The 55,458-nt window shown below is 68.3% G+C and carries 51 protein-coding genes and 1 pseudogene; 39 read left to right on the top strand and 13 right to left on the bottom strand.

Annotation, left to right across the window (positions count from 1 at the left end):
* Positions 1 to 91: 91 nt before the first annotated feature.
* Together fabG and AZG88_RS12355 are read left to right on the top strand one after the other, a co-directional pair.
* On the top strand, positions 92 to 850 hold the full coding sequence (gene fabG, locus AZG88_RS12360) for a 3-oxoacyl-ACP reductase FabG (protein WP_005251447.1): 759 nt from the start codon (positions 92 to 94) through the stop codon (positions 848 to 850).
* A gap of 3 nt (positions 851 to 853) precedes the next feature.
* Positions 854 to 1,843 carry an NADPH:quinone oxidoreductase family protein gene (locus AZG88_RS12355; RefSeq protein ID WP_061042197.1) on the top strand — a complete coding sequence of 330 codons (990 nt, stop codon included), beginning with the start codon at positions 854 to 856 and terminating at the stop codon, positions 1,841 to 1,843.
* On the opposite strand, the gene AZG88_RS12350 is transcribed toward AZG88_RS12355, so the two are convergent.
* Positions 1,840 to 2,298, bottom strand: a complete 459-nt coding sequence (locus AZG88_RS12350) for an SRPBCC family protein (RefSeq protein ID WP_005251449.1) — start codon at positions 2,296 to 2,298, stop codon at positions 1,840 to 1,842. The genes AZG88_RS12355 and AZG88_RS12350 overlap by 4 nt on opposite strands.
* A gap of 119 nt (positions 2,299 to 2,417) precedes the next feature.
* Here AZG88_RS12350 and AZG88_RS12345 point away from each other — a divergent pair, with 119 nt between their 5' ends.
* The 4 genes from AZG88_RS12345 (at position 2,418) to AZG88_RS12330 (ending at position 6,105) form a co-directional block, all read left to right on the top strand.
* On the top strand, positions 2,418 to 3,038 hold the full coding sequence (locus AZG88_RS12345) for a TetR/AcrR family transcriptional regulator (RefSeq protein ID WP_061042196.1): 621 nt from the start codon (positions 2,418 to 2,420) through the stop codon (positions 3,036 to 3,038).
* 99 nt (positions 3,039 to 3,137) lie between these two features.
* Complete coding sequence (locus AZG88_RS12340; RefSeq protein ID WP_005251452.1) at positions 3,138 to 4,349, top strand: acyl-CoA dehydrogenase family protein; 1,212 nt, start codon at positions 3,138 to 3,140, stop codon at positions 4,347 to 4,349.
* On the top strand, positions 4,346 to 5,371 hold the full coding sequence (locus tag AZG88_RS12335; RefSeq protein ID WP_005251453.1) for a phosphotransferase family protein: 1,026 nt from the start codon (positions 4,346 to 4,348) through the stop codon (positions 5,369 to 5,371). The genes AZG88_RS12340 and AZG88_RS12335 overlap by 4 nt, the downstream gene beginning before the upstream one ends.
* Entirely contained in the window at positions 5,368 to 6,105 is a 738-nt protein-coding gene (locus AZG88_RS12330) for an SDR family NAD(P)-dependent oxidoreductase (RefSeq protein ID WP_061697834.1), read from the top strand. The genes AZG88_RS12335 and AZG88_RS12330 overlap by 4 nt, the downstream gene beginning before the upstream one ends.
* Here AZG88_RS12330 and AZG88_RS12325 read toward each other — a convergent pair.
* The gene (locus AZG88_RS12325) at positions 6,102 to 6,653 is read right to left on the bottom strand and encodes a hypothetical protein (RefSeq protein WP_061697833.1); all 552 of its coding nucleotides are present in this window, start codon (positions 6,651 to 6,653) and stop codon (positions 6,102 to 6,104) included. The genes AZG88_RS12330 and AZG88_RS12325 overlap by 4 nt on opposite strands.
* 94 nt (positions 6,654 to 6,747) lie before the next feature.
* On the opposite strand from AZG88_RS12325, the gene AZG88_RS12320 reads away from it, so the two are divergent.
* The 6 genes from AZG88_RS12320 to AZG88_RS12295 are packed head-to-tail and all read left to right on the top strand — an operon-like array spanning position 6,748 to position 10,552.
* A complete protein-coding gene (locus AZG88_RS12320; RefSeq protein ID WP_025433205.1) occupies positions 6,748 to 7,254 on the top strand; it encodes a methylated-DNA--[protein]-cysteine S-methyltransferase in 507 nt (168 codons plus the stop codon).
* Positions 7,251 to 7,742 carry an RNA polymerase sigma factor gene (locus AZG88_RS12315; protein WP_061697832.1) on the top strand — a complete coding sequence of 164 codons (492 nt, stop codon included), beginning with the start codon at positions 7,251 to 7,253 and terminating at the stop codon, positions 7,740 to 7,742. Before AZG88_RS12320 ends, AZG88_RS12315 begins: the two co-directional genes overlap by 4 nt.
* A complete protein-coding gene (locus AZG88_RS12310) occupies positions 7,739 to 8,341 on the top strand; it encodes a methylated-DNA--[protein]-cysteine S-methyltransferase (RefSeq protein ID WP_005251466.1) in 603 nt (200 codons plus the stop codon). Before AZG88_RS12315 ends, AZG88_RS12310 begins: the two co-directional genes overlap by 4 nt.
* On the top strand, positions 8,338 to 9,048 hold the full coding sequence (locus tag AZG88_RS12305; RefSeq protein ID WP_005251468.1) for a 2OG-Fe(II) oxygenase: 711 nt from the start codon (positions 8,338 to 8,340) through the stop codon (positions 9,046 to 9,048). Before AZG88_RS12310 ends, AZG88_RS12305 begins: the two co-directional genes overlap by 4 nt.
* A gap of 5 nt (positions 9,049 to 9,053) precedes the next feature.
* A complete protein-coding gene (locus tag AZG88_RS12300) occupies positions 9,054 to 9,710 on the top strand; it encodes an alpha-ketoglutarate-dependent dioxygenase AlkB family protein (RefSeq protein ID WP_061697835.1) in 657 nt (218 codons plus the stop codon).
* Positions 9,707 to 10,552: a DNA-3-methyladenine glycosylase family protein gene (locus AZG88_RS12295; RefSeq protein ID WP_061697831.1), complete on the top strand. Its 846-nt coding sequence runs from the start codon at positions 9,707 to 9,709 to the stop codon at positions 10,550 to 10,552. Before AZG88_RS12300 ends, AZG88_RS12295 begins: the two co-directional genes overlap by 4 nt.
* On the opposite strand, the gene AZG88_RS12290 is transcribed toward AZG88_RS12295, so the two are convergent.
* Both AZG88_RS12290 and AZG88_RS12285 read right to left on the bottom strand, forming a co-directional pair.
* Positions 10,549 to 12,771, bottom strand: a complete 2,223-nt coding sequence (locus AZG88_RS12290) for an MMPL family transporter (RefSeq protein ID WP_061697830.1) — start codon at positions 12,769 to 12,771, stop codon at positions 10,549 to 10,551. The genes AZG88_RS12295 and AZG88_RS12290 overlap by 4 nt on opposite strands.
* A gap of 83 nt (positions 12,772 to 12,854) precedes the next feature.
* Positions 12,855 to 14,396, bottom strand: coding sequence for a bifunctional 3'-5' exonuclease/DNA polymerase (locus AZG88_RS12285; RefSeq protein ID WP_061697829.1), 1,542 nt, complete (start codon positions 14,394 to 14,396; stop codon positions 12,855 to 12,857).
* A 116-nt stretch (positions 14,397 to 14,512) separates the two neighbouring features.
* On the opposite strand from AZG88_RS12285, the gene AZG88_RS12280 reads away from it, so the two are divergent.
* Entirely contained in the window at positions 14,513 to 14,722 is a 210-nt protein-coding gene (locus tag AZG88_RS12280) for a hypothetical protein (protein ID WP_061697828.1), read from the top strand.
* 1 nt (position 14,723) lies between these two features.
* On the opposite strand, the gene AZG88_RS12275 is transcribed toward AZG88_RS12280, so the two are convergent.
* Complete coding sequence (locus AZG88_RS12275; RefSeq protein WP_061697827.1) at positions 14,724 to 16,067, bottom strand: YhgE/Pip domain-containing protein; 1,344 nt, start codon at positions 16,065 to 16,067, stop codon at positions 14,724 to 14,726.
* 75 nt (positions 16,068 to 16,142) lie between these two features.
* The gene (locus AZG88_RS12270; RefSeq protein WP_005251479.1) at positions 16,143 to 16,385 is read right to left on the bottom strand and encodes a phosphopantetheine-binding protein; all 243 of its coding nucleotides are present in this window, start codon (positions 16,383 to 16,385) and stop codon (positions 16,143 to 16,145) included.
* A 152-nt stretch (positions 16,386 to 16,537) separates the two neighbouring features.
* Between AZG88_RS12270 and entS the strand changes: the two genes are divergently transcribed.
* Positions 16,538 to 17,866, top strand: a complete 1,329-nt coding sequence (gene entS, locus AZG88_RS12265; RefSeq protein WP_063886800.1) for an enterobactin transporter EntS — start codon at positions 16,538 to 16,540, stop codon at positions 17,864 to 17,866.
* Here entS and AZG88_RS12260 read toward each other — a convergent pair.
* The 3 genes from AZG88_RS12260 to AZG88_RS12250 all read right to left on the bottom strand — a co-directional run bounded on the left by AZG88_RS12260 (position 17,780) and on the right by AZG88_RS12250 (position 26,766).
* Complete coding sequence (locus tag AZG88_RS12260; RefSeq protein WP_061697826.1) at positions 17,780 to 18,844, bottom strand: iron-siderophore ABC transporter substrate-binding protein; 1,065 nt, start codon at positions 18,842 to 18,844, stop codon at positions 17,780 to 17,782. The two genes, entS and AZG88_RS12260, sit on opposite strands and share 87 nt — an antisense overlap.
* Positions 18,841 to 25,947: an amino acid adenylation domain-containing protein gene (locus AZG88_RS12255; protein WP_061697825.1), complete on the bottom strand. Its 7,107-nt coding sequence runs from the start codon at positions 25,945 to 25,947 to the stop codon at positions 18,841 to 18,843. The genes AZG88_RS12260 and AZG88_RS12255 overlap by 4 nt, the downstream gene beginning before the upstream one ends.
* Before the next feature lie 171 nt (positions 25,948 to 26,118).
* Entirely contained in the window at positions 26,119 to 26,766 is a 648-nt protein-coding gene (locus AZG88_RS12250) for an isochorismatase family protein (protein WP_005251483.1), read from the bottom strand.
* A 223-nt stretch (positions 26,767 to 26,989) separates the two neighbouring features.
* Here AZG88_RS12250 and AZG88_RS12245 point away from each other — a divergent pair, with 223 nt between their 5' ends.
* From AZG88_RS12245 to AZG88_RS12190, 12 genes are all read left to right on the top strand, one after another.
* The gene (locus tag AZG88_RS12245; RefSeq protein WP_025433200.1) at positions 26,990 to 27,586 is read left to right on the top strand and encodes a DUF4178 domain-containing protein; all 597 of its coding nucleotides are present in this window, start codon (positions 26,990 to 26,992) and stop codon (positions 27,584 to 27,586) included.
* Positions 27,583 to 28,086 (top strand): DUF2617 family protein, encoded by a 504-nt coding sequence (locus AZG88_RS12240; RefSeq protein ID WP_061697824.1) that lies wholly within the window; start codon positions 27,583 to 27,585, stop codon positions 28,084 to 28,086. Before AZG88_RS12245 ends, AZG88_RS12240 begins: the two co-directional genes overlap by 4 nt.
* A complete protein-coding gene (locus AZG88_RS12235; protein ID WP_054245502.1) occupies positions 28,074 to 28,496 on the top strand; it encodes a DUF4247 domain-containing protein in 423 nt (140 codons plus the stop codon). The genes AZG88_RS12240 and AZG88_RS12235 overlap by 13 nt, the downstream gene beginning before the upstream one ends.
* Before the next feature lie 28 nt (positions 28,497 to 28,524).
* Positions 28,525 to 28,995, top strand: a complete 471-nt coding sequence (locus AZG88_RS12230; protein WP_005251488.1) for a DUF350 domain-containing protein — start codon at positions 28,525 to 28,527, stop codon at positions 28,993 to 28,995.
* A gap of 4 nt (positions 28,996 to 28,999) precedes the next feature.
* The gene (locus AZG88_RS12225) at positions 29,000 to 30,571 is read left to right on the top strand and encodes a polyamine aminopropyltransferase (RefSeq protein WP_061697823.1); all 1,572 of its coding nucleotides are present in this window, start codon (positions 29,000 to 29,002) and stop codon (positions 30,569 to 30,571) included.
* A 134-nt stretch (positions 30,572 to 30,705) separates the two neighbouring features.
* On the top strand, positions 30,706 to 31,260 hold the full coding sequence (locus tag AZG88_RS12220) for a MarR family winged helix-turn-helix transcriptional regulator (protein WP_005261372.1): 555 nt from the start codon (positions 30,706 to 30,708) through the stop codon (positions 31,258 to 31,260).
* Between the two features lie 98 nt (positions 31,261 to 31,358).
* Entirely contained in the window at positions 31,359 to 32,555 is a 1,197-nt protein-coding gene (locus AZG88_RS12215) for a homogentisate 1,2-dioxygenase (RefSeq protein WP_061697822.1), read from the top strand.
* The gene (locus AZG88_RS12210) at positions 32,555 to 33,412 is read left to right on the top strand and encodes a hypothetical protein (RefSeq protein WP_061697821.1); all 858 of its coding nucleotides are present in this window, start codon (positions 32,555 to 32,557) and stop codon (positions 33,410 to 33,412) included. The genes AZG88_RS12215 and AZG88_RS12210 overlap by 1 nt, the downstream gene beginning before the upstream one ends.
* Positions 33,409 to 34,590, top strand: a complete 1,182-nt coding sequence (fahA, locus tag AZG88_RS12205; protein WP_061697820.1) for a fumarylacetoacetase — start codon at positions 33,409 to 33,411, stop codon at positions 34,588 to 34,590. The genes AZG88_RS12210 and fahA overlap by 4 nt, the downstream gene beginning before the upstream one ends.
* Positions 34,591 to 34,633: 43 nt before the next feature.
* Positions 34,634 to 35,416 (top strand): enoyl-CoA hydratase, encoded by a 783-nt coding sequence (locus tag AZG88_RS12200; RefSeq protein WP_061697819.1) that lies wholly within the window; start codon positions 34,634 to 34,636, stop codon positions 35,414 to 35,416.
* 162 nt (positions 35,417 to 35,578) lie between these two features.
* Positions 35,579 to 36,187, top strand: a complete 609-nt coding sequence (locus AZG88_RS12195; protein ID WP_061697818.1) for a hypothetical protein — start codon at positions 35,579 to 35,581, stop codon at positions 36,185 to 36,187.
* Positions 36,188 to 36,233: 46 nt separating this feature from the next.
* Positions 36,234 to 37,757 (top strand): acyl-CoA synthetase, encoded by a 1,524-nt coding sequence (locus AZG88_RS12190; protein ID WP_061697817.1) that lies wholly within the window; start codon positions 36,234 to 36,236, stop codon positions 37,755 to 37,757.
* Here AZG88_RS12190 and AZG88_RS12185 read toward each other — a convergent pair whose 3' ends face one another.
* Positions 37,758 to 38,792, bottom strand: coding sequence for a LacI family DNA-binding transcriptional regulator (locus AZG88_RS12185; RefSeq protein WP_005251520.1), 1,035 nt, complete (start codon positions 38,790 to 38,792; stop codon positions 37,758 to 37,760).
* A gap of 147 nt (positions 38,793 to 38,939) precedes the next feature.
* On the opposite strand from AZG88_RS12185, the gene AZG88_RS12180 reads away from it, so the two are divergent.
* The 6 genes from AZG88_RS12180 (at position 38,940) to AZG88_RS12155 (ending at position 45,812) form a co-directional block, all read left to right on the top strand.
* Positions 38,940 to 40,112: an acyl-CoA dehydrogenase family protein gene (locus tag AZG88_RS12180; protein ID WP_005251522.1), complete on the top strand. Its 1,173-nt coding sequence runs from the start codon at positions 38,940 to 38,942 to the stop codon at positions 40,110 to 40,112.
* The gene (locus AZG88_RS12175; protein WP_005251524.1) at positions 40,109 to 41,263 is read left to right on the top strand and encodes a CaiB/BaiF CoA transferase family protein; all 1,155 of its coding nucleotides are present in this window, start codon (positions 40,109 to 40,111) and stop codon (positions 41,261 to 41,263) included. Before AZG88_RS12180 ends, AZG88_RS12175 begins: the two co-directional genes overlap by 4 nt.
* A gap of 136 nt (positions 41,264 to 41,399) precedes the next feature.
* A complete protein-coding gene (locus tag AZG88_RS12170; protein ID WP_005251525.1) occupies positions 41,400 to 42,767 on the top strand; it encodes an MFS transporter in 1,368 nt (455 codons plus the stop codon).
* A 15-nt stretch (positions 42,768 to 42,782) separates the two neighbouring features.
* On the top strand, positions 42,783 to 43,442 hold the full coding sequence (locus tag AZG88_RS12165; RefSeq protein ID WP_061697816.1) for a response regulator transcription factor: 660 nt from the start codon (positions 42,783 to 42,785) through the stop codon (positions 43,440 to 43,442).
* Between the two features lies 1 nt (position 43,443).
* Positions 43,444 to 44,874 carry a sensor histidine kinase gene (locus AZG88_RS12160; RefSeq protein ID WP_061042180.1) on the top strand — a complete coding sequence of 477 codons (1,431 nt, stop codon included), beginning with the start codon at positions 43,444 to 43,446 and terminating at the stop codon, positions 44,872 to 44,874.
* The gene (locus tag AZG88_RS12155) at positions 44,871 to 45,812 is read left to right on the top strand and encodes a TAXI family TRAP transporter solute-binding subunit (RefSeq protein ID WP_061697815.1); all 942 of its coding nucleotides are present in this window, start codon (positions 44,871 to 44,873) and stop codon (positions 45,810 to 45,812) included. Before AZG88_RS12160 ends, AZG88_RS12155 begins: the two co-directional genes overlap by 4 nt.
* Positions 45,813 to 45,838: 26 nt before the next feature.
* Here the strand turns inward: AZG88_RS12155 and AZG88_RS12150 are convergent, their stop codons facing one another.
* Together AZG88_RS12150 and AZG88_RS12145 are read right to left on the bottom strand one after the other, a co-directional pair.
* Positions 45,839 to 46,603, bottom strand: coding sequence for a trans-aconitate 2-methyltransferase (locus AZG88_RS12150; RefSeq protein ID WP_005251530.1), 765 nt, complete (start codon positions 46,601 to 46,603; stop codon positions 45,839 to 45,841).
* A gap of 49 nt (positions 46,604 to 46,652) precedes the next feature.
* A complete protein-coding gene (locus AZG88_RS12145; protein ID WP_005261386.1) occupies positions 46,653 to 47,810 on the bottom strand; it encodes an acyl-CoA dehydrogenase family protein in 1,158 nt (385 codons plus the stop codon).
* Between the two features lie 330 nt (positions 47,811 to 48,140).
* Here AZG88_RS12145 and AZG88_RS12140 point away from each other — a divergent pair, with 330 nt between their 5' ends.
* The 6 genes from AZG88_RS12140 (at position 48,141) to AZG88_RS12115 (ending at position 54,256) form a co-directional block, all read left to right on the top strand.
* On the top strand, positions 48,141 to 49,469 hold the full coding sequence (locus tag AZG88_RS12140) for an MFS transporter (RefSeq protein ID WP_005251536.1): 1,329 nt from the start codon (positions 48,141 to 48,143) through the stop codon (positions 49,467 to 49,469).
* Between the two features lie 84 nt (positions 49,470 to 49,553).
* Positions 49,554 to 50,687, top strand: a complete 1,134-nt coding sequence (locus AZG88_RS12135) for a thiolase family protein (RefSeq protein WP_061697814.1) — start codon at positions 49,554 to 49,556, stop codon at positions 50,685 to 50,687.
* Between the two features lie 34 nt (positions 50,688 to 50,721).
* Complete coding sequence (locus tag AZG88_RS12130; protein WP_061697813.1) at positions 50,722 to 51,486, top strand: SDR family NAD(P)-dependent oxidoreductase; 765 nt, start codon at positions 50,722 to 50,724, stop codon at positions 51,484 to 51,486.
* Positions 51,487 to 51,503: 17 nt separating this feature from the next.
* Positions 51,504 to 53,153, top strand: coding sequence for a class I adenylate-forming enzyme family protein (locus AZG88_RS12125; protein ID WP_061697812.1), 1,650 nt, complete (start codon positions 51,504 to 51,506; stop codon positions 53,151 to 53,153).
* Between the two features lie 97 nt (positions 53,154 to 53,250).
* A complete protein-coding gene (locus AZG88_RS12120) occupies positions 53,251 to 53,604 on the top strand; it encodes a hypothetical protein (RefSeq protein ID WP_061697811.1) in 354 nt (117 codons plus the stop codon).
* The gene (locus AZG88_RS12115) at positions 53,597 to 54,256 is read left to right on the top strand and encodes a Dabb family protein (protein ID WP_061697810.1); all 660 of its coding nucleotides are present in this window, start codon (positions 53,597 to 53,599) and stop codon (positions 54,254 to 54,256) included. The genes AZG88_RS12120 and AZG88_RS12115 overlap by 8 nt, the downstream gene beginning before the upstream one ends.
* On the opposite strand, the gene AZG88_RS12110 is transcribed toward AZG88_RS12115, so the two are convergent.
* On the bottom strand, positions 54,225 to 55,049 hold the full coding sequence (locus AZG88_RS12110) for an enoyl-CoA hydratase/isomerase family protein (RefSeq protein WP_005251543.1): 825 nt from the start codon (positions 55,047 to 55,049) through the stop codon (positions 54,225 to 54,227). The genes AZG88_RS12115 and AZG88_RS12110 overlap by 32 nt on opposite strands.
* Positions 55,050 to 55,318: 269 nt before the next feature.
* On the opposite strand from AZG88_RS12110, the pseudogene AZG88_RS51615 reads away from it, so the two are divergent.
* Positions 55,319 to 55,458 (top strand): annotated as a pseudogene (locus AZG88_RS51615) (NAD(P)H-dependent flavin oxidoreductase); the annotation flags it as partial.

Raw genomic sequence — 55,458 nt, 5'->3', positions numbered from 1 at the left:
GACCGGACGAGGTCCACAAGATGTCCATCGCGAGAAGAGAACTCCGTAAATACCGTACGAAGACCGAGAACAACCAGCATGGAGGAAACAAGTGAGCCAGGAACGTAGAACCGCCATCGTCACCGGATCCGCCCGGGGAATCGGCGCCGCCGTCGCGAAGCGGCTGGCCGACGACGGCTACGCGGTCGCCGTCCTCGACCTCGACGAGGCCGCGTGTGCCGGCACCGTCGACGCGATCAAGTCCGCCGGCGGCGAAGCGCTGGCCGTGGGCGCGAACGTCGCCGACGAGGCGTCCGTCGCTGCAGCGGTCGAGCGAGTGGCGAATGAACTGGGCGCCCCGACGATCCTGATCAACAACGCCGGGATCACCCGCGACAACCTGTTGTTCAAGATGACCGTCGACGACTGGGACTCGGTCATGAACGTGCACCTGCGCGGTGCGTTCCTGATGTCGCGGGCCGTGCAGAAGTACATGGTGGACGCCAAGTTCGGGCGCATCGTGAACCTGTCGAGCACCTCTGCGCTCGGTAACCGCGGGCAGGTCAACTACTCCGCTGCCAAGGCCGGCATGCAGGGCTTCACCAAGACGCTGGCATTCGAGCTCGGCAAGTTCGGTGTCACCGCGAACGCGATCGCTCCCGGTTTCATCGAGACCGAGATGACCGCCGCCACCGCCGAGCGCGTGGGTGTCGGCTTCGAGGACTTCAAGAAGGCAGCGGCGTCGCAGATCCCGGTGAACCGCGTCGGGCAGCCCGACGACATCGCGCACACCGCGTCGTTCTTCGTCAGCGAGGGCGCCGGATTCGTGTCGGGTCAGGTTGTCTACGTCGCCGGTGGACCGAAGGACTGATCGATGAAGGCGTGGCGTGTACACGAATTGGGGCAGCCGAGGGACGTTCTGACGTTCGAGGACGTCCCCGACCTCGAACCGAAGCCCGGCGAGTTGCTGGTCAAGGTGCTCTCGGCCGCCGCCAACTTCCCGGACGTGCTGTTGTGTCGCGGTGAGTACCAGATCAAGCCGCCGCTTCCGTTCACTCCCGGTGTGGAACTGTGCGGCGAGGTGGTGGGGCTGGGCGAGGGTGTCACCGAGTTCTCCGTCGGCGACCGGGTGATCGGCATGCCGAGTCTTCCGAACGGTGGGTTCGCCGAGTTGGCAGTCATGTCCTCGGCCACCGCGTTCCCCGCTCCGGAGGCCCTCGACGACGCCGAGGCGTCGGCACTGTCGATCGGGTACCAGACGGGATGGTTTGCGCTGCACCGCAGGACGCAGCTCCAGCCCGGCGAAACCCTGCTCGTGCAGGCTGCGGCAGGTGGTGTGGGCAGCGCGGCCGTGCAACTGGGTAAGGCGGCGGGCGCGAAGGTGATCGGCGTCGTCGGCGGGCCCGAGAAGGCGGCCTACACGCGGGAACTCGGTGCCGACCTCGTGATCGACCGGCACAGCGAGGACTTCGTGCAGGCCGTGAAGGACTTCACGGACGGCCGTGGTGCCGACGTCGTGTTCGATCCGGTGGGCGGCGACTCCTACACGAAGTCGACCAAGTGCATCGCGTTCGAGGGTCGCATCATCGTGATCGGGTTCGCGAGCGGCACCATCCCGTCGCCCGGGCTGAACCATGCGCTGATCAAGAACTACTCGATCATCGGGCTCCACTGGGGGTTGTACAACGCCTACAACCCCGCTGCGATCCGGGAGTGCCACGAAGAGCTGACGAGGATGGCCGCGGTCGGCGAGATCAAGCCGATGATCAGCGAGCGGCTCGGGCTCACCGACGTCGCGGACGGCATCGCACGGCTCGGCGAGGGGACGACAGTCGGACGGCTGGCTTTCCTGCCCGGACGCTAGCGGTTGCGCTTCGCGTACAGCTCCTCGAGGTTGTGCCGCAAGGTCGCCTCGGTGTTCTTCACGGCCGTTTCGACGAACGGTTCGACGATGAGTCCGAGGGCCTTGCCGGTGAGGCCGCCGGGGAGTTTGTACGCGAAGTCCACGCTGATCTCGGTCTTGTCTTCACCGTGAGCGGTGAATTCCCAGGTGGAGGAGTTGGCGGCGCCGTCGAGCGACGCCAGGGTGATGACCCGGTCCTGCTCCCACTCGGTGACCTCGAGCCGCGATCGCAGGGTGCTGGGACCGATGTGGATCGCGGCGTCGAAGGTCGACTCCATGCCCTGGTCGAATTCCCCGATCGGACGGAACTCCGAGACTCCGAACATCCAGTCGGGGACCGTCCGGTAATCGTCGATGTACGCGAACGCCACGTGGATGGGGACGGCTGCGATCGCGGAGTGACGGACGTGGATCATCAGGTGGTCCCTGGCTCTCTGTCGGAGAAGGCTGTCGATCTGGGCGACCTCGTTCGACTCTAGTCAACTCCCGCGACCACAGCAGGGGAGCGGCGGGTATCTGTTCTACCGTAGGACCCATGACGGTAGAGGGCACCCAGCGCGGCAGTTCTTGGCGTGAGTACACCGACCAGGGCTTGTCCAAGGTTCTGGCCGCGGCGCTGGCGGCGTTCGTCGAGAAGGGGTACGACGGGGCGTCGATCCGTGAGATCGCGTCACGCGCCGGTCTGTCGGTCCCCGGTCTCTATCACCATTACCCCTCCAAGCAGGCGCTGCTGGTGGGGTTGACGAACGCGGTGATGCGCGAACTCCTCGATCGCACTCACGCGGCGGTGGCCGAGGCGGGCCCGACACCGGGCGAGCGGTTCGACGCAGTCATCGAGTCGCTCCTGCGGTTCCACATGTACCGGCGTGAACAGGCCTTCGTCGCGTCCCGGGAGACGCGGAGCATGGAACCGGAGAGCCGGAAGGCGTACATCGCGCTGCGCGACGAGCAGCAGGAGATGCTGGACGACATCGTCCGCGAGGGGGTGGCGGCCGGGCTGTTCCGGACGCCGTTCCCGGAGGACGCGAGCCGGGCCGTCGTCACGATGTGCGTCGCGGTGTCCACCTGGTACCGGGAGGACGGGCCGCTGTCGCCCGACGAACTGGTCGAGCGGTACCTGGCGATCGCGAGGAGCACGGTCGGCGCGTCCGACTGAGTCTTGACCGGCTTTCGAAGGTGTGGAATTGTCGGGGACGACTTCGACCGAGCGAGTGATCGGTCGGTACTGGAGTCGCCGTATTGACTGGAGGTAGTTGTGGCGATCGATCTGTCCTACGCACCCGAGGTGACCGCGCTCGTCGAGAAGACCGAGGCGTTCACCCGCGAAGTCGTGCTGCCCATCGAGGACGAGCACGGCGGCGACATCACAGCGGCCGGTGGCGACACCCTGCGCGTGGAGCTGCAGAAGGCGGCCAAGGACGCCGGGGTCTTCGCCCCGCACGCACCCGTCGAGTACGGCGGACAGGGCCTGAACATGACCGATCGCGCGCCCGTTTTCGAGGCTGCGGGCTACTCGCTGTTCGGTCCGACGGCCCTGAACATCGGTGCCCCCGACGAGGGCAACGTCCACATGCTCGCGCACATCGCCAGCCCGGAGCAGAAGGAGCGGTTCCTCGCCCCGCTGGCGCACGGCGACATGCGGTCGGCGTTCGCCATGACCGAGCCGTCGCCCGGAGCCGGCTCCGACCCCTCGGCGCTGACCACGCGCGCCGAGAAGGTACCGGGCGGGTGGAAGATCAACGGCCACAAATACTTCATCACCGGAGCCGACGGCGCGGGGTTCTTCATCATCTTCGCCCGCACGTCCGGCGTGCCCGGCGACCGCGGCGGCGCCACGATGTTCCTCACTCCTGCCGACGCCGAGGGGCTGAGGGTCGGTCGTCACATCGACACCCTCGACCGGGCGATGATCGGTGGGCACTGCGAGGTGTTCTTCGAGGATCTGTTCATCCCCGACAGCGGGGTGCTGGGCGAGGTGGACCAGGGATTCGCCTACGCGCAGGTCCGGCTCGGGCCCGCCCGGATGACACACGTCATGCGCTGGCTCGGTGCGGCGCGGCGCGGCCACGACGTCGCCGTGGCACACGTCGCGCAGCGTGAGGGTTTCGGAGGCAAGCTGGGCGATCTCGGCATGGTCCAGAAGATGGTCGCGGACAACGAGATCGACATCGCCGCCACCCGCGCACTGTTGACGCGGGCATGCTGGGAACTCGATCAGGGCGGTCACGCGAGCAACTCCACGTCCATCGCCAAGACCTACGCCTCCGAGGCCATCTTCCGCATCGTCGACCGCTCCATTCAGATGTGCGGCGGTCTCGGCGTGTCCGGTGACCTGCCCCTCGCCAGGCTGTCCCGCGAGGTGCGACCGTTCCGTGTCTACGACGGACCGTCCGAGGTGCACCGCTGGGCCATCGCCAAGCGTGTCGTCGGTGCCGCGAAGAAGGCCGCGCGGGAGGCAGGCGCATGACCGAACATCGGGGACTCGATCTCGTTGCGCTTCGGAAGTTCCTGTCCGAGTCGAACGTTCCTCTCGACGGTGAGTTGCGGGCCGACCTGATCTCGGGCGGCAAGTCCAACCTCACCTACGCCATCTTCGACGACTCCTCGCGGTGGGTGCTGCGAAGGCCGCCCACCGCGGGGCTCACACCCTCGGCGCACGACGTGGCCCGGGAGTTCCGCATCACCTCGGCGCTGCAGGGCACCGACGTCCCGGTGGCCGCCACCGTCGCGTTGTGCGAGGACGACAGTGTCATGGGCGCGTCGTTCACCGTGGTGGAACACGTGACGGGCCGGGTGATCCGGACGAAGTCGGATCTCGAGGCGCTGTCCGACGACGACATCGACTCGTGCACCGACGAACTGGTCCGCGTGCTCGGCGCTTTGCACAACGTCGACTACGACGCCGTCGGCCTGGGCGAGCTCGGCCGCCCGGACGGGTACGTGGCCCGGCAGGTCACGTTGTGGGCGAGCCAGTGGGGGCGGGTGAAGACGACGGACTCCGCGGACGTCGACCGCCTGCATGCCGCGTTGGTCGAATCGATTCCGCAGCAGTCGGAGTCGTCGATCGTGCACGGTGACTACCGCATCGACAACACCATCCTCGCGGCCGGCGACGTGAGCACCGTTGCGGCGGTCGTCGACTGGGAACTGTCGACCCTCGGCGACCCGCTCACCGACGTCGCCCTGATGTGCGTCTACCGGCATCCGGCTCTCGACCTGGTGCTCGGCGAACCGGCGGCCTGGACGAGCCCGCGACTGCCGTCGGCCGACGATCTCGCGCAGCGCTACACCGTGGCGTCGGGGCGCGAACTGGTCCACTGGAACTTCTACCTGGCGCTCGCGAACTTCAAACTCGCCGTCATCGCCGAGGGCATCAACCACCGCTACCGTGTCGGCGCCACCGTCGGTGAGGGTTTCGACAAGGCAGGCGACGCGGTGCCCGAGTTCGTCGCGGCCGGCCTGCGCGCCCTGAAAGGACAGACCGTATGAGTCGCACCGCACTGATCACCGGCGCCTCGCGTGGCATCGGACTCGGCATCGCCACTCGTCTCGCCGAACAGGGATACGGGCTGACGATCACCGCCCGCGATCGTGATCGGCTCGAGTCCGTGGCCGCCGACCTGCGGACCGCGGGCGCGAAGGACGTCGTCGTGGTCGCCGGTGACCTCGCCGACGAGGAATCCGCCGGACGCGTCGTCGAGGCGCACACCGATGCCTACGGTTCGCTGAACGCGCTGGTTCTCAACGCCGGGGTGGGAACCGCGGGACCCATCGGCGAGTTCCCCATGCGCCGATTCGACAAGAGCCTCGGAGTCAACCTGCGGGCGCCGTTCAGCCTGCTGCAGCAGTCGCTGCCGCTGCTCCGGACCGGTGCGGCGGAGAACCCGGGACGCGGGTCCAAGGTCGTGGCCCTGGCATCGATCACCGGCGTGTACGCCGAGGCAGGGCTCGCCGTCTACGGGGCGACCAAGGCCGCGCTGATCTCCCTGACCGAGACGCTGAACGTGGAGGAGACGGGCAACGGAGTCTCCGCGACCGCGCTCGCCCCGGCGTACGTCGACACCGACATGTCCGCGTGGATCCACGACACGATCCCGCCCGAGGCGATGATCGAGGTCAACGACATCGTCGAACTCGTCGACGCCCTGCTGCGGCTGTCGTCGCGTGCGGTGGTCCCGAAGATCGTCGTCGGACGCGCCGGAACGGACGGCTACCGCGCTTAGTCGTCGTCCTCCTGGGCCTCGCCGCGCTTGCGGAAGAACTTGAAACCGGGAACACCCTGGATCGCCTGACGCACGCCCTGGACCTCCTCGAGGAGTTGATGGATCTCCGGTGACACGGTGTCCAGGGTCGCCAGGATCGGCATCAGACCCTCCATGCGCAGGGTCAGCTCGGGCAGGTGGTCCACCAACCCGATCGCGGCGTGAATCTCCTCCTCGGTGAGGTCGTCGACGAACCGCTGCGCCAGTGGGGCGGCCTTCGTCGCCAGCGGCTCGTACAGACCGATCAGGGTCTGTGCCGACGCGGATGTGTGCCCTGCCGTGGCGACCACGGTCGCCGCCGATTCCGCAACCGCGTTCGCCCTTGCCACCGCGATCTCGGCGCCGTCGCTGATTGCCTCGACGCGGGAAATCAGCACCTCGACCTGGTCCAGGAGGGTGCCGATCCGGCCGGGAAGGGAGACGACGAGTTCAGCGGTGTCCGCCGACCACCGGGCGATCCCGGTGACGGTACGCACCAGGTCGCGGGTGCCGAGTTGTACGAGAGCCATCGGCCCATCCTGCCTGATGCATTCCGGACCTCACGTTTCGGTCGTGGCAGACGTCTACCTTTCAGAGGCCCGTACACCTGGAAGGATTGGCACCGTGAATGCCGACCGAGCAGCACACACAGTCATCGATTCACCGATCGGCCCCCTGACGCTGGTGAGCGTCGACGGGGTGCTGAGCGGCATCTACATGGTCGAACACCGGCATCAGCCGAATCCCGCGACGTTCGGGGAGCGCGACACCGCAGGTTTCGACGAGGCCGTCACCCAGCTCACCGAATACTTCGACGGCAGGCGCACCGACTTCACCGTCCCGCTCGCCGCGCGGGGCACGCCCTTCCAGCAACGGGTGTGGGACGCCCTGCGCACCATCCCGTACGGCGAGACGTGGACGTACGGTCAGCTGGCCGACTCCCTCGGCACCCCGACTGCGGTTCGCGCGGTGGCGGCGGCGAACGGCAGAAATCCGATCAGCATCATCGTCCCGTGCCACCGCGTCATCGGGAGCAACGGCAACCTGACGGGGTATGCGGGCGGGCTCGAACGCAAACGGTTCCTGCTCGAACGCGAAGCGGAACGGGCGGGACTCCGGCTGAGCCGATGACCCTGAAGCTGTTCGAAGACATCGTGGCCGAGCACGGGCCGACGGTCCTGCGGGTCTGTCGGGCCGTGGTCGGTCCGGTGGACGCCGAGGACGCCTGGTCGGAGACCTTCATCGCCGCGATGCGGGCGTACCCCGACCTGCGTCCCGGGAGCAACGTCGAGGCATGGCTGGTGACCATCGCGCACCGGAAAGCGCTCGACCACATTCGTGCGCGCGACCGGCGGCCCGTCCCCACCGACGAGCTTCCCGAGCAGACCACCGACCGCGGACTCCCCGGCGGTCACGACCCCGAGTTGTGGAACGCGGTCGGCGCCCTGCCGATGAAGCAACGGGCGGCGGTGGCGTATCACTACCTGGCCGGGCTGCCGTACGCCGAGATCGCGGTGATCCTGGGCAACTCCCCGGACGCGTCGCGACGGGCCGCCGCCGACGGGATTGCGGCGCTACGCAAGACCCTCTCGATCTTTGTGAGTGGAGACATCACATGAACATCCCCGACATCGTCTACGCCCTGTCCACGTCGGACTCTGCGGTCGAGCAGAATCTGCGTGAGCGGCTCGCCGCCCTCGCCGCCGAAGCAGGGCTCCTCGACGTCGCGTACCGGACCCTCGACACCCCCGTCGGTTCGCTTCTCCTCGCCGCCACCGATCGCGGGCTGGTACGGGTCGCCTTCCCCAGCCAGGATCACGACGCCGTACTACAGACCCTCGCCGAGCAGATCAGCCCCCGGATCCTGCGCGCACCGGCCCGGCTCGACCAGGTGGCCCACGAGATCGACGAATACTTCCTCGGCGAGCGCACGAGCTTCGACGTCCCGCTGGACTTCAGGCTGTCCAAGGGATTTCGGCTCGAAGTACTTCACCATCTTCCAGAGATCGACTACGGACACACCGCCAGTTACGCCGCGGTCGCGGCGGCCGCGGGCAGCCCGAAGGCAGTGCGCGCGGTCGGAACCGCCTGCGCCCTCAACCCGCTCCCCGTCGTGATTCCCTGCCACCGGGTGGTCCGCAGCGACGGCAGCATGGGCCAGTACGCGGGTGGGCCGGAAGCCAAGTCGATTCTGCTGACATTGGAGGCAGCGGCATGACTACCTTGACGCAACGCGTGAACGACCTGGATTGGCAGGGTCTCCACGGCGAGACCGATGCCGCGGGATGCGCGCAATCGGAGCAGATCCTGACCGCCGAGGAGTGCGGGCAGATCGCGGACATGTACGAGGAGGTCGAGCGTTTCCGGTCCACCGTCGACATGGCCCGGCACCGTTTCGGCTCGGGACAGTACCGGTACTTCGACTACCCGCTACCGGAGGTCGTGGCCGAACTCCGTGCGGCCTTCTACCCGAAACTGCTTCCCGTGGCACGGGACTGGGCGGCCAAGCTGAGGCAGCCCTCGCCGTGGCCGGACACCCTCGACGAATGGCTGGACATGTGCCACGACGCTGGCCAGAAACGCGCAACACCCATCCTGCTCAGCTACCGCGCGAACGACTGGAACGCTCTGCACCGCGACCTCTACGGTGACCTGGTGTTCCCGTTGCAGGTGGTGATCGGCCTCGACCGCCCGGGAGTGGACCACGAGGGCGGGGAATTCATGCTCGTCGAGCAGCGACCCCGCGCCCAGTCCCGGGGCACGGTGACGACGCTGCGGCAGGGTCATGCGCTGATCTTCACCACCAGGGACAGGCCCGTGCGCTCGACCCGTGGTTGGTCGACGGGACCGGTACGGCACGGTGTCAGCACCGTTCGGCGCGGCACCCGCCGGACCCTCGGCCTGGTCCTCCACGACGCCGAGTGACCGTGATGTCCGCGTTGATACCCCGGCCCCGAACTGTGGTGGCGCCCGGCGCCGTCCACGTCCCCGACTGGCTCACGCCGGAGGAGCAGCGCCACCTGGTGGCCGAATGCCGGCGCTGGGCCACCGCACCGGTCCCGATGCGGGCCGCGCAACTGCCGACGGGGCACCGCATGTCGGTGCAGACGGTGTGTCTCGGCTGGCACTGGAAGCCGTATTCCTACTCGCGCACCGCCGAGGACGCGGGCGGCGGTCGTGTCGCGCCGGTGCCCGACTGGCTGGTCGAACTCGGCCGGCGGGCGGTGAGTGACGCGTACGGGCAGCCCGCCGACGGGTACATACCCGATGCCGCGCTGATCAATTTCTACGACGACACCGCGAAGATGGGCATGCACCAGGACAAGGAGGAGCGGTCCGATGCGGCCGTCGTGTCGTTGAGCATCGGCGACACGTGCACGTTCCGCTTCGGCAACACCACCACCCGCACGAAGCCGTACACCGATGTCGAGTTGTTGTCGGGCGACCTCTTCGTGTTCGGCGGCGAGTCCCGGTTCGCGTATCACGGAGTGCCGAAAGTGTTTCCCGGCACGAGCGATCCGGACTGCGGACTGACGAAAGGCAGATTGAACATCACGCTGCGGGTGACGGGACTCGAGGACGTATGAGAGTGCAACTGCCGTACAGGGGTCCGTTCACCCATGCGCCGTTGTGGGGCGCGCTCGGCGCCCACACCGTGTCCGGGCTCGAGCGACACGACCCCGACGGAACCCACACCCGGGTGGTGAACGGTCCCCACGGGCCCGCGCTGGTGTCCGTCGTCGTACGTCCCGGGTACGTCGAGGCGCACCTGACACCGGCGGATCCGGGAGACGTCGAGGCTGTGACCGCCGCTGTCCGGCGCTGGCTCGACCTCGACGCGGATCCGCTGCCGATCGACACCGCGTTGAGCCGTCACCCGCAACTGGCTCCGCTGGTGGCACTACGTCCGGGTCTGCGGCGCCTGGGGAGCGTGGACGGGTTCGAGACGGCGGTTCTGACCGTTCTCGGACAACAGGTTTCGCTGGCGGCGGCCCGGACGTTCGGCAGCAGGCTCGTGTCCGCGTATGGACGGCCCGTCCATGACGGATTCCTCGCGTTTCCCGAACCGGAGACGCTGGCGGCGCTCTCACCCGAACAGTTGCGCTCGACCCTCGGTCTCACCGGCGCCCGGGCCAGGACCGTGCTCGCGCTGGCCGAGGCCGCGTCCGACGGTCTGCGCCTCGGCGCGGATACCGACCCCGCCGAGTTCCGGGCCGGTCTGCTCGCGCTGCCCGGCATCGGTCCGTGGACGGCGGACTATCTGACGGTGCGGGTGCTGGCCGACCCGGACGCGTTCACACCCGACGACCTCGTCCTCAAACGTGCGCTGGGGGTCAGGACCGGCAGGCAGGCAGCGGAACTCGCCGAGCAGTGGCGACCGTGGCGGGCCTACGCGCTGTTCCACCTGTGGACGGACGAAGCGTATTAGTCCTTGGCCTTCGCCAGCGCCGACGGCCACCAGATCTTCTTGCCGATGTCGTGGGAGAGTGCCGGGACGAGGATGCTGCGCACGATGATGGTGTCGAGCAGCACACCGAACGCGACCGCGAAACCGACCTCGGCGAGGAACACCAGGGGCAGCACGCCCAATACCGCGAACGTCGCGGCCAGCACGACACCGGCCGAGGTGATGACGCCACCCGTCACCGCCAATCCGCGCAACACACCGGATTTGGTGCCGTGTTCCTCGGTTTCCTCCCGGACCCGGGTCATCAGGAAGATGTTGTAGTCGATGCCGAGCGCCACGAGGAACACGAACGCGAACAGGGGGAACGCCGGATCTGCGTTCGCGAAATGGAAGACGTGGGTGAAGAAGAGTCCGCACACCCCGAGGGTGGCCGCGAACGACAGGACCACGGTCGCGATGAGGATGATCGGCGTGAGCAGGGCGCGGAGCAGGAGGGACAGCACGACGAAGATGACGACGAGAACGATCGGGATGATCAGGTTCCGGTCGTGCACCGACGCCGTCTGCACGTCGAGAGTGGTTGCCGTGCTGCCGCCGACGAGTGCATCGGCACCGGGCACGGCGTGCGCCGCGTCGCGCAGTCGTTTCACCGTCTCGAGGGCTTCCGGGGAATCGTACGAGTCGGCGAGTGTCGCGTTGACGACCATGCGCCCGTCGATCGGTGCGGCCGTGAGGAAGTCGGGTGCACACCCCTGCCCGGCGGCCGAGGCCACCGCGGCCGGGTTGGACTTGACGAGTGCAGACAGCTTCTCCACATCGACCTGCGGGCACACCGCGCCGGGATCCGTCGACACCCCGTCCACCCCGCTCACGGCCGCGATGACGGCGTCCGTCTGGTCTGCGTTGGTGACGATGACGGCGGGCGCGCCGGCACCCGGATCGAACTTGGAGTCGTACAACTCCTGACCGACGACGGCGTCGGGTCGGTTGGTGAAGTTCTCCGACGACGACAGCCCGTCCGTCTTCAGGCTGCCGATGCCGACGAGGAACAGCACGGCAAGCAGCACCGTCGTACCGATCCACAGGGGGCGGTCCTTGCTTCCGACCTGGGTAGCGATCTTGCCCCACAGGCCGTGCGTGGTGAGGTCGGCAGCCTCGTCGACCTTCGGCTTTCGTGGCCAGAACACCCACCTGCCCGCCGCGGACAGCGCCACGGGAAGGAACGTCATCATCACGAGGTAGGTGCACGCGATGCCGATCGCGGCGACCGGCCCGAGGCTCTTGTTGGAGTTCAGTTCGGAGAACGTCAGGCACAGCAGACCGAGGATGACGGTGACCGCCGACGCCGTGATGGCGGGGGCGGATTCCTTCCACGCCTTGACCATGGCGTCGAACCGGCTGGGATAGAAGTGCAGTTCTTCCCGATATCGGGAGATCAGGAGGAGCGCATAGTCGGTGCCCGCACCGATCACGAGCACGAACAGGATGCCCTGACTCTGTCCGGTGAGCGTGAGCACCTCGGCCTTGGCGAGGAAGTAGATGACCATCGACGCCAGGCCGAGCGCGAGCAGTGCCGAGAAGAGCGGGAAGAACCACAGCACCGGGGAGCGGTAGACGACCAGCAGGATCAGGACGACCACGAGAAGGGCGGCGCCCAGCAGTGCACCGTCGAGCCCGGCGAACGCGTCGATGAACGCCACCAGCAGACCACCCGGGCCGGCAGGAAGCACTTCGAGCCCGGCGGCCGCGTTCTTCGCGGCGGTGAGGACGTTCTCCTCGGTGGCGGCGAGCACATCACCGGCAACGGCCGTGCCGTCCTCCTTCGCGACGAGCGGAACGAAGATCGACGCCGTGGTGCCGTCCTGGGAGAACTGTGGCTGGGACATGCCTTCGGCGTCGACCCCGTCGACGGCCGCGATAGCCTCACGCGCCTGAGCGACGGAAGCCTTGTCCTGCTCGGTGAGCGGGGCGTCGCTGTGGAACAGCACGAAACCGGGGATGGTTTCGACGGTGAGGAACTTGGACGATTCGTCGGTGACGATCGTCGATTCGGCGGAACTCGACAGGTAGGCGGCGTTGTCGTTCTTCTGGACCTCGGTGAGCTTGCCCTGGAAGGAGCCCCCGAAAGCGCCGGCGAAGAACGCGATGATCGCGATGGCCACGATGGTGAACGCAGGCCAGCGGAATCTGCGCGGCGTCCGGCCGCCCGTGCTCGAGTCCGTCGAATCCAGCTTCGTCATGGGTTCTCCTTCGCCGCCCCCGCCAGCAGTGCGTCCCAGTACACCATGTCGAGCGCACCGGCGACACCGGAAATCCGCGCGCGTCAGGCCTCGTCGGAGGTTTCGGCGTAGCAGTCCCGCACCGCCACATCCATCGGGAACCGCACCCGCGTCTCGCCGAACAGCAACCGGGTGGCTACCTCGACCGCGCCCAGAACGTGCCGTGTCGCCGACTCGGGGTCCCGGGTATGGACCATCACCTCGTCGTGCTGGAAGAAGACGAGCTCGCTGTCCGGGTCGTCGGCCAGCCGGCGCCGCAGGTCCGCGAGCACGCACAGTGCCCACTCGGATGCCGTGGCCTGCACCACGAAGTTTCGGGTGAACCGGCCGCGGGAATGCGCGTCGCCGTGCGACCAGAAGTCGGGGGACGGCGGCGGGCACGCCCGGCCGAGCCACGAGTGCACGACCTCGCCGCGTTCACCGGCGCGGGCCGCCCTTTCCACATATTCGACGGCGACGGGAAAGCGGGTGCGCAGCAGGGTGAGCAGGGATCGGGCCTCGCCCGCAGTGGCGCCGTACAGGACACCGAGGATCGCCACCTTGGCCTTGCCTCGATCGCCGTCGAACGTCTCCGCCGCGACCGGTGCGTACAGGTCGTCGGCGCCCGCGGCGGCGACCATGCGGGCGTCCCCCGACATGGCGGCCAGGATGCGGGGTTCGAGTTGGCCGGCGTCGGCGATGACGAACGTGTGACCCGGGTCGGCGATCACGCTCGACCGCAGCGGTTTCGGAATCTGCAGTGCGCCGCCGCCGCGGCTCGCCCAGCGGCCGGACACCACGCCGCCGGGAACGTACACGGGCCGGAACCGGTCGTCGCGGACCCAACTCTCCAGCCACTGCCAGCCGTTCGTGCTGAACAGCTTGGACAGATCCCGGTGGCGCAGGAGCAGCGGCACGGCGGGGTGATCGACCTCGCGCAGCAGGTGTTTGCGGGTCGACGCAAGTTCGATGCCCTCCCGGCGAAACGCGTCGACGACCTCCACGTGGGATGCCGGGTTGATGCGACGGCCGAACGCCGACCCGATCTCCACGGTCACGTCCTGGATGCGCTGCGGCAGGTCGTACCCGGCCGGCCGCGGCCCGAGCGCGGCCTCGAGGAACGCGCGATGGGTGCGGGTGGAGAACGGGAGCCCGTCGAAACTCATCTCCGCGGCGGCCAGCGCTCCCGCGGACTCGGCGGCCACCAGAAGGTCGAGCCGGGCGTCGTCACCGATCGTCTTCCGCTGTTCCGCGAAGTCCGCTACCACCTGCGCCGGATCCGTGGTGGGTGCGGTCTCGAACAGGCCGGGGCGTTCGTCGACGGGTTCGTCCGGCGGTGGCGCGGGTACACCGTCGCGCATGCTGAGGATGGCGTGGGTGAGTGCGAGGTCCTGGCAGCGCCGCACCCGCACCCCGGCTCGCAGCAGCGCCGGATAGACGGCCGCGGTGCTCGTCCAGACCCAGCGAGGGTGTTCGGTGGCCTCGATGTCGCGGACCGCGGCCACGACGTCGGAGTGACGACGTGGCGACTCGATCGGAACGCCCACGGGATCGGTGCGAACGGTCGTCGCGCCACCGTCGGCGTCGGGAACCAGGAGCACTCTCACGGGCCCAGTCTGCTCTGCGTCACCGACAGTCGATAATCCGCCGCCGGACGCGGGTAGATCCGCAGGTCGGCACTACACTGAACGCAGACGCTTCTCGCCGGAAGGAGGGGCATCCGATGGCAACCATCGAAGAGTTCGAGCAGACGGTGACCGACAAGGTGATCGCCGGGCTGCACGACAGATTCGCCGACTACGAGCGCCGCGGAGTCGGACTCGCCGAACTCGGCGACCCCGATCGGTTCGTCGAACGGATCCTGGCGGCGGTGCCCGCCCCGCATCCCTGGTACGAACAGTTCGGCACGGCCTGGTCGTCCGCGCCCGCGTGACTCACGCCCCGGCTGCGTCCACCGGTTCGGGTTCGGTCTGCGCCTTGTGGCGGCGATGCAAGCCCTTGCGGTCGTAGAACCGGGTGATGACGGCACCGAAGACGAGGCCGATGAGAAGGCCGGCGAGGGTCATCCACACCGCGTGGATGAGCCCTGCGTCGCCCGCTGCGCCGAAGAACATGATGGCGCGCACCCCGATGTAGATCTGGTGCATCGGTTCGAACTCACCCAGCCAGGTGTACAGGCGCGGTGCCGCCTCGAGCGGGATCGTGCCGCCCGACGAGGGCAGCGCCAGGACGACGAAGACCAGCAGGTTGATGAGAAGGCCCAGGTTGCCGAACGCGGCCATCACGGACATCGCCGTGATCCCGACCGCGGCGATCGCGAAGGCGCCGTATTCCCACAGGGCGAGCGGATCGGTGATCGGCAGGCCGAGGGCGGAGCTGATCCACAGGTACAGACCCGACACGATCATCGCCAGCAGCACCATCACCGCCCACTTGATGAGCAGGGTGTTGAAACGTGAGATCGGGACCGCCTCGTTGTGGAGGTACAGGGGCCCGACCTCGGTCGGAGTGAATCCGAGCATGCCGTCGATGAGGGTGCTCGCGATGGTCGCACCGGTGAAACCGGCCAGGACGATCAGGAGCGCGTAGTAGAACGCCGCCAAGCCGAAACCGGTGCCGTCGGGCAGCGGGTTGTGGGCCACGACCCGCACGTCGATGGGGTCGTCGAGCACGAGCCGGCTGGCCCCCGACAGTTGGACGTCGGGGGCTGTCGCCTGGAGTTGCTGCGTCACCTGGGTGGTGAGCTGCTCGCCCATCGTCTGATTGGCCTTGTCCAACGCCATCTCCCCGATGTTCTGGACGAGGTTCGCGCTGATCGTGCCGGCGCGGGGGTTCGTGTAGATGGTGATCACGGGACGCTCGACGTCTCCGGGAATCACGCTCGCCTGGGCGAGGATGAACGTGCGCTTGGTGAAGTCGCTCGGAATGACGACGGCGCCGTAGATCTCCCCGTTGTCCAGGGCGGACTGGGCCTGGGCGATCCCGATCTGCCGGAGTTCGACCTTGTTCGGATCGACACCCTCGACGAGCCCGGCGGCGATCTGGTCGCCGAAATTCTGCTGCTGGGGCGGGTTGGAATTGGGCGTGGTGTCGCCCTCGTCCTGATTGACGAGCGCGATGGGGAAGTGGTTGAGGTGCTTGGGGGGATTGAGCATTCCACCCATGTACAGCGCGGCCAGCAGGGACATGACGACGGAGACGAGGAGCAGGGGAGCTATCCAGAACCGTGGTGTCCGGAGCACGCTCATCCTGCCTGCACCGCTGGTTTCGTGAGCCATGTCCCCTCGCATCCTCCCGTGTCCGTGCCGACCCTGGGATCGACCAGCCGGATCAAGAGTAGGCGGTGAGGCCGCTCAGCGTGCTGCCGTCACCTCGAACCAGGCGTCGAGTGTCGGCTCACCGACCAGGTCCACGAGATCCACCTGGACGCCGTCCGCCCGCCATCGTTCGACCAGCGCCATCACGCGCACGGAATCCATTCCCTCGTCGAGGAGGTTCGCGGAATCGTCGATCTCGGCGACCGGGACGTCGAGCACGTCGGCTACGTCGGCGCGGATTCGGTCGCGGGTCGGAACTGTGCTGGGAGCGGAACTCACTATGATCCTCCGGTGCGTCGGTCGAACCACGGCCCGTTGAGCCGATTCGACGACATGGGGTAGGTTGCTGGGTTAGTGAAGCCTAAGCATAGTTGCTCTCCGCGCGAACGGCGAAACGGAGAGCTGTTGCAACCGAATGTGAATGGATGACAATGGCTGGATTATCGCGATACGCAATCGACTTGACGCCTCTACGGACGAGTCGCGAGTTCCGATACATCTTCATTGCCCGCACGATCTCCATCTTCGGTCTGGGTCTGCTCCTGGTGGCGGTGCCGCTGCAGGTCTACGACATGACGAATTCCACACTGGCAGTGGGCGCGGCGAGCATCGTCGTGGGCTCCTCGGTGTTCATCGGCACCCTGTTCGGCGGCGTGATCGCCGACCGGTACGACCGCAGACCGGTCATCTCGCTCGCCCGTGCCGCAGCAGGTCTGGCGTTCGCGATCCTCGCGGTCAACGCGTTCCTCCCCACACCTCAGTTGTGGATCATCTACCTGTGTGGCGTGATCGAGGGCCTCGCCGGCGGTATCTCCGCGACCGCGCTGATGGCGGTGATTCCGTCGCTGCTCCCCAAGGACAAGATGGCGGCCGCCGGTGCTTTGATGACCGTGATGGCCGACCTCGGCACGGTCGCGTCACCTGCCATCGGCGGTGTGATCATCGCGGCGACATCGGTGGGCACCAACTACGTTCTGGCCGCGGTGTCCTCGGGAATCACCGCGTACTGCATCGCCAGGCTGCCGTCGCTGCCGCCGCCGGTCAAGAACACCGAGAGTCCGCTGCGGTCGATCGCCAGCGGCTTCACCTATGCCGCCAAGGACTCCGTGGTCGGTGGGACGCTTCTGGTCGGGTTCTGTGCCATGATGCTGACCGGCTGGAACGTGCTGCTGCCGGCCTACGCCAGCCAGGTCCTCCACGCCGGACCGGCGGCCACCGGACTGCTCTACAGCGCCCCCGCCGTCGGCGCCCTCACCGGATCACTCACGAGTGGCTGGACGGGAACTGCCCGTCGCGGTGGCCTGATCGTGTTCCTCGCGGCCATGATCGCGTCGGCCGGGCTGGTCGGCGTCGGCGCCGTCCCGATGATCGCGGTCATGTTCCTCGGGCTCGCCGCGCACGGATTCGGCCGCGTCCTCGGTGACATCCTCCGGTACGCGGTCATCCAGACCGAGACCCCCGAGGAGTACCGCGGACGCGTCGCCGGTGTGTGGGGCGCCCAGATCTCCACGGGCTCGGCTGCCGGTGCGCTCGTCGCGGGAGCCGTCGGCGCCGCGGTGGGTCCGCGTGAGGCGTTCCTCCTCTACGGGGCGGGCGGCATCGTGGTGCTGGCGGTTCTCGCACTGACCTTGAAGGGGTTGCGCACCTACAGCAGTGCCGCTGTCAGGTGGGAACTAGCTGGCCTGAGCGTTGTTCGCGGCCTGCGACAGCTGCGGGAGCAGCTTGTCCAGCAGCCACGGCATGCTGAGCACGTTCGGTGAGCTCGACGCGAACACCAGCGGCGGGTCGGTCAGACCCACGTAAGCGTTGTCGCGCACGGCCTTCATCCCGGCGAACAGCGGATTCGACTGGACCTCGTTCTGCAGCTCCGGCGACAGGTACCAGGCGAGCAGCACGTCCGGGTTGTACGTCGGCAGCAGTTCCAGGCTGACGGGAGCCGCGAACTTGGTCTGGTCACTGCTCTCGCGCAACTGCTGGGCGAGAGGGTCGACCATGAAACCGAGGCTTGCCAGCATCTTCAGGCGAGGATCGGTGTCGAAGTAGAAGTTGTACGATCCCGGCTCGGTGCCGCTACCGAATGCCACCGTCTTCCCGGTGAACTCGGGGTGCTGCGACTTCGCCTGCGCCAGGGTGTCCTGCGTCTGGGTCACCAGTGCCTCGGCCTGTGCCGACCGGCCGAGGGCCTTGCCGACGGTGGTGATCTGGTCTTCCCAGCTGGTGGCCCAGCGACGCTCCGGGTACGCCACGGTGGGGGCGATGGCCGAGAGCTTGTCGTACTGCTCCTGGTTCACGCCCGAGTGGACTGCCAGGATCACGTCGGGGTCGAGTGCCGCGATCTGCTCGTACGGCATCTCCTTGCTGGACGCCGTCAGCAATGTGGGTTCCGCGTTCGGGTCGAGCTCTTCGAGCTTCGCCCGCGACCACGGCAGCAGGCCGTCGTCGGTTCCCGTGTCCGACTTCATGTTCTGCACGGCGACAGGAACGACGCCGAGCGACAGTGCCGCGTCCTCGCTGCCCCAGCCGATCGTGACGACACGTTCCGGTGCCTCCGTGATCTCGGCGGTGCCGAGCGCCGACGGAATCGACACGGGGAAGGCCGACGCGTCGGCCTGTCCGGTGGCGGATCCCGCCGCGTCGGTCGAGTCGGAATTCGACTCGCTGCAGGCACCCGCGAACAGCGCGGTTGCCGCCATCATCACGATTCCGGCTCTACGCCAGTATCTTCCGGACGTTTTCATCGATCTCCCTGTTCTTTGTTGATGGGGTTCATGCGCGAGCCGAACGAGGCGAGGGCCTCGTTCACGACGGAGCCGACTTCGCCGATCCAACGGGGCTGAGTCATGTCCTTGTGCTCGCAGTCGAGGTCGTGGTTGACGATGGTGCCGGTCAGGTAGGGCCGCCACAAGTCGTACGTCGCCGCGGTCGCAGGATTCCTGGCCGCAGTGAAGAAGAGCATGTCGGAGTCCACGACGATCTGTGAGGGTTCGGATTCGAGGCGCACGGCGTTCGCGAAGTTGTCGATCATCGCGGCCGGTGTGTGCTCGTTGATCCCGGCGAGCGCACTGCCCTCGCCGCGCAGGATGTCGATCACCTGCTGCCGATCGAGGCCGTCCGCGAGGAGCGGTGCGGGATCGTAGCCGACCATGTAGAGCAGCGCGGCGAGCGCGTCCTGCTCCGTCGGCATGGATGCCCACGCGTCCGACGGGAAGGAGTCGAGCATGACGAGCATGCCGAGTTCCTCACCCTGGTTCTGCAGTGCACCGGCGATGGCGTGCGCGACGACGCCGCCCAGCGACCATCCGAGGAGGTGGTACGGGCCCTTCGGCTGCACGGTCCGCATGTGCTCGATGTACTCGGCGGCCATGTCCTCGAGCGTTTCCGGCGGCCGCTTGGACGTCGACAGGTTGGAGGCCTGCACGCCGTACAGCGGGTAGTCGTCGTCGATGTGCCGCAGCAGGCCCGAGTAGCCCCAGCTGATTCCACCGGCGGGGTGGAAGCAGAACACCGGCGGCTCGGACCCCTCGGTGCGGAAGGGCAGCAGGACGGCCAGCGCGTCGGCGTCGTGATCGTCGTCGAGACGGCCGGCCAGCTGGGCCACCGTCGGCGCCGCGAACAGTGAGGCCACCGTCGCGGTGACGGACAGCCGCTTCGAGATCGCGCTCATCAATCCGGCCGCCATCAGCGAGTGGCCGCCGAGGTCGAAGAAGCTGTCGTCGATGCCGACCCGCTCGATACCGAGAGCCTCGGCGAACAACTGGCACAGCACCTCTTCGCGCGCCGTGCGCGGACCGCGCTCGGACACCTGCAGTGACAGGTGCGGAACGGGAAGTGACGACTGGTCGAGCTTGCCGTTGGGGAGGGTGGGGAACTCGTCGACGGCGATGAACGCGGCCGGGATCATGTAGTCCGGCAGCCTGCTGGCGGCGCGGCGGTGCAACTGGTCGGGGTCGATCCGGCCGCCCGGCACCGACGTGGCGTACGCGACCAGCCGCTGATCGCCCGGGCGGTCCTCGCGGACCACGACGACGATGTGCTCGACGTCCGGGTCACCGGACAGCACGGCCTCGATCTCGTTGAGTTCGATGCGGAATCCGCGCACCTTGACCTGCGAGTCGGCGCGGCCGGTGAAGTAGATCTGACCGTCCCGGCCCCACCAGACCACATCCGACGTCCGGTACATTCGACTACCCGGCTCGGCGAACGGGTCGGCGATGAAACGTTCCGCCGTCTTGGGGCTCTGGTTGCGGTATCCCCGGGTGACGCTGTCGCCCGCGAGGTACAGCTCGCCGGACACGCCCGGAGGCACCGGCCGCAGCGCGTGGTCCAGGACGTACGCGTGCTTGCCCGGATCGACGACGCCGATGGGGACCGGACCTTCGTGTCCGGGTTCGACGAGGGCCAGGGTGGCGTTGACCGTGCACTCGGTGGGTCCGTATGCGTTGAACAGCCGGCGTCCGGGTGCGTACCGCTCGATCAGCTGGGGTGTGAGCTTCTCGGCGCCGAGCATCAGGTCGACGCCGTCCGGGATGGGGTGCTCCGGCGGGAACGCGGCGGCGAAAGACGGTGGTATGCCGACGAAGTTCACGTCGTGTTCGTTGATGACGCGGGCGAGTGGCTCACCGGGGATGCGGTCGGCGTCCGTCGCGACCACCAGGGTTCCGCCCGAGAGCACACCCCACATGATCTGCCAGAACGCGAGGTCGAAGCTGATGGACGAGAAGTGGAGCGCACGAGTGGTGTGGTCCATGCCGATCACGTCCGACTGCAGCGACAGCAGATCCGCGATGCCCAGGTGGGGGACGACGACGCCCTTCGGCACCCCCGTCGATCCGGACGTGTAGATGAGATACGCGGCGTCGTCGAGTTGCAGCGGTCTGCTCCGCTCGGCGTCCGTGGGGGCGGTGACCGGCTGGGTGTCGATCAGGGCCTGCAGGTCCGGATCGTCCAGGTCGAGAATGGGCACGTCGGTGCCCAGCGGGGTGCGGTCGGGCACACCGACGGAGGACGTGAGGATCGCGACCGGTGCGCCGTCGGCGAGCATGTGCGCGATCCGGTCGGCCGGGTAGGTGGGGTCGACGGGGAGGTACGCGGCACCGCTCTTCAGCACGGCGAGAACGCTGACGATCAGTTCGGCGGAGCGGTCGAGTGCGAGCGCGACCACGTCACCGGGGCCGGCGCCACGCGAGATCAGCAGGTGGGCAATCCGGTTCGCCCGTTCGTCGAGCTGCCGGTAGGTGAGGGAGACCGCGGGCCGCACGTTCGCGCCGACGGCGAGGGCCTCGGCGTCGGGTGTCTGCGCCACCTGCGCGGAGAAGTACTCGTCGAACGTGCGGGCCGGGATGGAGTGCTCCGCGTGGGACCATTCGCCGAGCACCCGGCCCCGCTCCAGCGGGGTCAGGATGTCGAGCCGGGCGATCCGCTGCTCGTGGTTCTCGACGAGCCGCTCGATCACCACGGCGAGGCGGTCCGCGAAGGATTCGACGGTCGCGGCATCGAAGAGTTCGGTGGAGTACTCGAACGTCACGTCGACCCCGCCGCTGTCCGGACGTTCCTGGAAGCGCAGCGCCAGATCGAACTTCGCGGACGTCGCGTCGAGCATCCGCACCGAGGCGGTGGTCGCGTCGAATCGCTCCGCCGCACCGTCCTGCTTCCAGTGCGACAGCATCACCTGGAACAGGGGGTGGCGGGCCGACGACCGTGGGGGATTGACGAGTTCCACGATCCGGTTGAACGGCACGTCGGCGTGGTCGACGGCGTCGAGGTCGACGGTCCTGACCCGGTCCAGCAGTTCGTCGAACGTCGGGTCGCCCGACACGTCGGTCCGCAGGACCACGGTGTTGATGAAGCAGCCCACCATGGCGTCGAGGTCGGGATGACTGCGACCGGCGACGGGAACGCCGAGGGCGATGTCCTCGCCGGCGCCCAGCCTTTCGAGCAGCACGGCCACGGCGGCGTGGACGATCATGAAGAAACTCGCGCGCCGCTCGGCAGCGAGCGACTCGACGGCCGCGTGCAGCGACGGCGACAGCGTGCGGTGGACGCTCGCGCCGCGGTTGGTGGGCAGGGCCGGTCGGGGGCGGTCGGTGCGCCAGCCCAGTTCGAGCGGCAGACCGGCGAGTTGCTCACGCCAGTAGTCGAGCTGGCCGGTCAGCAACGGGGTCGCGTCGTCGCCGGCGCCGATGCGTTCGCGTTGCCACACGGCGACGTCCGGGTACTGCAACGGCAGCGGCGTGAACTCCGGTGCCCGTCCGGCGCGGCGGGCGCTGTACGCGAAGGCGAGATCGTCGAGGAGTTTCGACTGCGACCACTCGTCGCCGATGATGTGGTGCATCAACAGGACCAGTGTGTGCTGCGGTTCGTACAGCACCGCGCGCAGCGGCGGCTGGTCGGTGAGCCCGAGGCCCACCGTCGTCATCGCCGCGATGTGTCCCTCGATGTTGCCGACGTTGTCGACTCGTTCGAGCCGGACCTTCGCGTCTCCGGCGGGAAGGACGACCTGGTGGGGCACCGAGTCGACGAGGGGGAACACCGTCCGCAACGACTGGTGCCGGGTCACGACGTCCGCGAGCGCTGCGGACAGGGCGTCGGGTTCGAGGCCTTCCCCGAAATCGACGGCAAGCGCCAGCAGGTAGGTTCCGCCGCCGGCCGCGCTGTCGAGGAACCACAGGCGTTCCTGCGCGGGCGACAACGGCACCGGCGTGCCCTCGGGGAGGTCCCTCGGGGACGGCCTGCTCGCCGACACCGGCTCGCCGGCATCCTCGAGCTGCGCGGCGACGGCAGCCACGGTGGGATTCTCGAAGACCGTCGCAACCCGCAGCGGCACACCCAGTTCCGCGGTGATCGCGGACACGAGAGCGGCGGCGAGGAGGGAGTTTCCACCGAGTGCGAAGAAGTCGTCGTGGACGCCGACCTCCTCGGCGCCGAGCACCGAGGTGAACAGTGGGAGGATCCGGGCTTCGGTGTCGGTCCGCGGTGTGTCGCCGGCCTGTCCGAGCCAACGGGGTGCGGGCAGCGCGTCCTTGTCGACCTTGCCGTTGTGGGTCAACGGCAATCGGTCGAGCATCACCAGCGCGGACGGCGTCATGTACCCGGGGAGGGAGCGGACCAGGTGCGCCCTTACTTCCTCCTCGACGGCGTCGTGCTCGCTGCCCGGCCGGGGAACGACGTACCCGACGATCCGCTGGTCGCCGCCGGCCCGCTCGTGCACCGTGGCCACCGCCGCCTGCACGTCGGGCACCGCAGTCATCGCGGCGCCGATCTCGCCGAGTTCGACACGGTAACCGCGCAATTGGATCTGGTCGTCGATCCGGCCGTGGTAGTGGAGCGTGCCGGTCGCGTCGTACCGTGCGAGGTCGCCGGTCCGGTACATGCGCGTCCCGCCGGGGGCGAACGGGTCGGCGACGAACCGTCCCGACGTCAGGTCCGGGCGCCCGAGGTAGCCCGGGGACAGTCCGGGACCGGACACGTAGATCTCGCCGGTCACGCCGGGCGGCGCCGGACGCAGTCCCGCGCCGAGAACGTACGTGCGCAGGTCGCCGAGTGGAACCCCGATGTCGACGACGTCGGCGGCGGTGACCTTCGTGGCGGTGACGTGCACGGTGGTCTCGGTGATTCCGTACATGTTGACCAGCTCGGTTCCCGCATCCGGGCCGGTCTCGGCGAACCAGGCGCGCAGGACGGCGGGATCGAGAGCCTCACCACCGAACACGACGTACCGCAGTCGTAGCCGGTCGAACGAGTCCGCGCGGACGAGAGCGTCGACGAGATGCCCGAACGCGGACGGCGTCTGGTTCAGCACCGTGACACCCTCGTCGACGAGAAGGGCGGCGAGGTCGGTCGGTGACGTCAGGGTGGCCTCGTCGACCGTGACGAGGCGGCCGCCGTGCAGCAGCGCGCCCCAGATCTCCCAGACGGAGAAGTCGAACGCGTACGAGTGCAGCAGGGGCCAGCAGTCGTCCTCGGTGAACGTGAACCAGTCACGGGACACGTCGAACAGCCGCATCACGTTGCGGTGCGGAATCGGAACGCCCTTGGGCACCCCGGTGGATCCGGAGGTGTAGATGACGTACGCGATGTCGCCCGCGCGCGCCGCGTCCTCGAGTTCGCCGACGTCCGCGGTGCGGACAATTTCGCCGAGGTCGGACCGCACCGCGCCCTCCTCGACTCGGGGAAGGTCGCCGAGCAGATCGGCGGATCCGATTCCCAGCGACGGCTGCGCGTCCCGCAGGATGAACCGGGCGCGGTCGGCCGGGGAGGCCGGATCGATCGGCAGGTAGCTCGCGCCGCTGCGGAGAATCGCGAGGATGGCGACGATCAGGTCGGTGCCGCGGGGGAGGCTGACAGCTACGACCGTGCCGCGGCCGGCGCCGGCCGACCTCAGCTGCCGGGCCAGGGCGGCGCTGCGATTCGAGAGGTCCCGGTACGTCAGATCGTTCACCGCGACGCGGTCCGGGTGGGTGCGCACCTGGGTGAGGAAGGCGGAGACGATGCTGTCCGGAAGGGCCGCTGCGGTGCCGATGGTCCGGTCGAGGCCGGCCGCCGACCGCCACAGGACCAGTTCGTCGGGAGCGCAGACGTCGACGACGGAGACAGGTTCTGCTGCCACGGAGATGGTTCGCAGGTAGTGCGCGAATCGGTGCGCGTGGTCCCGGATCTCGGCGTCCGTGTAGACCTCGCGATTCCCGGCCCATTCGAGCGTGAGCTCGTCCCCGGCGCCCGAGACGGAGATCACCACGTCTTCCACCGGACCGGTGGCGAGCTGATGCACCGCCCCGAACGTGGGACCGAACGCGATTCTGGCGGCGAACGGTTTGACGTTCACCACCGCTCCGCCGGTGACGCGGCTCCCGGCGTCCCGGACGCGCTGGAACGGTCGGGTCTCGGACAGTGCGGCGGCCGCTCTGCCGATCACGTCGGCGAACGTCGGTTGCGCGTCGAGCGGAATGCGGAGCGGCACAATGTTCGTGGCCGTCACGGGCGACGCCAGCTCGATGCCCTGCCGGGCCAGAACCGGCACGCGGAGCCGGACTTCTTCCGCTCCCGTGTGGGCGCCGAGGTAGGCGGCCGCGGCCGCATAGACCGCCTCGGCCCACGTCGTCGCCTGCGCGGAGGCCGCGTCACGCAGGGTCTTCGCCACCGCGGGCTCGATCGTGAGCGTGCAGCGATGCGGGTCGGGGACGGGCCTGCGCACGGTGTCGCTGAATCCGGCCGGACGGGAAGCGTCGTAGGGCGCGTCGATGTCGGGGGTCGCGGCATCGAATTCCTGTGCCGCCCGGACGTGCACCTGCAACGAAGGGAATTTGGCCGGCCGGGGTTCGGTGCCCGCGAGCCCGGCCGCGTACAGCGCCGCGACGCGGCGGGTGAGCAGCGAATATCCGTAGGCGTCGAGCAATGCGTGCGGGGCGCGGAGGTACCAGAGCACACCGGATTCGGTCGTGATCAGTGCCGTGCGCACGAGGGGAGCGGAGTCGAGGTCGAGCGGTCGGCGCACGTCCTCGCGCATCCACTCGAGGGCAGCGGCCCGGTCGCGTTGGAGACGTTCGAGTTCGGGGGCGTGGCGACGGTCGTGCACCTGGACGACGTCGGCCGAATCGGCACCGGGTTCGGCCTCGAAGCGGACCGAGAGCACCTCGGCCTCCTCGATCACCGTGCGTACCGCCGCGGCGAGAGCGTCGATGTCGACGGGGGCGGCGACCTCCACGTATTCGGCCGTGGTGAACGCCGATCGGGTCGGGTCGAGATGGTGCCCGGCCCACAGCTCGCGCTGGGCGGCGGTCAAGCAGACGTCGGCCGTGTCCTCCCCGGTCTGCGGGGTGGACGGCGACGATATCGAAAGGGACATCTAACAGGCACTCCTGATGCTTTCGGCTGTCGGGCGTGGGGATTCCGGGCTTTCAGCTACTCAGCGTGTCAGGTTAGCCTAACCACATTGATTGTGGTCATCCGACTGCCGAGCACACCGGCGCAGGCTTCGGAACGAAGCGCTGCGCCGGAGTGTGGGCTTCGTGTCGACTCAGCCGACTTCGAGCGGGGAGAACGCGGAGACCAGCGCATCCGTGGTGGTCACCGAACCGCAACGCTTCGCGGCATAGGTGAGCGCCATCAGGTGCTCGTCACGGCTGAAATCCGCGGTCGCGTCGGAGACCAGGAACGGCTGCACGTCCGACATGAACGCCTCGGCGGCACTCAGCATGCAGCCCATGTGCGCGTAGACGCCCGTCACGATCAGCTGGTCGCGGCCGTGGTGGCCGAGCAACTGCCGGAGGTCGGTGCGCTGGAAGGCCGAGTACCGCCATTTGGTCACCTGGATGTCGCCCTCGCGGGGGGCGAGCGGCTCGACCACCTCGGTATCGCGACCCGACGTCAGTCCCGGGCCCCAGAAGTCGGCGAGGATGCCGCGACGCGACGGGTGCTGGTCGCCCGGCTGCATCGTGTAGATCACGGGAATCCCTGCTTCCGAGCACAGTTCGCGAATCCGGACCATGTTCGCCATCGCAGTCGACATCGGCTCCGACCGCATGTCGTACGCGTCGATGAAGTAGTTCTGCATGTCGTGGACCAGCAGTGCGGAACGCCGGGGGTCGAGGCGCCAGGACACCTTCGATTCGGGGACCTCGTGGATCGCCGGGATCGTGTAGGTCGAAATGGGCGGGATGGCCATATGGTTCCTCACTGTCGGTCTTGTCGACGTCTGGGCGTATGCCGCGCAAATCTCGGTGAACGACAGCGCTCCGCTCCACCGCTCGCGCGTTCGGTTAGGCTAGCCTTTGCTACCGGGCTCTGCAATCGCTAGGTGTGTGGGTGCGCGGCGCACAGTAAGGTGACTGAGCGGTGGGGGCCGGGCGTCGGTCTCCCGCGCCGGAGCCGCTGACCAGGAGAGATTGTTGACCACGCTGCTGTTACTGCTGCTGATCGTCGTCGTGATCGTGGGCATCGTGCTGATCCTGCGGAATCGGGCCGGGAAGAAGACCACTCCTGCTGCCCGGGTCGATCCGCTCGCCGACTACCCGGAGGTCTACGACCCGTACAAGATCGGAGTCGGCGACATCATCACGTATGCCGGAATCGATCACGTCGTGCGCGGCACCATCACCCTCGACGAAGAGGGGTACATCTGGCACGAACACCTCCTCGACGGATCGACCGGTCAGCGATGGCTGACCGTCGAGAACGACGAGGGCAACCTCGACATGACGCTGTGGATGCGCCGCGAGGGCACGGGGCTCGAACCGGACGGTGACGTGATTCTCGACGACAGGGTGCACCGGCAGATCGAGCGCGGCACCGCCTCGTTCACCGCGGAAGGCACCACCGGAACCGCACCCCAGGGCATCGTCGACTACGCCGACTACGAGACTGCCGACAAGACCGGCCTGCTGTCCTTCGAGCGCTGGGCGCGGACGCAGTCGTGGGAGGTCTCCACGGGCCGCGCCGTCACGCGCAGTGAACTCACCGTGATCCATTCCGGTCCGCCGCAGTGACACTGCACGTCCTCGACATCGAGTCGCGCGATGTGACGGCCGAGGCACTCGGTCTCGTCGTGAACGCCGAAACACCGCTTCCGCTGGCCGAACTCACCATCACCCACGGTGACGACCGAGTGACGCTTTCAGTTCTCGGGGCGTCGCACGCGGTGACGGCGTCCGCGTCGGGCAGCCGGATCACCGAACAGGTGTCGTGCGACGCGGTCCGGGCCGGCGGCAGGCCGCTGCCGGTATCCGACAGCGCGAGCGGGTATCGGTTCGACTCGACCACCGACACCGTCGACCGCACCCACCTCGAGCAGACCGCCGACTGGCTGCGTCGCCAGGCCACCGAGGTGGACGGGTGGATCTGCGGGGCGTTCCCCGGCGACCACACCGCACTGACCGCGCTCACAGCGGCGAAAGATTCGGGCGGATGGGCCTGGCGGACCTGGCATCTGTACCCAGGAGACAAGGGCGGGGTGATCGTGAAGACTCGAAGCAGGTGGCAGCCGTGAGCCGGTTCAGTGCGCGCGTGCGACTCGCCCCGATGCTGCTCCTGGTATTGGCCGCGACCGCGTGCGGCGGCAGCGTCCGCGATTACATCGCCGACACCTACGCTCTGCAGAACACCGCGGGCGACGCGAAGACGTACACGTCGAACGACCCGGTGGGGACGACCGTCTCGAACATCGTCGCCGAGGAGGAACCGGCGGCGCGGAAGGCCGACGGCGGCAGCGAATACCTGCGTTACGACGACGACATCGTCACGGTCAGCGCCGGGCCGGGTGGCGGCAGTCTCGTCCGCGTCGAAGACATCGACGGACGCTACCGGAGCGGCGGGTTCGCCTATCTGGGACCCGGTTTCAACCCCGGTTCGCCGGCGGGCGGCGCCAGCGGCAGCGGCGGATCCGGGAGCGCGAAATGACAGAGAACACTCGACTGGGGAGAAGCGCGTGAACACCACCTACACGGCGGCAGCAACGGAAATCGGCAGCGTCGACGTCGGACTGCTCGCCGTCGGCATGCTCGGCACCCTGGCGTATTTCGTCATCGGCATCGCCGTCCTCGGAGTCGGCTTCGCGGTCCTCGACCTGGCGACCCCCGGCAATCTGCGGCACCAGGTGTACGTCGACAAGAACCCCAACGCGGCAATCCTGCTGGCGTCGAACCATCTCGCCCTCGCCGTCGTCGTGGTCACGGCGATCCTCACCAGCTCCGACGGATTCGCGCAGGGACTCGCCGACTCCGCGGTCTACGGTCTCTTCGGTGTGCTGTTGCAGGTCATCGCGCTGCGCCTGATGAATCTGCTGCTGCCGGGACAACTCGTCGGTCTGGTCGGGAACCCGCAGATGTGCGGTGCCGCATGGGCCGTCGGTGCGAGCCTCTTCGCCATCGGCCTCGTGAACGCCGCCGCGCTCACCTGATCTCGTGACGACCACAGCGGCAGAGCCGAATTCCTCCACCACTCGCGCTCTCGGTGGGCGGGCCAGGGCGTTCCTGCTCGCCGCGGTGGCCGCGTGCGCAGCGTGCGGGCTGATCTACGAACTGGCCCTGCTGACGCTGTCGGTCAGTTTGACCGGCGGCGGAATCACCCAGACGTCGCTGATCGTCGCGGGTTTCGTGGCCGCACTCGGGGTGGGTGCCCTCGCCGCCAAACCCCTGCTCTCCACCGCGGCCGCGTCGTTCGTGGTCGTCGAGATCGTCCTCGGCCTCGTCGGCGGATTCAGTGCGGTGACCCTGTACGTGACGTTCACGTTCTTCGGTTCCAGCGCAATCGTTCTGGTGCTCGCCACCGCACTGATCGGTGTGCTGGTGGGCGCCGAGGTGCCGCTGCTGATGACGCTGCTGCAGTCGGGACGCAGCGACACCGACGCCGAGAGCACCGGAAAGGTGCTGGCAAACCTCAACGCCGCCGACTACGCAGGCGCCCTGGTCGGTGGCCTGCTCTGGCCGTTCGTGCTGTTGCCGATCGCCGGGATGATCCGCGGCGCCGCCATCACCGGCATCATCAATCTCGTTGCCGCCGCGGTGGTGGCGCTGATCCTGTTGCGGTGGCAGCTGAGCCTGCGCACCCGGTTGCTCGCCGTCGTGGCGCTGCTCGTCGCCGCCGCGTGCATCGCGGTGCTGCTGGTGCGAGCCGACGGCATCGAAACCACGTCGCGGCAACGTCTCTACACCGATCCGGTGGTCGCCGCGGAAAGGTCGCAGTACCAGGAGATCGTGGTCACCGAGCGCGGGGGAGACGTGCGCCTCTTCCTCGACGGCGACCTCCAGTTCTCCAGCATCGACGAACATCGGTACACCGAATCGCTGGTGTACCCCGCGATGGCGGACGACCCGAAACGGGTACTGATCCTCGGCGGGGGCGACGGCCTCGCCGCCCGGGAGGTCCTGCGACTGCGCGGGGTCGAGGAGATCGTGCAGGTAGAACTCGACCCGGCGGTCATCGAACTCGCGAACACCCGGCTGTCCGGGCTGAATCAGGGAGCACTGCAGGACCCGCGCGTGCACGTCGTCATCGACGACGCGTTCCGGTGGCTACGCGACGCACCCGATTCGGGTTTCGACGCCGTGATCGTGGACCTCCCCGACCCGGACACCCCGGCGCTCGGGCGCCTGTATTCCACCGAGTTCTACGGTCTCGCTGCCGCCGCCCTGAATCCCGGCGGTCTGATGGTGGTGCAGTCGGGAAGCCCCTATTCGACGCCGGACGCGTACTGGCGCACCACGTCGACGGTCGCGTCCGCGGGTCTGGCCGTCACGCCGTACCACGTGCTGGTGCCGAGTTTCGGGGACTGGGGTTACGTCCTCGCCCGGCGCGGACCCGAACCGCCGGCCCTGCGCCTGCCCCGCGACGTCCCCGAACTGAGCTTCCTCGACGAGCCGACCCTCGCCGCGTCCGCGATCTTCCCGCGCGACCGGCCCCGCCGCGACCTCGAGCCCTCCACCCTCGACCGCCCGCGCATCGTCGACGACATGCGGAAGGGCTACGAGCGCTGACGCGCCCGTGAGTACTTATCAACCGCCGGGCGTTGATAAGTACTTACAGGTCGAAGGCATATAGTTCATAGATATACTAAAAGCGGAGGTGGCGGGCACCGGGCCCGCCACCCGCTCGCGATAGGGTTCCCCCCATGACCGATGACGCAGCGCCGGTGCCCGTCGAGGTGCCCGACGGCCTCGACTTCTGGTCGTTCATCGAACTGGCGAACAGGCGCCTGAGCACGGAATACGGCTCGACGCACGAACTCGCCACCCAGGTCCTCCTGACGTTGAACCGCGCGTCGAACGTGGTGACGTACGACCTGGAGTCGTCGATTCACCGTCCGCGTGGCCTGTCCTGGTCGGCGTTCCGGCTGATGTTCGTGACGTGGCTGGCCGGGCCCGTCGAGTCGAAGACGGCGGCCAAGCTCACCGGCATGAGCAGGGCCGCCGTCTCGAATCTGACGAAGACGCTGGTCGGTGGCGGTCTGATGGAGCGGACCCCGGACGAGCGGGACGGCCGGTCCGTCCAGTTGTCGCTCACCGAGAAGGGCCGGAGCGAGATCGGTGAGATCTACCGTGAGCAGAACGAGCGGGAACACGCCTGGGCGAGTGTTCTCACCGAACCGGAGCAGCGCATTCTCGTCATGCTGCTGGACAAGCTGATCACCAATCGCAGCCAGTTCGACGTCCGCGGGCGTAACTGACCCTGCTGTGCCTCCCGGAAAATCTGTGCTTGCCTTCACGCCCATAATTTAGTTAATGTGTTTACTACTACGGACACGCACTTCTAGGGAGGCCGGTCATGGCGTTCTATCGGCACGTGGGCACCATCCCGCCCAAGCGGCACACCCAGCACCGTGACGACAACGGTCAGCTCTACTTCGAGGAATTGATGGGAGAGGAGGGTTTCTCCTCCGACTCCTCACTGCTCTACCACCGCCACATCCCGTCGGCGATCGTCGATGCCACCGTGTGGGAGCTGCCCGACCAGAGCACGACTCCCAATCATCCGCTCAAGCCGCGCCACCTGAAGTTGCACGACCTGTTCCCGGACACGGTCTGGGCCGACACCGACGTGGTCACCGGACGCCGGTTGATCCTCGGCAACGCGGACGTCCGCATCTCCTACGTGGTCGCCGCCAAGGAGTCGCCGCTGTACCGCAACGCGATCGGTGACGAGATGGTCTACATCGAATCCGGTGCCGCCACCGTCGAAACCGTGTTCGGCACGCTCGAGGCGAAGCAGGGCGACTACGTCCTCATACCGATGTCGACCACCCACCGCTGGATCCCGCAGGGCCCGGAACCGTTGCGCGCCTACGCGATGGAGGCGAACAGCCACATCGTCCCGCCGAAGCGCTACCTCTCCCGGTTCGGCCAGTTGCTCGAGAACGCGCCCTACTGTGAGCGGGACCTGCACGGGCCGTCCGACACGCTGCAGGTCGAGGGCACCGACGTCGAGGTGCTCGTCAAGCACCGGACGTCGCACGGGATCGTCGGCACGCGAATGGTCTACCCGCAGCATCCCTTCGACGTCGTGGGCTGGGACGGGTGCCTCTACCCCTACACGTTCAACATCTCCGACTACGAGCCCATCACCGGGCGAGTGCACCAGCCGCCGCCGGCGCATCAGGCGTTCGAGGGCAACAGCTTCGTCATCTGCAACTTCGTGCCCCGCAAAGTCGACTACCACCCGCTGTCGATTCCGGTGCCGTACTACCACTCGAACGTCGACTCCGACGAGATCATGTTCTACGTCGGCGGAGACTACGAGGCGCGCAAGGGCTCCGGCATCGGCCAGGGTTCGATCTCGATTCACCCCGGCGGGCATGCGCACGGTCCGCAGCCGGGCGCGTACGAACGCAGCATCGGGGCCGAGTTCTTCGACGAACTCGCCGTCATGGTCGACACGTTCCGCCCGCTCGAACTCGGCGAGGGTGCCGTGGCCTGCGAGGACTCGGGCTACGCGTGGACGTGGGCAGGACGGGGACCCAAGTAGTGATCTCCGCCCTCTTCGCCGGCCTCTGCGACGACGCCGCCCTCTTCCCGCCCGGTAACGCACCCCTGCCCGACGCCGTGCCCGCGCACGCCAGGCATTTGTCGGCGCCGTACGCGGACCTGGTCGGTCCCTTCGTCTTTCCGGTCGCCCGGCTCGACGAACTGACACCCGGTGCGCTCGATCTGAGCCTGACGCTGCCCGGCGGCCCGGCCACGCTCGAACCCGCACTGGACCGCCTCGCGCAGATCGACGGCGCCACCGCGGTGGCACTCGAGATCGCGGTGCCGGCCGAGCAGACGGCCGCGGAGTTCTTCGCCGCGATGGACGCCGTCGAGACGCTGGCCGCCGGACTCGACGTGTTCGTGGAGGTTCCGCGCGGCGAGCGTCGCGCCGATTTCCTCGCCGCGCTGACCGGTAGCCCGTTCGCGGCCAAGTTCCGCACGGGAGGCGTGGTCGCAGAGGCCTACCCGGACGAGGACGAACTCGCGTCCGCCCTCGCCACCGTCATCGCGTCGGGCGTTCCGTTCAAGGCCACGGCCGGGCTGCACCACGCCGTCCGCAACACCGATCCGCACACGGGATTCGAACAGCACGGTTTCCTCAACGTGCTGCTCGCCACCCGACACGCACTCGGCGGCGCCGACGTCGACCGGGTAGCCGCCACCCTCGCCGAACGTGACGGCGCACTGCTCGCCCGCGAGCTGCGCGACCTCCCGGCCGACGTCGTCGGCGCCGTTCGCACCGCCTTCCGATCCTTCGGCACGTGCAGCATCCTCGAACCCCTCGAGGATCTCGTCGCACTGCACCTCGTGCCGTCTTCCGCCCTCGCCTCCGCAGATCAAGGAGCCCACGCATGACCGTCCTCGACATCCCCGCCGATTCCCTCTTCGGGATCGAGAACCTGCCGTACGGCGTGTTCTCGATCGCCGACTCGGCCCCACGGGTCGGAGTGCGGGTGGGAGATTCCGTCGTGGATCTCGCCGCCACCCTGGGTGACGACGTCTTCGCGCAGCCCACCCTCAACGCTTTCATGGCGCAGGGCCGGGCCCGCTGGACCGAGGTCCGCAGTCAGATCACCGAACTCGTGCAGGGCGACGTCGCCGACACCGCGGTGTTCGCCGTCGAGGACGTGACGATGCACCTGCCGGTGGCCGTCGCCGACTACGTCGACTTCTACGCCTCCGAGAATCACGCCACCAACCTCGGACGACTGTTCCGCCCCGACTCCGAGCCGCTGATGCCCAACTGGAAGCACCTGCCGGTCGGGTACCACGGGCGGTCGAGCACCGTCATCGTGTCGGGCACCGACGTCATCCGGCCCTGCGGGCAGCGCAAGACCCCGGCTCAGGACGCCCCCGACTTCGGTCCGTCCCGCCGCCTCGACATCGAGGCCGAGATGGGCTTCCTCGTCGGCGTCCCGACGAAACTGGGGGAGACGATCACCCCCGATCAGTTCGCGGAGTATGTGTTCGGTGCGGTCGTCGTGAACGACTGGTCCGCCCGCGACATCCAGGCCTGGGAGTACGTGCCGCTCGGTCCGTTCCTCGGGAAGAGCTTCGCGACGTCGATTTCCCCGTGGGTGGTGCCCCTCGACGCGCTCGAGGCGGCCCGCATCGACACCCCGACGCAGGATCCGCAGCCGCTGCCGTACCTGCGCGGCGAGGAGAAGTGGGGCCTGGACATCGACCTGGCCGTCGAATGGAACGGACACGTCGTGTCGCGTCCGCCGTACGCGCAGATGTACTGGTCGCCGGCGCAGATGCTCGCGCACACCACGGTCAACGGAGCCGCCGCCAGCACGGGCGACCTGTTCGCGTCGGGCACCATCTCCGGACCCGAGAAGGATCAGCGCGGCGCGTTCATCGAACTGACCTGGGGTGGACAGGAACCTGTCGTCGTGGGGGACGAGAAGCGCACGTTCCTCGAGGACGGGGACGAGATCGCCATCTCCGCCACCGCACCGGGCGCGAACGGCACCCGCATCGGCTTCGGCGAGGTGCGGGCCCGCATTGCTCCACCCGTGAGTACTTGTTAACCGCGGGCGGTTGACAAGTACTCACGGGTGGTAGGCAGTAGTCATGACCGAGAACTTCGTCGAGACCACTGCCGAGCCGGACACCGGCGTCGCGTTCCTCACCCTGAACCGCCCCGAGCAGCGCAATCCGCTGTCGTCCGAGGCCATGCGGGACGTCACCGCAGCGCTTCGGAAGCTGGGCGACGACGACACCACCCGCGTCGTCGTCATCAGGGCTGCAGGACCGGTGTTCTCCGCAGGCCACGACCTGAAGGAGATGATCGGCCGCACACTCGAGGACGAGCAGGCCATCTTCGACACCTGCGTCGAGATGATGCAGACCGTGCAGGACATTCCCCAACCGGTCATCGCGTCCGTCCAGGGCGCGGCCGTCGCGGCGGGCTGTCAGCTCGCCGCGTCGTGCGACCTGGTCGTCGCGTCGTCGAACGCCGTGTTCGGGACGCCGGGGGTGAAGATCGGCCTTTTCTGCTCCACCCCGATGGTGGCCCTCAGTCGCGCGATCGGACGTAAGCGCGCCCTGCAGATGCTGCTCACGGGGGAGACGATCGGGGCGGAGACCGCCGCCGACTGGGGGCTGGTGAACCTGGTCGTGGCACCCGAGGAACTCGACGCGCAGACCCGGGCTCTCGCCGCGAAGATCACGAAGGCCAGCCCGCTCACGGTGAAGATCGGCAAGCAGGCGTTCTACCGGCAGATCGAGCTCCCTCAGGGCGAGGCCTACGCGGCGATGGCGGAGACGATGGCCACCAACGCGATCACATGCGACGCCCAGGAGGGCATGCAAGCGTTCGTCGAGAAGCGCACACCGCAGTGGCAGGGAAAATAGCGCGCGCTGTCTGCATTGCGCGGTCCAGCGAACCGGCGAAGGATCAAGTGTGCAGTGGCTGCGGCCGCGGGCCGTCGGTGCCCGCTGACGGTGGACCGCGACGGGTCGGCCACCGAGATCGTTCTCACTGCGGGGCGGCCGTCCCGCGGGAGGTGACTATCGATGTTCATCCAGGTTATTCAAGGAAAGGTGTCCGACGAGGCCGGCCTACGCCGGTGCATGGACCGCTGGACGGAGGACGTGCGACCGGGAGCGACGGGCTTCCTGGGCTGCACCCAGGGATTGTGCGACGACGGAACGTTCATCGCACTCGCGCGGTTCGAATCGGCCGAAGCTGCCCGGCGTAACAGCGAGCGTCCGGAGCAGGGCGCGTGGTGGGCGGAAACCGAGCGGTGCTTCGAGGGTGCCGTGTCGTTCATGGACTGCCCGGACGTGATGGAGTGGATGGGTGGCGGCTCGGACGACGCGACATTCGTTCAGGTCATGGAGGGGCACACCACCGACGCGAGTCGGATGCGGGAGCTGCTGGAACAGGCCGAACCCCAGGTTCATCAGCTGCGCCCGGAGATCCTCGGTGGAACGTTGTGCACGTACGGCGACGGCGGGTATGTCGAGGCGGTGTACTTCACGTCGGAATCGGAGGCCCGCGAGCACGAGAAGGTCGAGATCCCGGACGACCTGAGGTCGTTGTTCGAGGAAGAGGGGCGGTTGATGGGGGACGTGTCGTACTACGACATGCATTCGCCGATGCTGGTGCCTGCAGGGCGGTAGCACGAAACCTCCGGCAAGGTACTTGGACGTCCTATAACCTTCGTGCATGAGTCTGGATGCGCGCACCGACACCGTCGACGGAGTGCTGCGGCGCTCGGCCGCCAAGTTCCCCGACCGCAGGGCGCTGACCTTCGAGGACCGCACGTGGACGTACCGTGAACTCGACGACGCGGTCAGCCGGGCGGCCGCCTACCTACGGTCGCTCGGACTGTCGGCCGGTGAGCGCGTCGCCGCGTACGGCACCAACTCGGACGCGTACACGATCGGGTTCCTGGCCTGCGCGCGTGCGGGTCTCGTGCACGTCCCCGTGAACTATGCGCTCCAGGGCGACGAGCTGACCTACCTGGTGTCGCAGTCCGGGAGCGCCGCCGTGCTGGTCGATCCGGCGCTGAGGGGCACGCTCGACTCGGTCCGCGGCGCCCTCGAACTGCGCCACGTGGTTCCCCTGCGCGACGCCGAAGATTCGCTGCTCGCCCACAGCGGCTCCGGCGACGTCCCGGTGATTGCGGAGCCGGTCGCGGCCACCGACCTGGCGCAGTTGCTGTACACGTCCGGGACGACGTCGAAGCCGAAGGGCGCCATGATGACTCACGGCGGGCTCGTGCACGAGTACGTGTCTTCCGTGATCGCCCTCGCGCTGAGCGACGGCGACAATCCGCTGATCTGCATGCCCCTGTACCACTCGGCGGGCATGCACGTGTTCATGATGCCGTACCTGTCGGTGGGCGCCTCGGTGAATCTGATGCAGACCCCGGACATTCCGGAGATCCTGCGCCGAATCGAGGCGGATCGCATCGGCTCGCTGTTCCTCGCGCCGACGGTGTGGGTGCCGCTCGCCGGACATCCGGATCTCGAGACCCGCGACCTGTCGTCGCTGAAGAAGGCGCAGTACGGCGCGTCGATCATGCCGGTGACGGTGCTGAACAGGCTGCGTGAACGCTACCCCGACCTCGGCTTCTACAACTGCTTCGGACAGTCCGAGATCGGTCCGCTCGCCACGGTGCTGCAGCCCGAGGAACACGAGGAGCGGCCGTCGTCGTGTGGCAAGGCCGTGTTCTTCGTCGAAACGCGGGTGGTGGATCCGGACGGCAACGACGTTCCGGACGGCACGCCCGGTGAGGTGCTCTACCGTTCACCCCAGCTGTGCCTGGGGTACTGGGACAACCCCGACGCCACCGCGGAGGCGTTCCGCGACGGCTGGTTCCACTCGGGCGATCTGGTGACGCGGGACCCGGAGGGGTACATCACCGTCGTCGACCGCATCAAGGACGTCATCAACACCGGCGGCATCCTGGTGGCGTCGCGAGAGGTCGAGGACGCCGTCTACACGCATCCGGACGTGGCCGAGGTGGCCGTCATCGGGACGCCGGACGACAAGTGGATCGAGGCGATCACCGCGGTGGTGGTGCTGCGGGAGAACGCGGCCGGCGTGACGCCGGACGGGTTGATCGCCCACGTCAAGGAGCGCATCGCGCCGTTCAAGGTGCCCAAGCAGGTGGTGTTCGTGGACGAGCTGCCCCGCAACCAGAGTGGGAAGCTTCTCAAACGCGAACTGCGGGCGACGCTCTGACTACTTCCTGGTCGACGCCCGCTCGATCAGCTCGACCGGGAGTTTCACCGATTCCACGTCGTTGCCCGCGATGATCGACAGGAGATGACGCACACCTGTCGCGCCGATCAGGCGCGCGGGTGACCGGACGGTCGTCAGCGGCACCGGCAGCTGGGCGACCACCGGAATGTCGTTGTACCCGACGAGCGCGAGGTCTTCGGGGATCCGCAGCCCGAGGTCCCGGGCGACGCCGAGGACGCCGATCGCGATGGTGTCGCTGACGGTGAAGATCGCCTCGGGACGCGAATCCGACTCCAGGAGAACGGTGGCCGCGGCGACACCGCCGGACACGTCGAAGTCGGAGCGGACGACGCGATCCGGGCGGAGTTCGATGCCGTTCTCGGCCAGCGCGTCGCGAAACCCGGCGAGGCGGTCGCGGGAGGTGCTGGCATGGTCGGGGCCTGCGATGACGGCGACCTCGGTGAAGCCGCGGTCGAGGAGATGGCGTCCGGCGAGGTAGCCGCCGCGGTGGTCGTCGCCGGACACGAACGGCAGACCGACGTCGGCGTGCCGGTTGAGCTGCAGCATCGGCAGCGCCCCCACCGACAGCGAGTCGACGAATTCGCGGCCGGGACTGTGCAGGCTGCTGAGCAGCAGACCGTCCACCTGCCTGCTGACGAGGAACTCGATGGCGCGGCGCTGGGCGTCGAGGTCGTCGGGTGGGCTCGACAGCAGCACGGAGTAGCCGGCCTGCGTTGCCGTCTCCTCGATGCCCTGGAACATGGTCGCGACCACGCCGTCGGTGAGTCGCGGCATGACGACGCCGAGGGTGGTCGTCTTCCGGGTCCGCAGGCTCGCGGCCCACAGGTTGGGCTGGTAGCCGAGTTCCACCGCCACCTCGCGCACCCGCAGCGCGGCCTCGGACCAGCCGTCGGCCGGCTCGGGCTGCCGGAGCACCCGGGACGCCGTCGACACGTGGACGCCGGCGCGTTCGGCGATCTCGCGGAGGGTAGGCGGACGCCCGGAGGTGCGTGTCGGGCGGTCCGGCAGGTTCACGGGCAATCCTCGCGCTCGGGGACGGGGGCCGGTGGGCGTCGTGGTTGACGGCCGCCGGAACGCGCCTTAGTCTACGTGACGAAATCGTTCGTGCAATCGTTCTCGCGAACGTTTGCACATCAGCCCCACCGGCCCCGTGGAGGAACAATGTCCGACCCGCAGTCCCTGACCCAGCTGTTCGCCCTCGACTCGCTTCTCGACACCGAGGAGATCGCGATCCGCGACACCGTGCGCCGATTCGCGGACGAGAAGATCCGGCCCCACATCGGCGACTGGTTCGAAGCGGCGGCACTGCCCGTGCGTGAACTGGCGGAAGGGCTCGGCGAACTCGGCGTGCTCGGCATGCACCTCGAGGGATACGGCTGCGCCGGCATGAGCGCCACCGCCTACGGCCTGGCCTGCCTGGAACTCGAGGCCGTCGACTCCGGAATCCGCAGCCTCGTGTCCGTCCAGGGCTCGCTGGCCATGTACGCGATCCACCACTACGGCAGCGAAGACCAGAAGCAGGAATGGCTGCCCCGGATGGCCGCGGGCAAGGCGATCGGCTGCTTCGGACTGACCGAGCCCGACTTCGGCTCCAACCCCGCCGGCATGCGCACGGGCGCCAAGCGGGACGGTGACGACTGGATCCTCAACGGCACCAAGATGTGGATCACCAACGGATCCGTCGCCGACGTCGCGGTCGTGTGGGCACGCACCGACGACGGCATCCGCGGATTCGTCGTGCCCACCGACACCCCCGGCTTCTCGGCGCCCGAGATCAAGCACAAGATGTCGCTGCGGGCGTCCGTCACCTCGGAACTCGTGCTCGAGGACGTCCGGCTGCCCGAATCCGCGATGCTGCCGGAGGCCAAGGGACTGTCCGGTCCGCTGGGCTGCCTCAACGAGGCCCGGTTCGGCATCATCTTCGGTGCGATGGGCGCCGCCCGCGACTGCCTCGAATCGGCCATCTCCTACGCGCAGGACCGTCAGGTCTTCGACAAGTCGCTCGCCGCTTACCAGATCACGCAGGTCAAGATCGCCGACATGGCCCTCGAGGTCGGCAAGGGCCACCTGCTCGCGTACCACCTCGGACGTCTGAAGGATCGCGGCGTGGCGCGTCCCGAGCAGGTCAGCACGGGCAAGCTGAACAACGTCCGCGAGGCCATCGCCATCGCCCGCGAGTGCCGGACCATCCTCGGCGCCAACGGAATCACGCTGGAATACCCCGTGATCCGTCACGCCAACAACCTCGAGTCCGTGCTCACCTACGAGGGAACGTCCGAGGTGCACCAGCTCGTGATCGGCAAGGCGCTGACGGGCGAGGCAGCGTTCCGGTGAGCGGGTCGCTCGAGCCGGCTGGGGGCGCATCCCTGGACGGCCTGCTGATCGCCGACTTCGGGCGGGTGCTCGCCGGGCCGTACGCCACGATGCTGCTCGCCGATCTCGGCGCCGACGTCGTCAAGATCGAGCGCGCCGGCGTCGGGGACGACACCCGGCAGTGGGGGCCGCCGTGGGTGGGCGACGAATCCACCTACTTCCAGTCCGTCAACCGCAACAAGCGGTCTTTCGCCTGGGATCTGCGCGACCCCGCCGACCTGCAGCAGGCGCAGGAACTGGCCGCCCGGGCCGACGTGGTGGTGGAGAACTTCCTTCCCGGCACGATGGACCGGCTCGGGCTCGGCTACGACGCCGTGCGGGAGATCAATCCCGACGTCGTCTACTGCTCGGTGACCGGGTTCGGCGGCGAGAACAACCTGCCCGGGTACGACCTGCTGATCCAGGCCGTCGGCGGGTTGATGAGCATCACCGGTCCCGAACCCGGCGTTCCGACGAAGGTCGGGGTGGCCGTCGTCGACATCATCACCGGACTGCACGCCGCGGTCGGGATCCTGGCGGCGCTGCGTCACCGTGACCGCACCGGGGAGGGGCAGCGGGTCGAGGTGAACCTGCTGTCGTCGCTGCTGTCCGCCCTCGCCAACCAGACGTCGGGGTATGTGGGCGCCGGTGTCGTCCCGCAGGCGATGGGCAACCGGCACCCCAGCATCGCGCCGTACGAGGTCTTCCGGACCGGCGACCGTCCGCTGGTGCTGGCGGTGGGCAACAACCGTCAGTTCGCCTCTCTCGTCGAGGTTCTCGGTGTGCCCGAACTCGCCGGCGACGAACGGTACGCGACCAACACGCAACGGGTGGCGCACCGCGAGCAACTGGTCCGGGACATCACCGCGGCGCTGTCCGCGGGCTCGGCCGACGAGTGGTTCGAGAAGCTGACCGCGCAGGGTGTCCCGTGCGGTCCGCTCAACGACATCGCCGACGCCGTGGCGCTCGCCGAGCGGCTCGGGCTGAATCCGGTGGTCGAGATCGACGATCCCCGCAGGGACCGGCCCGTGCGTCAGGTGGCGAACCCGATCCGGCTCAGCGCCACCCCGGCGAGCTATCGCAGCGCGCCGCCGCGGCTCGGCGAGGACACCCCAGCCGTGAGTACTTGTTAACGTCCCGCGGTTAACAAGTACTCACGGGGGCACTTCCCTAAGGGAGTGTTAGGAAGGCTCCGCGGCCCTTCCGTATCGATGTGACGTGACCCACTGTGGTGTGAACGCAGAGATCCAGGGCATCGAGAGGAGTCCCGTGAGCACCACATCGACGGGTGAGCGCCGAGTCATCGGCAATGTTTTGAAAGGTTCGGTCGGCAACCTGATCGAATGGTACGACTGGTACGTCTACGCGGCGTTCAGTGTGTACTTCGCGAAGGAGTTCTTCCCGGAGGGCGACACCACCGCGCAGCTGCTTTCCACGGCAGCCGTTTTCGCGGTCGGGTTCCTGATGCGGCCGATCGGCGGCTGGATCATGGGACGGTACGCCGACCGGCACGGACGCCGATCGGCGCTCACCCTGTCGGTGACCGTGATGGCGGCGGGTTCGCTCGTCATCGCCGTCACGCCGTCCTACGCGAGCATCGGGCTCGTGGCACCGGTGATGCTGGTGATCGCCCGGATGCTGCAGGGACTGTCGGTCGGCGGCGAGTACGCCACCAGCGCCACGTACCTGGCCGAGGTCGCGTCGCCGGGCCGGCGCGGGTTCTACTCGAGCTTCCAGTACGTCACGCTCGTCGCCGGGCAGCTGATCGCACTGGGTGTGCAGATCATCCTGCAGCTGACGCTGCCCGCGGAAGCCATGCAGTCGTGGGGCTGGCGGATCCCGTTCCTGATCGGCGCCGCCGGTGCCGTCGCGGTGATGTGGCTCCGTCGCACGATGGACGAGTCGGAGGCGTTCACCGACGAGGTGGAGGCGAAGCGTGACGCGGACACCTCGGACGGTGGGCCGAAGGAAGGTTCGCTCCGGATGCTGCTGCAGTACCCCCGCGAGTGCCTGCTGGTGTGCGCCCTGACGCTCGGTGGTTGCGTGGCGTTCTACACGTACACCACGTACATGCAGAAGTACATGATCAACACGTCCGGCATCTCCAAGGACACGGTGGCGTGGATCAACTTCGCGGCCCTGCTGGTGTTCATCGTGTTGCAGCCGATCGGCGGCGCATTGTCCGACCGCATCGGTCGCCGGAAGCTGCTCATCTTCTTCGGGATCGGCGGAACCGTCCTGACCGTGCCGCTGATGACCGTGCTCGGGAAGACGACGAACCCCCTGGTCGCGTTCGGCCTGATGATGCTGGGACTGATCGTCGTCACCGGATACACGTCGGTGAACGCGATCGTGAAGACCGAGCTGTTTCCGACCAAGGTTCGCGCGCTCGGGGTCGGGCTGCCGTACGCCCTCACGCTGGCGATCTTCGGCGGAACGGTCGAGACCGTCGCCCTCGCCCTGAAGCGGGCCGGCCACGAATCGCTATTCTTCTACTACGTGACCGGGTGTATCGCGATCTCGCTCGTCGTCTACTTCTTCATGCGTGAGACTTCGGACGGTTCGCCGCTCGACCGGGCGACCAGCCGGGAGGACACCCCGGACGACGACGTCGAGCTGGTCGACTCGCGGAGCTGATCGAAGGGAAGAGAAGTGCAGATCGCGGTGGTCGAGGACGACGACGGAGTCGGCGACGCACTCGTGGAAGCACTGGCCACCCACGGCCACGAGGCGCTGCGCATGCGGCGGGGCTCCGATCTCCTTCTCGGCCATCGCGGTATGGACGCGGTGATACTCGATCTCGGTCTCCCCGACGCGGACGGCCTGCAGGTGCTCCGGCAGCTGCGGGCCGTCAGCGACGTTCCGGTGGTGATCCTGACCGCCCGCGACGACGAACGATCGGTGGTGCGGGGACTGCGGGGCGGGGCGGACGACTACCTCGTCAAGCCGGCGCGCCTCGCGGAATTGCTGGCGCGGCTCGACGTCGTGACCCAGCGTCGCCGCGCAACCGGGGCCTCGGCCGAGCAGACGGTCACCGAGGGTGACGTGGTGGTCGATCTGGCGGCCCGTGAGGTGGAGGTCGGCGGCGCTCCGGTGGCGTTGACGGCCAAGGAGTTCGAGCTTCTCGAGGTGCTCGTCACCCGTCCCGGTGCCGCCGTGAGCCGCCAGCAACTGATGGATGCGGTGTGGGGCGACGCGTACGTGGCGATCTCGCGCACCCTCGACGTGCACATGACCGGGCTGCGCGCGAAACTGGGCCGGCCCGGGCTCATCTCGACCATCCGCGGGTACGGCTACCGCTGGGGCACCTGACGTGCGCCGCCGTGTACTCGCCGTTCTGCTGGTGTTCGCGGCCGTCGCGGTGGTGGCCTTCGCCGTCCCGCTGGCGCTGGCCACCAGCGCCGGGAGAACCCAGGCCCTGCGGCTGAGCCGGGAGGCGGACGCGACGCATTTCGCCAGCCTCGCCGGACAGACCCAGGCGCCCGGGAGTGCCACGCTGCTGCGGGAGGAGGTGGCCCGCTACCACGAGTTGTACGGCGAGGGCGTCCTCATCGTCGATGCGAGAGGCAACCTCCGCGCGGGAGCCGGACTGTCGCCGGACGACTCCGACGTCGCCGCGGCGGTCACGGCGGGACTGCGCAACCAGAAGCAGGGGATCAGCGGTTCGCTGACCCCGTGGTCGGCGGACCGTGTCCTGTCGGCCGTGCCCGTCGGCACCGGAGCACAGGTGGACGGTGCCGTCGTCCTGGACGTGTCCACCCGCGCCGCACGTGAATCCATCCGGACGTCGTGGCTGGTGATCGTCGCGGGGGCGCTCGTCGCGCTGGCGGCGGTCACCGCGGTGGCGATCGCGCTGTCCCGGTGGACCGTTCGTCCGCTCGGGGCGCTCACCGCCAGGGTCGGCGCCCTCACCGACGCGGTCCCGTCGCCGCGTCCGCGGGTGCGCCGCAGCACCGGGCGGCCGACCGGCCGGTACAGCGGCCCGCCCGAGGTTCAGGAACTCGCGAAGGCGTTCGACACCATGTCGGGCGCCGTCCAGGCGTCCGGTCAGGCGCAGCGGCAGCTGATCGCCGACACCGCCCATCAGCTCCGAAACCCCCTCGCGGCCCTGCACATCCGGCTGGATTCCCTCGGCCCGCACGTCTCCGAGGCCGGAGCCGAGACCTACCGCCGGACCGGGATGGAGGTCGATCGGCTCGGCGGGATCCTCGACGGACTGCTGGCGCTCGCCGTCGCCGAATCACCTGCCGAATCAGCCGACTCCGACGCCATCGAGGACGAGTCGGCGCACGGAGGGTGCGACGTCGGTGCCGTCCTCGCGGACCGTGCCGACGCCTGGACGGAGGCCCTCGGGGAATCGGCGATGGACCTCGTGCTCCGGGAACCGGCCGAACCGCTGGTCGCCGATTTCCGGTCCAGTCACCTGTCGCAGGTCCTGGACGTCCTGCTCAGCAACGCACACGCGTACGCCGGTCGAGGTTCGACGGTCCGGATCGACACGGGACGGTCCGCCTCGGGAATCGAGATCCGGGTGAGCGACGACGGCGTCGGGGTCGGCGAGGACGAGATCGGCAAACTGTCGTCACGCTTCTTCCGCGGATCCGGGGCGGCGCAGCAGGGCACCGGGCTCGGGCTGTCCATCGCGACCGCGCTCGTCGAGGGCGGCGGTGGGGCGCTGACGATCGCTGCGGAGCAGCCACACGGGCTTCGGGTGACGCTGACCCTTCCGGGGGTGGCGCCGTGATCACGCGACGCGCACTTCTGCGCGGCGTCGTCGCCGTGGGAGCCACCGCGGCCACGGGTTCGGTGCTCGCCGCGTGCTCGGACAGCGGTCGCGATCCGCTGCGGCTCGCCGCCGGTGAGGAGGGCGGATTCTTCTGGGAGTTCGCCCAATTGACGGCCCAGGCCGCGGAGCGTGCCGCACTGCCGGTGAGCATCGTCCCCGTTCGCACCGCGGGGTCGATGGACAATCTGGCGGCGCTGGCATCAGGAGACGCGGAACTGGCTCTGAGCCTCGCCGACGCCGCCGTGGCGGCCATGGAGGCCGGCGCCGGATTCACCGCCATCGGCAAGGTGTACGAGAACTACATGCAGCTCGCGGTGCGCGCCGATTCCGGGATCGCGGACACCTCACAGCTGAGAGGAGCCCGAATCAGCCTGGGTGCCACAGGCTCCGGCGCGGAACTGACGGGCGAACGGATCCTCGAGGTGCTGGGTCTGGCGGGTGCGGGAGACGTGACGCGTCTGCACCTGTCGATGACCGACGCGGGGCAGGCGCTGCGTGACGGCACCGTCGACGCGGTTCTGTGGGCCGGTGGAGTGCCCACGCCGTCGTTCGCGAATCTCGGGATCCCGCTGCGCCTCCTCGATCTGTCCGCCGAACTGGAGTTGCTGCGGGAGCGGTTCGGCCCGCGCTACGAGCCGGTGCTGATTCCGCCCGGCACGTACGGACAGCAGACGTCGGTCGCGACGATAGGTCTCGCGAACCTGCTGCTCGCCGACCCGGCCGTGACCGACAGTGGCGCCGGCGCCATCGTCGAGGTGCTCATCGACCACGCGGCGGAACTGGTGCCGGATCAGGCGACCGGCAGTCAGTTCCTGGACCGGCAGTCGCTGATCGTCACCGCGGGGGTTCCGCTGCATCCCGGCGCGGCCGCGGCGTACCGGAGACATCACGGCTGAGCCGGTCGATCACTGCACCTGGTCGATCACTGCACCTGGGCGACGACGAAGATGCGCCGGAACGGGAAGAACGTGCTGCCGTCCGGTCGCCGGGGGTACGCCTCGTCGAGGAGTGGGACGAGCTCGTCGCGGAAGCGGTCCCACTCCGGCGCCGCGAGGGCGTCCTCGACCGGGCGGAGCGCGGTGCCGGTGATCCACTCCAGAACCGGGTTTTCCCCGGTCAGCTGTTGCACGTACGTGGTCTCCCACGCGTCGACGGCACACCCGGCGTCGGCGAGTAGACCGGCGTAGTCGGTCGGATCGTCGACGACCTTGCTCTCGCGGAACGGCACGTCCGGCAGTAACCGGGACCACCGGTCGCTCGAGGCGAGGGCCCGGACGATCGTGTGCGACGGCGCGTCGAAGTTGCCGGGAACCTGCACCGCGATCCACGCCCCCGACGGCAGTTGGGTCGGCCAGCGACGCAACAGCTCCCGGTGTTCCGGCACCCACTGCAGGGCGGCGTTGGAGACGACGACGTCGGTGTCGGGCTCCGGCGTCCAGTCGCGCACGTCCTGCCTGCTGGCGTCGAGGCCGCGTTCACGCGCGGCCTCGACCATCTCGGGTGAGCTGTCGGAGGCCTCGAGGGCGGCGTCCGGCCATCGTTCGGCGAGGCTGACGGTCAGGTTTCCCGGACCGCAGCCGAGGTCGACGACGCGGCGCGGGGACCGCGCGTCGACTCGCGACAGCAACTCGTAGAACGGGCGCCCGCGATGGTCCGCGAAGGCGAGGTATTTGTTCGGATCCCACATGTAGTCCTCCTCGCCCGAAACAGTACGCCCATACTGTTGGTATGTGGGGTCAGAGGCCCAGATCCTTCGCGATGATCGTCTTCATGACCTCGCTCGTGCCGCCGTAGATGCGGGAGACGCGGGTGTCCGCGTACAGGCGCGCGATGGGGTACTCGAGGATGTAGCCGTACCCGCCGTGCAGTTGCAGGCACTTGTCGATGACCCGGCCCGCGGCCTCGGTGCAGAACAGCTTCGCCTTCGCGGCATCCGCGACCGTGAGTTCGCCGGCGTCGTGCAGTTCGAGCGCGCGGTCGGCCATCAGCTGGATCGCCTCGACCTCGGTGGCGCACTCGGCGAGCACGAACTTGGTGTTCTGGAACGCCGCGACGGGCTTGCCGAACACCTTGCGCTCCTTGACGTACGCGATCGCGTGCTGCAGCGCGGCGGCCGCGGTGGCCGACCCGCCGAGCGCGATGGAGAGGCGTTCCTGGGCGAGGTTGTGGGTGAGGTAGCTGAAACCGGCCCCCTCGTCGCCGAGGCGGTCCGCCACGGGCACCTTCACGTCGGTGAACGACAGTTCGGCGGTGTCCGAGGCCTTCAGCCCGATCTTCTCGATCTTGCGACCCACCGCGAAACCCTCGGACGTGGTGTCGACGACCAGGATGGTCAGACCCGCCCGGCGGTCTTCGGGTGTGCTGGGCGCGGTGCGGCACACCACGAGGATCCGGTCGGCGAGCGCGCCGCCGGTGATGAACGTCTTCGCGCCGTTCAGGACGTAGTGCGACCCGTCCTCGGACAGCTTGGCCGACGTCGCGATGTTCGCGAGGTCCGAACCGGTGCCCGGCTCGGTCATCGCGATGGCGAACATGATGTCGCCGGACGCGAATCCGGGGAGCCATCGCTGCTTCTGCTCGTCGTTCGCGTACTCGAGCAGGTACGGCAGGATCAGGTTGGTGTGGACGGAATAGCTGCCGAACGTGACTCCGGCGGCCGCCGTCTCCTCACCGACCACCGCGGCGAATTTGAAACTCTTCTCACCGCCGCCGCCGAACTCCTCCGGCACCTGGATGCCGAGTACCCCGAGCTCGCCGAGGCGACGGTAGAAGTCGCGCGGGGGATGCCCTTCGCCCTCCCACTCGTGGTGGACGGGTGCGACTTCCTTGGCGATGAAGTCGCGGATCGTCTTCCGGAACGCGTCGTGATCTTCGTTGAACACCGTACGCTGCACGGGTTTTCTCCTTCGAATTACAGTGCGTAACTGCCTGGTACGCCCTTGCCGATGATCATCTTCCGAACCTCGGGCTGTTCGTCGGATCGAGCGTCTGGGCGAGGCGGCTCATGGGATGAGAATGCCCGATTCGCCGGGGCCCGGCTAGGGGCGTTCGGCTATCGGTCGGATAGCGCACTCCAATGCACAGAGGCTCCTCGAATCCGCCGACACATAGGCAGACGTAGCCGGTGCCTTCGCCGAGTGTGTATTGATCGCGGGCACCCCGGTACGTTCAATGAACCGTGACACTGTGACCCACGCCACCACGCCTTCCGAAGGGATCACCACGTGACCCGCTCCACTGCCATCCTCGACCGGACCGTCGCCATCGGTTCCGAGTCCCGCAGCCGCGCTTGGGGCCTGACCGGGCTCCTCGTGCTGCTCTACGTCGTCAACTACGCAGACAAGGCCGTCCTCGGCATCATCGCCCAACCCCTCGCCCACGAGCTGGGACTGAGCGCCTCGCAGATCGGGCTGGTGGGAAGCCTCTTCTTCCTGACCTTCACCGTCGGTGGGTTCTTCGCCGGCGCGCTGAACCGCTGGATGTCGCTGCGGTGGGCGCTGCTGCTGCTCGCGATCGCCTGGTCCGTCGCGATACTCCCGCTCGTGGTCGTCGCGTCTTTCGCGGTGCTGCTGGTCAGCCGCCTGCTGCTCGGGCTCGCCGAAGGTCCGAGTTCGGCTCTGCTCCACACGGCGGCGTACTCGTGGCACGCACCCGCCAAGCGCGGACTGCCGAGCGCCCTGCTCGCCGGTGCCGCGTCCATCGCCAAGATCGCCGTCGCGCCTGCTCTCGCATTCGTGACCGTAACGTTCGGGTGGCGCTACGCGCTGGTCGCGCTGGCGGTCATCGGGGTCCTGTGGTGCGTCGTGTGGCTGACCGTCTGGAGCGAGGGCCCGTACATTCGCAGCGGCAAGGGCGCCGATTCCGCGGCCTCCGGTGACGCGGGCGAACCGGCGGTGCCGTGGGGTCGCATTTTCCGGACCCGGACGTTCATCAGCGGCGCGCTTCTCGTCATGAGCGTGTACGCGCTGGTCGCCGTGGTTCTGACGTGGCTGCCCTCGTACTTCGAGGTGGGCCTCGGATACAGCCGCCTCCAGGCCGGCTCCATGTTCGCGTTCCCGAGCATCGCCGGGCTGATCCTGATGCTGCTCTCGTCCGTGATCGGCGACCGTCTGCTCGCACGCGGGTCGACGTCCCGCGTCGTCCGCGTCATCGTCCCCGCAGTCGGGGTGCTGATCTGCGGAGCGATCCTGCTGGCACTCCCGTCCATCACCGCACCCGCTGTCGCCGTCCTCGTCGTCTCCGTCGGCTACGGCTTCGCCGCGTCGGTGTTCCCGCTGCTCAACGCGGCGATCTCGGAGATCTGCCCGCCCCGTCAGACCGCGGGCACCCTGGGCGTCTTCCTCGCCGTCATGGCGATCGGCGGCCTCGTCGCCCCCTACGCGACGGGTCTGATCGTCGACGCGGCCGCCTCGCCCGCCGAGGGCTACGCCACCGCGTTCCAGTCGCTCGGACTCGTCGCCGCCGTCTGCGCCGTCGGCGCCCTGGTCTTCGCGAACCCCGAGCGCGACAAGAAACTCGTCCGGGGCGACGCTGCGGACATAGGCACGAACTAACCCTCTGATCGGCCGAAAGTCGTTGTGCTGACGACATCGCCCGTGATTGATTCGAGTGACCCCCTCAGATCGAAGGAACACACCATGCGTGATGCAGTGATCGTCGACGCCGTCCGCACGCCCATCGGGCGGCGTGGCGGTTCCCTGTCCGGAATCCACCCCGCAAATCTGTCGGCGCACGTCCTCGAGGCCCTCGTGGCGCGCACCGGTCTCTCCCCGGAGGAGATCGGCGACGTCGTCTGGGGCTGTGTCAGCCAGGTGGGGGAGCAGGCAGGCAACGTCGCCCGCACAGCCGTGCTCGCCGCCGGCTGGCCGGAGACGGTTCCGGGCACCACTCTCACCCGGGCGTGCGGATCGAGCCAGCAGGCCGTGAGCTTCGCCGCCGCCGCCGTCATCGCCGGCCACGAGGATGTCGTCGTCGCCGGTGGTGTGGAGTCGATGAGCCGGGTTCCCATGGGCAGCGCGAGCAAGAACGGCGAGCACTTCCCGGCGGCCGTCCTCGACCGGTACGGCGTCGACGGGTTCAGCCAGGGCACCGGCGCCGAGATGATGGCCGCGAAGTGGGGGCTCTCCCGTCAGGTGCTCGACGAATACGCGCTGCGATCCCACGAACTCGCCGCGCACGCCGCGGACCGGGGCGCATTCGACGGGCAACTCGCACCGCTCTCCGACGTCCTCGCCGGGGACGAGGGGATCCGCCGCGGCGGCACACTCGAGTCTCTCGGCAAGCTGAAGACCGTGTTCAAGGAGGACGGCGTGATCCACGCCGGCAACTCCTCGCAGATCTCCGACGGCGCCGGTGCGCTGCTCGTTACGACGAGCGAGAAGGCCGCGCAACTCGGTCTGACCCCGATGGCCCGCATTCACACCTGCGCCGTCGCCGGCGACGACCCGGTGATCATGCTGACCGGACCCATCGCCGCGACGGAGAAGGCACTGTCCCGGTCCGGACTGAAGGTCGACGACATCGGCGCATTCGAGGTGAACGAGGCCTTCGCTCCCGTCCCGCTGGCGTGGCAGGCGGAGACCGGCGCCGCGACGGACCGGCTGAACCCGCTCGGTGGCGCCATCGCGGTCGGACACCCGCTCGGCGGGTCCGGCGCCATCCTCATGACCCGACTCGTCCACCACATGCGGGACAACGGCATTCGGTACGGACTGCAGACCATGTGCGAGGCGGGCGGTCTCGCCAACGCCACCATTCTCGAACTTCTCTGATCCGACAACACTTTTCGAAGGGAACACCCGCACGATGGAAATCAAGGGAATCTCGACCGCGGTCACCGGCGGCGCATCCGGTCTCGGACTCGCGACGGCACGCCGCCTCGTCGACGCAGGCGCTCAGGTCACGCTCATCGACCTCCCGAACTCCGACGGTGAGGCGGCGGCGAAGGAATTGGGCAGCGCCGCCCAGTTCGCTCCGGCCGACGTCACCGATTCCGAGCAGTTCGCGGCCGCCCTCGACGTCGCCGACGACCGCGGCGGCCTGCGCGGCATCGTGCACTGCGCCGGGGCCGGACGCCGGATGCGCATCCTCGACTCCGACGGCAAGGCAGGCTCCATCGAGGACTTCGAGTTCGTGATCCGGCTCAACCTCGTCGGCTCGTTCAACGCCCTGCGCCTCGGGGCGGAACGGATCGCGCGGCAGGAGGAGATCGACGGCGAACGCGGCGCGGTCGTGCTGACAGCGTCCGTCGCCGCATTCGAAGGCCAAATCGGCCAGATCAACTACACCGCATCGAAGGCCGGCATCGTGGGCATGACGGTCACCGCGGCCCGCGACCTCGCCAGCCGCAACATCCGGGTGTGCACCATCGCCCCGGGAATCATGGACACCCCGCTCCTCGCCCGGCTGCGCGACGATGTGCGCGCGTCGCTGGAGAAGTCGGTGCCGGGCCCGTCGCGTCTGGGCAAGCCCAGCGAGTTCGGGCAGCTCGCCTGCCAGATCCTCGAGAACGGCTACCTCAACGGCGAGACCATCCGCCTGGACGGTGCCATCCGCATGGCACCTCGCTGACGAGTAAGGGACCGAACGTGAATTCTGCTGCACCGGTACTGCATTACCCCGACCTGACGTTGGCGGCGTTCCCGTCCGGCATGGCGGACCTGTACGGAGACAAGGCCGCGGTGGTCGACGGCGACACGGTGTGCACCTACCGCGAACTCGACCAGCGGTCGGGCGCGTTCGCCGCCGCGCTGCTGGACGCGGGGGTGACCGAGCGTGACGTGGTGCTCCTGCACCTCGGCAACTGCATCGAATTCGTCGTGGCCTACTACGGCGCACTGCGGGCCGGCGCGACCGTCACCCTGGTCAACCCGCTGCAACCCGGCCCCGGCCTGCGCTCGCAGATCATCGACACGGCGGCGGTCGCCGCCGTCACCCAGCCCGCACAACTGGACACCCTCACCGAGGCGGCGAGCGGCACCACCGTCCGCACCATCGTGGTGGCCGGACTCCCCGCGGGCGTAGGGCGCGGACAGTTCGGGTTCGAGGAGTTCGTCCGCGGGTACGCCACCGCACCGTTCACCCCGAAGGTGTCCGGGGACGATGTCGCCCACCTCGCCTACACGGGCGGCACCACCGGGTTGTCCAAAGGTGTGCGGGTACTGCACCGCAACGTTCTCGCCAACGTGACCCAGATGATCGCCTGGCGGGCGGGCCACGAGGTGCGCGCAACGGCCGACGGCGGGATCGAACTGCGACCCGTCGAGAGTCTCGGGGACCGCGGTGTGGTGCCCGGCGCCGGAGCGACCGTCGTCGTGTCGCCGCTTTTCCACGCGCACGCGCTGATCAACATGTCGTTCCTCCTGCTGTGCGGGGCGACGCAGGTGTTCGCCGGACGGTTCGAGCCGGGGCGCATGCTGGAGTTGATCGAGAAGCACCGCGCCACGTACATCACCGGCAGCCCGGCGATGTGGCATGCCGTCGCCACCCACCCCGACGCCGCCGTTCGGGACACCGACTCGGTGCGGGTCGTGTCGTCGGGTGCGGCGCCGATCGATCACGTGACACTCGAGGCGCTGGGCCGGGCGTTCCCGTCGGCGAGCGTGGTCGAGGGGTACGGGCTGACCGAGGGCACTTGCCTGGTCGCCTCCGCACCGTTGACCGGCTCCGTCGCGTACAAGCTCGGCAGCGTGGGGCTGCCGGTGTTCGACACGGAGGTGCAGATTCGTGCCCAGGACGACTCCGGTGCCGTACTGGAGGCCGGCACCCGCGGCAAGCTGTGGGTCCGCGGCCCGCAGGTCACGGACGGCTACCTGAACCATCCGGAGATCACGGCGCAGCAGTACGTCGACGGCTGGCTCGACACCGGCGACATCGCCTACCTGGACGAGGACGGGTACCTGTTCATCTGCGACCGCACCAAGGACATGCTGATCTACAAGGGCTACAACGTGTATCCGCGTGAGCTCGAGGAGATCCTGGTCTCGCACCCGGACGTGTCCTCGGCTGCCGTCGTCGGCAGGGAGGCAGGCAGCGTCGGGCAGGAGCCGGTGGCGTTCGTGGTGCCGATGCCGGACGTGACGATCGATCCGGATGCGGTGTCCGCGTTCGTCGCCGAGCGGGTGCTGCCGTACAAGAAGGTACGCGACGTCGTGGTGGTCGAACAGCTGCCGACGTCGGCGGCCGGGAAGATCCTCAAGACGAAGCTGCGCGAGCAACTCGCCGCCGCGACGACCTGACGTCTTCCTCCCGCGTTCCTCCCGCTGGGTGGAAGCAACTCTGTGAGGAACGCCCTCTTCCCCCTACCGTCCTGGTCGGGGGAAGAAGGGAGCGCCGATGGCATCGGCCGAGTCGATCGTGTACATCGTCGACGAGATGGTGGTCGAGCCCGGGCGGGCTCGCGCGTTTCTCGCCGACTACCTGGAGCGCTATGTGCCCGGCGCGATTGCGCGTGGCCTGATGCTGGATCGCGTGCTCGTCTCCCCGCCGGTATGGCTGGAGGACCAGTCGAACACGCTGATCGTCAGCTGGACTCTGCGGGGTGCTCGCGCGTGGTGGCAGCAGAGCCTTCTCGCACGCCACGATGCGGAGGTGCTCAAGTGGTGGGCCGACGCCGACGAGTTCCTCACCACCCGCCGACGCACCGTCTCCTGCTCGCCCGCGGACGTGGAGGCGATGACCGATGTTTAAGGTGACCAAGCTCGTTCACCTCGCCGCCGACGCGGATGCCTCCACCGGTGCGGCGTTGGCCGGCCGGCTGCACGAGGTCGCTGCCCCCAGCGCTCGGCGCGTTCTCGTGAAACCGACCCTGCCCGGCGGAATCAACGGGGGAGACGTGATCGCGCACCTCCACTTCGACGACGAATCACACTGGCGCGCTGTCGAATCAGACATCACGGCACAGCTGTGCGCGCCCGAGGTCCGGCACATCGACAGCGTCGGCTACACGGGCGTGCCCACTCCCGCCCCAGGTCGTTTCGAACCGACCGTCTACCGGACGCTGTTTGTCTCAGTGGACGATTCGGTCGATCCGGCGGTGGTGGAGCGGTTCGAATCCGAGACGCGGGCGATGCCGAACCATATCCACACGATCGGGACCTCGCAGCTGAGCCGGGTGCACGAATCGGCCGGTTCCGCGCGGTGGACCCACGTCTGGGAACAGGAGTACGCGAACCTGGACGGGCTGCTCGGGCCGTATATGACACATCCCTATCACTGGGCGCACATAGATCGGTGGTTCGATCCCGAACGCGGGCCGCGGATCGTCACTCGGCTGTGCCACAGCTTCTGTGCGATCGACGGCCCGACCATCACGGTTGCTGCACCTGCCACTCCCCGCTGAACGCAGGGGGACGCTTCTCGATGAATGCGCGAAGCGCGGCCGGAGCGTCGGTGGCAAAATTGACCGCTTGCGAACGCGCCTCGTTCTCGAGTGCGTCCCGCAGCGACGACGTCGTGCTCTCCTCGATCAGTCGCGTCGATTGCATGACGGCCACCGTCGGCGCCGCCGCGAGACGGGTGGCGAACCGGGCGACCGTGGCGTCCAGTTCGTCCGGCTCGACGAGCTCGCTGACCAGTCCCAGCGCATCCGCCTGCTCGGCGTCGATCATCTCGGCGAGCATGACCAGACGTTTTGCGCGGTGTAGTCCCACCATGCGCGGCAGGAGCCACGAGCCGCCGAAATCCACCGACAGGCCGCGCTTGGCGAAGATCTGGCTGAACTGCGCGTCGCGCGAGGCGATGAGCAGGTCGCACAGCAGCGCCAGGTTCCAGCCCGCTCCCACGGCGTAGCCGCGAACCTTCGCGATCAGCGGCTTGGGGAACTCGGCGACTGCCAGTGCCGTCGCATTGATCTGACGCATGCGGTTCAGCGGGTGCATGGGTGTGCGTTTGTCGAGGTCTGCGCCGGTGCAGAAGTCGCTGCCTGCGCCGGTGAGGACCACGACGCGGGTGGCGTCGTCGAGGGCGAGTTCGCCGAGCGCCTCGCGCAACGCGATCCACGAGTCGAGGGTCATGGCGTTGCGCCGTGCGGGCCGGTTCAGGGTGATCGTCGCGACCGCGCCGTCCCGGCTGACCAGAACGTCGTGTTCGGCGGATTCGGTGCCTGTGGTCGAGGTGACGGTTTCGATGCTCATACGCGGCTCCAGACGTCGGCGCGGTTCTCGGCGCACGCCGGAGTGGTCGACGCCGTGCCGCCCAGCCAGTCGATCACCGGCGACGTTCCGCCGCAATGTCGTTCTGGGATACACCGGATGAGGTGAAACCTATGGTTACCGCCGAGCGTCATAGGTTCCGATTAACCGGACCATCAGCCATGTGTCTTTGTCCCCGCCTGGACTGCGTGCTGAACTGTCGGTACCTGGAAGTGCTTGCATCAGAAGACTCCCCCTCATCAGGAGAACCGATGTCTCTACCCTCCGTGCTGTCCGATCGCCTGCGCCTGCCGGCTGTCGCCTCCCCGATGTTCATCGTCTCGGGTCCCGAGTTGGTGATCGCCCAGTGCACGTCGGGCGTCGTCGGCTCCTTCCCCTCCCTGAACGCCCG

Source organism: Rhodococcus sp. LB1, from assembly GCF_001583455.1.
In the GTDB taxonomy this organism is placed as follows: domain Bacteria; phylum Actinomycetota; class Actinomycetes; order Mycobacteriales; family Mycobacteriaceae; genus Rhodococcus_F; species Rhodococcus_F opacus.
The sequence above is the reverse complement of the archived record's forward strand: the minus strand, read 5'-3'. Positions and strand labels throughout refer to the sequence as shown.

Bases quoted from the DNA above. Each gene is read 5' to 3' on its own strand.
- AZG88_RS12305 (WP_005251468.1), top strand. From the start codon at position 8,338: ATGACTACCTTGACGCAACGCGTGAACGACCTGGATTGGCAGGGTCTC.
- AZG88_RS12355 (WP_061042197.1), top strand. From the start codon at position 854: ATGAAGGCGTGGCGTGTACACGAATTGGGGCAGCCGAGGGACGTTCTG.
- AZG88_RS12290 (WP_061697830.1), bottom strand. From the start codon at position 12,771: ATGACGAAGCTGGATTCGACGGACTCGAGCACGGGCGGCCGGACGCCG.
- AZG88_RS12255 (WP_061697825.1), bottom strand. From the start codon at position 25,947: ATGTCCCTTTCGATATCGTCGCCGTCCACCCCGCAGACCGGGGAGGAC.
- AZG88_RS12200 (WP_061697819.1), top strand. From the start codon at position 34,634: ATGACCGAGAACTTCGTCGAGACCACTGCCGAGCCGGACACCGGCGTC.
- AZG88_RS12335 (WP_005251453.1), top strand. From the start codon at position 4,346: ATGACCGAACATCGGGGACTCGATCTCGTTGCGCTTCGGAAGTTCCTG.
- AZG88_RS12115 (WP_061697810.1), top strand. From the start codon at position 53,597: ATGTTTAAGGTGACCAAGCTCGTTCACCTCGCCGCCGACGCGGATGCC.
- AZG88_RS12215 (WP_061697822.1), top strand. From the start codon at position 31,359: ATGGCGTTCTATCGGCACGTGGGCACCATCCCGCCCAAGCGGCACACC.
- AZG88_RS12310 (WP_005251466.1), top strand. From the start codon at position 7,739: ATGAACATCCCCGACATCGTCTACGCCCTGTCCACGTCGGACTCTGCG.
- AZG88_RS12250 (WP_005251483.1), bottom strand. From the start codon at position 26,766: ATGGCCATCCCGCCCATTTCGACCTACACGATCCCGGCGATCCACGAG.
- AZG88_RS12330 (WP_061697834.1), top strand. From the start codon at position 5,368: ATGAGTCGCACCGCACTGATCACCGGCGCCTCGCGTGGCATCGGACTC.
- AZG88_RS12325 (WP_061697833.1), bottom strand. From the start codon at position 6,653: ATGGCTCTCGTACAACTCGGCACCCGCGACCTGGTGCGTACCGTCACC.
- AZG88_RS12195 (WP_061697818.1), top strand. From the start codon at position 35,579: ATGTTCATCCAGGTTATTCAAGGAAAGGTGTCCGACGAGGCCGGCCTA.
- AZG88_RS12300 (WP_061697835.1), top strand. From the start codon at position 9,054: ATGTCCGCGTTGATACCCCGGCCCCGAACTGTGGTGGCGCCCGGCGCC.
- AZG88_RS12295 (WP_061697831.1), top strand. From the start codon at position 9,707: ATGAGAGTGCAACTGCCGTACAGGGGTCCGTTCACCCATGCGCCGTTG.
- AZG88_RS12120 (WP_061697811.1), top strand. From the start codon at position 53,251: ATGGCATCGGCCGAGTCGATCGTGTACATCGTCGACGAGATGGTGGTC.
- entS (WP_063886800.1), top strand. From the start codon at position 16,538: ATGGCTGGATTATCGCGATACGCAATCGACTTGACGCCTCTACGGACG.
- AZG88_RS12130 (WP_061697813.1), top strand. From the start codon at position 50,722: ATGGAAATCAAGGGAATCTCGACCGCGGTCACCGGCGGCGCATCCGGT.
- AZG88_RS12110 (WP_005251543.1), bottom strand. From the start codon at position 55,049: ATGAGCATCGAAACCGTCACCTCGACCACAGGCACCGAATCCGCCGAA.
- fahA (WP_061697820.1), top strand. From the start codon at position 33,409: ATGACCGTCCTCGACATCCCCGCCGATTCCCTCTTCGGGATCGAGAAC.
- AZG88_RS12220 (WP_005261372.1), top strand. From the start codon at position 30,706: ATGACCGATGACGCAGCGCCGGTGCCCGTCGAGGTGCCCGACGGCCTC.
- AZG88_RS12345 (WP_061042196.1), top strand. From the start codon at position 2,418: ATGACGGTAGAGGGCACCCAGCGCGGCAGTTCTTGGCGTGAGTACACC.
- AZG88_RS12180 (WP_005251522.1), top strand. From the start codon at position 38,940: ATGTCCGACCCGCAGTCCCTGACCCAGCTGTTCGCCCTCGACTCGCTT.
- AZG88_RS12260 (WP_061697826.1), bottom strand. From the start codon at position 18,844: ATGAAAACGTCCGGAAGATACTGGCGTAGAGCCGGAATCGTGATGATG.
- AZG88_RS12350 (WP_005251449.1), bottom strand. From the start codon at position 2,298: ATGATCCACGTCCGTCACTCCGCGATCGCAGCCGTCCCCATCCACGTG.
- AZG88_RS12275 (WP_061697827.1), bottom strand. From the start codon at position 16,067: ATGGCTCACGAAACCAGCGGTGCAGGCAGGATGAGCGTGCTCCGGACA.
- AZG88_RS12315 (WP_061697832.1), top strand. From the start codon at position 7,251: ATGACCCTGAAGCTGTTCGAAGACATCGTGGCCGAGCACGGGCCGACG.
- AZG88_RS12190 (WP_061697817.1), top strand. From the start codon at position 36,234: ATGAGTCTGGATGCGCGCACCGACACCGTCGACGGAGTGCTGCGGCGC.
- AZG88_RS12150 (WP_005251530.1), bottom strand. From the start codon at position 46,603: ATGTGGGATCCGAACAAATACCTCGCCTTCGCGGACCATCGCGGGCGC.
- AZG88_RS12280 (WP_061697828.1), top strand. From the start codon at position 14,513: ATGGCAACCATCGAAGAGTTCGAGCAGACGGTGACCGACAAGGTGATC.
- AZG88_RS12135 (WP_061697814.1), top strand. From the start codon at position 49,554: ATGCGTGATGCAGTGATCGTCGACGCCGTCCGCACGCCCATCGGGCGG.